Genomic DNA, 57,671 nt, shown 5'->3' on the forward strand with positions numbered 1-57,671 from the left:
CACCGACATCCCCGAAGCACAGCCCGCACCGGCCGAGGAGGCGCCGAAGGGCGAGGACCGCGGCGCGGCGTCGGCGCTGCGCGAGCGGCTCGCCGCCGCCTCCGGGTCGGAGCGCGACCGCATCCTGCTCGACCTGGTCCGCGGCACCGCCGCGGCGGTGCTGGGACACGCCACGCCGAGCGGGATCAGGCCCGCCCGCGGCTTCCTCGAACTGGGCTTCGACTCGCTCACCGCAGTCGAGCTGCGCAACCGGCTGACCGCCGCAACGGGCATCGGACTGCCCGCCACCCTCGTCTTCGACCATCCCACCCCGAACGCGCTCGCCGGTCACCTGCGGGCCGAGTTGGCGCCCGAGCAGCCGGCGTTGCCGATCGTGGCCGAGATCGAACGCCTCGACAAGCTCCTCGGCGGGCTGCCGGGCGACCAGGTCGACGACGCGGTCGTCGGTCGGCTGGAGGACCTGCTGACCCGGTGGCGGGGCCGACCCGCCGCCACCGCATCGGCGCCGGCCGCCGCAGAGGAGTTGGAGTCGGCCAGCCGGGACGAGCTCTTCGACATCATCCAGCGGGAGTTCGGCAAGTCCTGAGCGGACACTGCCCGAGCCGGGCGGGACGGGCCGGGGAAGGGGCACCCGACGGCGCCGGACGCCTGGCCGGCGCCGTCGGGCAGGCGCGCCCGCCTTAGGGGTCCACGAAGCCTGTCTAGGGGTGTGCCGGTGTGGATCCGGCTCCGTAGGGTCGGAGCACGCCAGGCCGTCTCGCCCTGCCCACCGGCGGCGAGCGGTACGGATGTGGGTGCGTGCGGTACCCCGGATGGACGGGAGGTCCGCATGGCCGGATCCGGCTTGCCTCAACTGCTCGCCATCAGCGACCTGCACGTGGTGCACGCGGAGAACAAGGCCATCGTCGAGCGGCTGCGGCCGGAGCGCGACGGCGACTGGCTCGTCGTCGCCGGCGACGTCGGGGAGTTCGTCGGCGACATCGAGTGGGCGCTGGGACTCCTCAGCCGCCGCTTCGCCAAGGTCATCTGGGCCCCCGGCAACCACGAGCTGTGGACTCCCCGCGAGGACCCGATCCAGCTGCGGGGGGACGCGCGCTACCAGCACCTGGTGCAACTGTGCCGAGGGCTCGGGGTCATCACCCCGGAGGACCCGTACCCCGTCTGGGACCCGCAGGGCGACGACCCGGTCCTGATCGCGCCGCTGTTCCTGCTCTACGACTACACCTTCCGGCCCCCGGGGACGTACACGAAGGAGCAGGCCCTGGCGCGGGCCCACGAGGTCGGCGTGGTCTGCACCGACGAGATCCTGCTGCACCCGGACCCGTACCCGACGCGGGACGCCTGGTGCCGGGCGCGGCTGGCCCTGACGGAGCGCCGGCTCACCGCCGAGCGCAGCGGGCTGCCCACCGTCCTGGTCAACCACTTCCCGCTCGTGCGCGAGCCCACCCGGATCCTGCGGTACCCGGAGTTCGCCCAGTGGTGCGGCACCGAGACCACTGCCGACTGGCACGTCCGCTTCGACGCCCGCGTCGCCGTCTACGGTCACCTGCACATCCCGCGCACCACCTGGTACGACGGGGTCCGGTTCGAAGAGGTCTCGGTCGGCTACCCGCGGGAGTGGCGCCGCCGGTCGACGCCCCCCGGCCGGCTGCGCCGCATCCTGCCGTCGGCCGCCTGAATGGCCCTCGTGGCGCTGGTCACCGCCGCTCCCGGAGCCTGCCGGGACGCCGCCCGCGGGCCGGTCGATCAGGGGTTCTCTAGGGGTTGGGCGGGTGTTGGGCGCTCAGTACCGTCCAGTCACGGTGGCGGGCGTGTGTCGGCGGGACTGTCCGGCGTGGCGGGCGCCTGAGCAGGCACGACGACCGGAATCAGGAACAGGTGTGGGTTTCGTGAGCCGAACGGCCGCGTCTGCACCCACCTGTGCACGAAGCCGGCCCGCCGGCGGTGGTGTGGTCAACGAATCGGCAGATTCCGATCGATAGCAAGCTCTGGGCGGGTGGGTCATGGCGGACGAAGACAAGCTCCTCGAACACCTGAAGTGGGTGACCTCCGAGCTCCGCCTGGCGCGTCGGCGCCTGACCGAGCTGGAGGACGCGGACGCCGAGCCGATCGCGATCGTCGGCATGGCCTGCCGTTTCCCCGGTGGCGTCGCCTCACCGGAGGACCTCTGGGACGTCGTCGCCAGCGGGGTGGACGCCACCGGCGCGTTCCCCGACGACCGGGGCTGGGACCTCGACCGGCTCTACGACCCCGACCCCGACCAGCCCGGCACCACGTACAGCAACCGGGGTGGCTTCCTGCGCGACGCGGGCCTGTTCGACCCGGCCCTGTTCGGGATCTCGCCGCGCGAGGCGCTGGCCATGGACCCGCAGCAGCGTCTCCTGCTCGAGGTGACCTGGGAGGTCTTCGAGCGGGCCGGCATCGACGCCGCGTCGGTGCGGGGCAGCCGTACCGGGGTGTTCGTCGGCACCGCGGGGCAGGACTACACGTCCGTGCTGCGGCAACTGCCCGAGGGCACGGAGGGCTACGTCCTCACCGGCACCGCCGCGAGCGTCATGTCCGGCCGGCTGGCCTACTCCTTCGGGCTGGAGGGGCCAGCCGTCACCATCGACACCGCCTGCTCCTCGTCGCTGGTCGCCCTGCACCTCGCCGGCCAGGCCCTGCGCGACGGTGAGTGCTCCCTCGCCGTGGCCGGCGGCGTCACCGTGCTGGCCACGCCGGGCGCCTTCGTCGAGTTCTCCCGCCAGCGGGGGCTCGCCTCCGACGGGCGGTGCAAGGCGTTCTCCGCCGACGCCGACGGGACCGGCTGGTCCGAGGGCGTCGCCATGTTGCTCGTCGAGAAGCTCTCCGACGCCCGGCGCAACGGGCACCCCGTCCTGGCGGTGATCCGGGGCAGCGCCGTCAACCAGGACGGCGCGAGCAGCGGGCTGACCGCCCCCAACGGCCCCGCGCAGCAGCGGGTGATCCGGCAGGCGCTGGAGAACGCCCGGCTCAGCCCGTCCGACGTGGACGCCGTCGAGGCGCACGGCACGGGCACCCGGCTCGGCGACCCGATCGAGGCGCAGGCGCTGCTGGCCACGTACGGGCAGGGCCGCACCGCCGACCGCCCGCTGTGGCTGGGCTCGCTGAAGTCGAACATCGGCCACCCGCAGGCCGCGGCCGGCGCCGGCGGCGTCATCAAGATGGTGATGGCGATGCGGCACGGCGTGCTGCCGCCCACCCTGCACGTGGACCGGCCCTCACCGCACGTCGACTGGTCGACCGGCGCCGTGGCCCTGCTCGACGAGGCGCGCCCGTGGGCCGGCGGCGAGCACGTCCGCAGGGCGGGCGTGTCGTCCTTCGGCATGAGCGGCACGAACGCCCACCTGATCCTGGAGCAGGCGCCGGCCCCCGACCCGGCCGGCGACCACGCCACCCCGTCCCGCCGTCCCGCCGTCGTGCCCATGCTGCTCTCCGCCGCGCAGCCGGCCGCGCTAGCCGCGCAGGCGGACCGGCTGGCCCGTTGGCTCAGCGACGACGAGGAGCCGCGCCCGCTCGATGTGGCCTGGTCGTCGGTGGTGTCCCGCTCGACGCTCGACCGGCGTGCGGTGGTGCTCGCCGGGGACCGTGCGGGTCTGCTGGCGGGCCTGGAGTCCCTGGCGGCGGGCGCGCCGTCGGGCACGGTGGTCACGGGCCAGGCCGGGGACCGCGGTCCGCTGGCGGTGCTCTTCTCCGGCCAGGGCGCGCAGCGCACCGGCATGGGCCGCGAGCTGTACGCCGAGTTCCCCGTCTTCGCCGCCGCCCTCGACGAGGCGTGCGGGCATCTCGACCGGGTGCTGCCGCGCCCGCTCAAGGAGGTGCTGTTCGCGCCGGAGGGCTCCGCCGAGGCGGAGCTGCTGGACCAGACCGCGTTCACCCAGGCCGGGCTCTTCGCCGTCGAGGTGGCGCTGTTCCGCCTCGTGGAGTCGTTCGGCGTGGTGCCGGACTTCGTGGGCGGGCACTCGATCGGTGAGATCGCCGCCGCGCACGTGGCCGGGGTGCTGTCCCTCCAGGACGCCTGCCTGCTGGTGGCGGCGCGGGGCCGGCTCATGCAGTCGCTGCCCGACGGCGGCGGCATGCTCGCCGTGGCCGCCGACGAGGCGGCCGTGACGGAGTCGATCGCCGGGCTGACCGACCGGGTCGGCATCGCGGCCGTCAACGGCCCGACCTCCGTCGTGGTCTCCGGCGCCGTCGACGCCCTCGACGAGGTGGACCGCGTCTGGCGCGACCGGGGTGTGCGTACCCGCCGGTTGGCCGTCAGTCACGCGTTCCACAGCCCGCTGATGGAGCCGGTGCTGGAGCGCTTCCGCGGCATCGTCGAGCGGCTGGACCTCGCCGCCCCCACGCTGCCGATCGTGTCGAACCTGACCGGTGCGCTCGCCGACGCCGACGAGATCCGCACCGCCGACTACTGGGTACGGCACGTCCGCGAGGCGGTCCGCTACGCCGACGGGCTCGCCGCGCTGCGCGACGCCGGGGTCGACACCTTCCTGGAGGTCGGCCCGCAGAGCGTACTGACCGCGATGACGACCGACGTGCTGCCCGACGACGACGTGCTCGCCGTCGCAGCCCAGCGCCGGGACCGGCCCGAGGCGCAGGCGCTGCTGCACGCCCTCGCCGAGCTGCACGTGCACGGGTTGCCGGTGTCCTGGCGGGAGTGGTTCGCCGACACCGGCGCCGCCCGGGTCGGCCTGCCGACGTACGCCTTCCAGCGGGAGCGGTTCTGGCCCGAGGTGCTGCCGTGGCGGGTCGGCGACGTGTCGGGCGCCGGCCTCGGCGTCGCGGGGCACCCGCTGCTCGGCGCGGCGGTGCGGCTCGCCGGCGACGACGAGGTGGTGCTGACCGGCAGGCTGTCGACGTCGACGCACCCGTGGCTGGCCGACCACGTGGTCGGCGGCAACGTGGTGGTGCCGGGCACCGCCCTGGTGGAGCTGGCGGTCCGCGCCGGCGACGAGGTGGGCGCGTCGCGGGTACGGGAGCTGACCGTGGCGGCGCCGCTGGTGCTGCCCGAGTCCGGGGCGGTACGCGTGCAGGTGCGCGTCGGCGCTGCCGACGAAGCCGCCGTGCGGACGGTGTCCGTGTACTCCCAGCCCGAGGACGACGAGACCGAGTGGGTGCGGCACGCCGACGGCCTGCTCGAACCGGTGTCGGCCGACGAGCCGAGCCTCGGCGAGTGGCCGCCGGCGGGCGCGACCGAGGTGGACCTGACCGGCTGGTATCCGGCACTGGCGGAGCACGGCCTGTCGTACGGGCCGGTGTTCCAGGGCGTACGGCGGGCCTGGACGGCCGACGGTGGGGCGTACGCCGAGGTGGCGCTGCCGGACGGGGCGGCCGGCGAGGCGGGCGCGTTCGGGGTGCACCCGGCGCTGCTGGACGCCGCGCTGCACCCGGTGGCGCTGCTGCTCGAGGCCGAGGCCACGGGCGGGCCGCGCGTGCCGTTCGCGTTCGAGGGCGTGCAGGTGCACGCCTCGGGCGCCCGGACGCTGCGGGTGCGGCTGACCCGGGACGGCTCCGGGGTGCGGCTGGTCGCCTGCGACGGCTCGGGCGCGCCGGTGGTGTCGGTGGACTCGCTGGTGCTGCGGGAGATGACCGCGACGGCGACCCGGGGCGGTGCCGCCCGGTCGCTGTACGAGGTGACCTGGCAGGCCGAGCAGATCGAGAGCGTCGACGACCTTCCGGGGTGGGCGGTGCTGGGCCGGCCGGCACCGGACGCGCTGCCGGAGGTGCCGGTCTTCGCGGACGTGGCGACCCTGGCGGCGGACGGGGCCACGGCCCGGCAGGTGCTGCTGACGGTGCCCGCCGGCGTTCCCGGCGTCCCCGTGCCGGAGGCCGTGCGGGCGGTCACCAGCGGTGTGCTGGACGTGCTGCGGTCCTGGCTCGCCGCCGAGCCGCTGGCCGACACGAAGCTCGTGGTGGTGACCCGGGGCGCGGTGGCCAGCGGGGACGACGACCAGGTCACCGACCTCGCTGCCGCCGCCGTCTGGGGCCTGCTGCGCTCGGCGCAGTCGGAGCACCCGGGGCGGATCGTCCTCGCCGACGTCGAGGGCGAACTGACCCCCGCGACCCTCGCCGTGCTGGCCGGGGCCGCCGTCGACCCGTCGGTCTCCGGCGGCCAGCTCGCGGTGCGCGGCGAGCGGACCCTCGTGCCGAGGCTGGCGCGACCGGTGGGCGACGAGCTGACGCCGCCGCCCGGCCCGTGGCACCTCGCCCCCGTCACCGGCGGCACCCTGGACGGGATCGCGCCGGTGCCGGCCACGCCCGCGGAGCTGGGCGAGGACCAGGTGCGCATCGCGGTGCGCGCGGCCGGCGTGAACTTCCGCGACGTGCTGATCGGCCTGGGCATGTACCCGGATCCGGCGGCCGTGATGGGCAGCGAGGGCGCGGGCGTCGTGGTCGAGGTCGGCCCCGGCGTGACCGACCTGGCGCCCGGCGACCGGGTGATGGGCATGTTCGAACTCGGGTTCAGCCCGCAGGCCGTCGCCCATCGCCGGCGCATCGCCAAGATGCCCGCCGGCTGGTCCTTCACCCAGGCGGCGTCCGTCCCCCTGGTCTTCCTGACGGCGTACTACGCGCTGCGGGACCTCGCCGGGCTGCGGTCCGGCGAGTCGGTGCTGATCCACAACGGCGCCGGTGGCGTCGGCATGGCCGCCATCCAGCTCGCCCGGCACTGGGGCGCGACCGTCCACGCGACGGCGAGCCCCGGCAAGTGGGGCGTGCTGCGGGAACTCGGGGTGGCCGGGGAGCGGATCGCGTCGTCGCGGACCACCGAGTTCGAGCAGACCTTCGGCGCGGCCACCGGCGGTGCCGGCGTCGACGTGGTGCTCGACGCCCTCGCCGGTGAGTTCGTGGACGCGTCGCTGCGGCTGCTGCCGCGCGGTGGCCGGTTCGTGGAGATGGGCAAGGCCGACGTACGCGACCCGGAGGCGGTCGCCGCCGACCACCCGGGCGTGGCGTACCGCGCGTTCGACCTGAACGAGGCGGGCAGCACCCGCATCGGCGAGATGCTCACCGAGATCCTCGACCTCTTCGCGCGGGGCGCGCTGCGTCCGCTGCCCGTACGGGCGTGGGACGTGCGTCAGGCCCGGCAGGCGCTGCGGCACGTCAGCCAGGCCCGCCACGTCGGCAAGGTGGTGCTGCGCATCCCCGCGCCCGCCGACCCCGACGGCACCGTGCTGCTCACCGGCGCGGCCGGAACCCTGGCCGGCGTGCTCGCGCGGCACCTCGTCGCCACCGGCCAGGCCCGCCGCCTGCTGCTGGCCTCCCGCCGCGCACCCGGCCGGGACGACGCGTACGCCACCCTGGTCCGGGAACTGACCGACGCGGGCGCCGACGTCACCGCCGTGGCCGTCGACGTCAGCGACCCCGCGCAGGTCACCGAGCTGGTCGCCGGGATCGACCCGGCGTACCCGCTGACGGCGGTGGTGCACACCGCCGGGGTGATCGCCGACGCGACCATCGGTTCGTTGGACGATTCCGCCCTGCGTGCGGTGCTGGCGCCGAAGGTGGACGCCGGGTGGGCGTTGCACGAGGCGACCGCGCACCTGGACCTGTCGGCGTTCGTGCTGTTCTCGTCGGTGGCGGCCACCCTCGGCTCGCCGGGGCAGGGCAACTACGCGGCCGCGAACGCGTTCCTCGACGCCCTCGCGCAGCACCGCCGGCAGCAGGGGCTGCCCGCCACCAGCCTCGCCTGGGGCATGTGGGCCACCGACAGCACGATGACCGCCCACCTCGACGGCGACGACCAGCAGCGGCTGCGGCGCGTCGGGATGAGCCGGCTCTCCCCGGCCGAGGGCGCCGAACTCTTCGACGCCGCCCTGCCGGCGGCCCGGCCGGTGCTCGTCGCGGCCCGCCTCCACGTCACCGGCGAGGCGAGCGGCGTACCGCCGCTGATGCGGCACCTGCTGCGCGGCGGCGGCCGGCGCCGCACCGCCACCGATCGGCCGAGTGCCGGGGCGTCGTGGCGGGAGCGGCTCGACGGCCTGTCCGAGGCGGACGCCCGGCAGGCGCTCGTCGACCTGGTCTGCGGCCAGGCCGCCACGGTGCTGGGGCACGCCTCGGCACAGGCGGTCCCCGCCGCCCGCGCCTTCAAGGACCTGGGCTTCGACTCGCTGACCTCGGTGGAACTGCGCAACCGCCTCGGTGCGGCCACCGGGCTGCGGCTGACCGCCACGCTGGCCTTCGACCATCCCACCCCGGCCCGGCTGGCCGAGCACCTGTTCGCGCAGCTCGGCCCGGCCACGGGAGCCGGCGCCACCGTCCGTACGGTCGTCACCGCCGACGCCGACGAGCCGATCGCCATCATCGGCATGGCCTGCCGCTACCCCGGCGGCGTCGCCACCCCCGAGCAACTGTGGCAGCTCGTCACCTCCGGGGCCGACGCCATCGGCGAGTTCCCGGCCGACCGCGGCTGGGACCTCGACCGGCTGTACGGCACGGACGGCGACCAGGCCGGCGGCACCGTCACCCACCAGGGCGGCTTCCTCTACGACGCGGCCGACTTCGACGCCGGCTTCTTCAACATCAGCCCCCGTGAGGCCCTCGCCATGGACCCGCAGCAGCGGCTGCTGCTGGAGACCGCGTGGGAGAGCTTCGAGTACGCCCGCATCGACCCCGCCGCCCTCAGCGGCACCGCCACCGGTGTCTTCGTCGGCGCCGCCTCATCCGGCTACGCCACCAGCGGACGCGACGACCTGGACGGCCTCGAGGGGCACCTGCTGACCGGCACGGCGGGCAGCGTCGCCTCCGGGCGGGTCGCCTACATGTTCGGCCTCGAAGGCCCGGCGGTCACCGTCGACACCGCCTGCTCCTCGTCGCTGGTGGCGCTGCACCTCGCCGCCCAGGCGCTGCGCGGCGGCGAGTGCGACATGGCCCTGGCCGGCGGGGTGGCGCTGATGGCGCAGCCCGGCATGTTCTCCGAGTTCTCCCGGCAGGGCGGCCTCGCCCCGGACGGGCGGTGCAAGGCGTTCGCCGCCGGCGCGGACGGCACCGGCTGGTCCGAGGGCGTCGGCATGCTGCTCGTGGAGCGCCTCTCCGACGCCCGGCGCAACGGGCACCGGGTGCTCGCCGTGCTGCGCGGCTCCGCCGTGAACCAGGACGGCGCGTCCAACGGGCTGACCGCGCCGAACGGCCCGTCGCAGCAGCGGGTCATCCGCCAGGCCCTGGAGAACGCGCGGCTCGCCCCGGCCGACGTGGACGCGGTCGAGGCGCACGGCACCGGCACCGTCCTCGGCGACCCGATCGAGGCGCAGGCGGTGCTGGCCACCTACGGCCAGGACCGTGCCGCCGGCGAGCCGCTCTGGCTCGGCTCGATCAAGTCGAACATCGGCCACTCCCAGGCGGCCGCCGGGGTGGCCGGCGTGATCAAGATGGTGCTGGCGATGCGGCACGGCGTGCTGCCGCCGACCCTGCACGTGGACGAGCCCTCGCCCCATGTCGACTGGAGTGCCGGAGCCGTCGCCCTGCTCACCGAGGCCCGGCCGTGGCCCGCCGTCGACCGGCCCCGCCGGGCCGCCGTGTCGTCGTTCGGCATCAGTGGCACCAACGCGCACACCGTCATCGAGCAGGCGCCCGGCGAGCCGGCCCCGACGCCCGTGCCGGCGGGGCACGTTCCCGGCCTTGTCGGGCCCGCCGCCGTACCCCTGCCGGTCTCCGGCAGAAGCCCCCGCGCGCTCCGGGCGCAGGCTGCCCGCCTCGGCGAACGGCTCGCCGGCGACGCCGACCTCGACCCGCGGGACCTCGGCTTCTCCCTGGCCACCCAGCGGGCGCACCACCCGTACCGCGCGGTCGTCGTGGCCACCGGCCGGGACGACGCGCTCGCCCGGCTGGCCGCCCTCGCCGACGGCGACACCTCCCCGGCGGGCGTGGACGCCGCGTCGAAGGTCGTCTTCGTCTTCCCCGGCCAGGGCTCCCAGTGGACTTCGATGGCGCTGGACCTGATGGAGACCTCGCCGGTCTTCCGGCAGCGGATGGACGAGTGCGCCGAGGAGCTGTCCCGGCTGGTCGACTGGAACCTGGGGGACGTGCTGCGGCAGGCGCCCGGCGCGCCGCCCCTGGACCGGGTGGACGTGGTCCAGCCCGCGCTCTTCTCCGTCATGGTGTCCCTCGCGCAGCTCTGGCGCGCGTGCGGCGTCGAACCGGCCGCCGTCATCGGGCATTCGCAGGGGGAACTCGCCGCGGCCTGCGTCGCCGGCGCGTTGACCCTCGCCGAAGCCGCGCGGCTCGTCGTGGCGCGCAGCCACGGCCTGCTGTCGATCGCGGGTCGCGGCGGCATGGTCTCCGTGCCGCTCCCGGCCGCCGACACCGAGCGGCTCATCGCGCCGTGGCGGGGCAGCCTCTCCGTCGCCGCCCTCAACGGCGCCGCCGTGACAGTGGTCGCCGGCGACTCGGCGTCGGTCGCCGAACTGCTCGCGCACTGTGCCGAGCGCGACGTCCGCGCCCGGCAGATCGCCGTCGACTTCGCGGCGCACAGCGGCCACGTCGACCCGATCCGCGACGAGGTGATCGCCCGGTTCGGCACTGTGGACCCCCGCTCCAGCACCGTGCCCTTCCACTCCACAGTCACCGGCGAGCCGATCGACACCGCCGGGCTCGACGCCGACTACTGGTACCGCAACCTGCGGGAGCCGGTCCGGCTCGCGCCGGTCGTGGACCAGCTGATCGAGCAGGGCTTCCGGACGTTCGTCGAGGTCAGCCCGCACCCCGTACTCAAGATCGCCGTGCAGGACGCGCTCGACCGGAAGGCCGACGGCGGCGTGGTGGTGGGCTCGCTGCGCCGCGACGGGCACGGGCCGCGTCAGCTACTGGCCAACCTCGGCGAGCTGCACGTCGCCGGCGTCCCCGTCGACTGGTCGCGCGTCTTCGCCGGCTCCGGCGCCACCCCTGTCGACCTGCCCACGTACGCCTTCCAGCGGGACCGGTTCTGGCCGGTGCTCGACCGCTCCGCCACCGGCGACGTGTCGGGCGCGGGGCTGGGCGCGGCAGGGCACGGGCTGCTCGGCGCGGCGGTGCGCCTCGCCGGCGACGACGAGGTCGTGCTGACCGGCCGGCTGTCGGCGTCCACGCACCCGTGGCTCGCCGACCACGTGGTCGGCGGCGCCGTGGTGCTGCCGGGCACGGCCCTCGTCGAGCTCGCGGTGCGCGCCGGCGACGAGGTCGGCACCTCCCGGGTGCGGGAACTGACCGTCGCCGCGCCGCTGGTGCTGCCGAACCCGGGCGCGATCCGCGTGCAGGTGCGCGTCGGCGCGGCCGACGGCTCCGGAACCCGGAGCGTGGCGGTGCACTCGCAGCCCGACGGCGACCCCGAGGACCCCTGGACGCGGCACGCCGACGGTCTGCTGGAGCAGGCCACCGACGAGCCGGCGTTGGGCTCCTGGCCGCCGGCCGGAGGCACCGAGGTGGACCTCGCCGGCTGGTACCCGGCGCTCGCGGAACGCGGCCTGGCCTACGGACCGGCGTTCCGGGGCCTGCGGCGGCTGTGGACCGCCGGCGACGAGGCGTACGCCGAGGTGACCCTGCCGGACGAGGCGGCCGGCGACGCCGACGGCTTCGCCGTGCACCCGGCGCTGCTGGACGCCGCCCTGCACCCCGTCGGGCTGCTGCTGGCCGAGCGCTCCGGCGGACCGCGCGTGCCGTTCGCGTTCGAGGGCGTACAGGTGCACGCCTCCGGCGCCCGGACGCTGCGGGTGCGGCTGACCCGGGCGGGCTCGCGCGTGCGGCTGGTGGCCGGGGACGAGTCCGGCGTGCCCGTGGTGTCAGTCGAGTCGCTCTCCCTGCGGGAGATGACCGACGCCACCGGCGCGGAGGCCGCGGAGCGGTCGATGTTCGAGGTGACGTGGCAGGCCGAGACGGTCACCCCGGCGCGGGACGTCTCCGGCTGGGTGCTGCTCGGCGACGGACCCGCCCCGGCGGACCTCGTCACGCCGGTGTTCCCGACCGTCGGCGAGCTGACCGCGGCGGTCTCGGCCGGTACGGTCGAGGCGCCCCGCGCGCTCGTGGTCCCCGTGCCCGCCGGCACCCCGGAGGGCGACCTGCCCGACGAAGTCCGTACGGCCACCGCCCGCGTCCTGGCCGTGCTGCACTCCTGGCTGGACAGTGAGGCGCTGGCCGACACCACGCTCGTCGTGCTGACCCGCGCGGCGGTGGCCGCCACCCCGGCGGACGCGGTTCGGGACCTGCCCGGCGCGGCGGTCTGGGGCCTGCTGCGCTCGGCGCAGTCGGAGCACCCGGGGCGGATCGTCCTCGCCGACGTCGACGGGGAACTCACCCCGGCCACCCTCGCCGTGCTGGCCACCGTGGCCCAGGACCCGTCGCCGACCGGCGGCCAGGTGGCCGTACGCGGCAACGAGGTGCGCACGCCCCGCCTGGGCCGGCCCGCCGGCCAGGCCGCCGACGAACTCGTCCCGCCGGACGGACTGTGGCGGGTCGGGGCGGTCAGCCCCGGCACCCTCGACGGCGTCGGCATCGTGCCCGCCACCTCCGCCGCCCTGGACGCGGGCCAGGTGCGCATCGCGGTGCGCGCGGCCGGCGTGAACTTCCGCGATGTGCTGATCGGCCTGGGTATGTACCCGGATCCGGCGGCCGTGATGGGCAGCGAGGGCGCGGGCGTCGTGGTCGAGGTCGGCCCCGGCGTGACCGACCTGGCCCCCGGCGACCGCGTGCTCGGCATGTTCGAACCGGCCTTCGCCCCCGAGGTGATCGCCACCCGCGACCTCGTGGCGAAGATCCCCGCCGGCTGGTCGTTCGCGCAGGCCGCCTCCGTGCCGGTGGTGTTCCTGACCGCGTACTACGCGCTGCGGGACCTCGCCGGGCTGCGGTCCGGCGAGTCGGTGCTGATCCACAACGGCGCCGGTGGCGTAGGCATGGCCGCCATCCAGCTCGCCCGGCACTGGGGCGCGACGGTCTACGCCACCGCCAGCCCCGGCAAGTGGGGCGTGCTGCGGGAACTCGGGGTGGCCGAGGAACGCATCGCGTCGTCGCGGACCACCGAGTTCGAGCAGACCTTCGGCGCGGCCACCGGCGGTGCCGGCGTCGACGTGGTGCTCGACGCCCTCGCCGGTGAGTTCGTGGACGCGTCGCTGCGGCTGCTGCCGCGCGGTGGCCGGTTCGTGGAGATGGGCAAGGCCGACGTACGCGACGCCGAAACCGTCGCCGCCGACCACCCGGGCGTAACCTACCGCGCGTTCGACCTCAACGAGGCCGGGCACCGGCGCATCGGGGAGATGCTCACCGAGCTGCTCGACCTGTTCGCACGCGGCGCGCTGCGTCCGCTGCCGCTACGGGCGTGGGACGTGCGCCAGGCCCGGCAGGCGCTGCGCCACATCAGCCAGGCCCGGCACATCGGCAAGGTCGTCCTGCGGGTGCCCGCCCCCGCCGACCCGGACGGCACCGTGCTCGTCACCGGCGCCGGCGGCGCCCTCGCCGGCGTGTTCGCCCGGCACCTCGTCGCCACCGGCCAGGCCCGGCACCTGCTGCTGGCCTCCCGCCGTGGCCCCGAGCACTACCGGGAGCTGGTCGACGAGCTGACCCGCGCGGGCGCCCGGGTCACCGCCGGCACCGCCGACGTGACCGACCCCGCGCAGGTGACCCGGCTGCTGGAACTGGTGGACCCGGCGCACCCGCTGACCGCCGTGGTGCACACCGCCGGCGTGATCGCCGACGCGACCATCGGTTCGTTGGACGATTCCGCCCTGCGTGCGGTGCTGGCGCCGAAGGTGGACGCCGGGTGGGCGTTGCACGAGGCGACCGCGCACCTGGACCTGTCGGCGTTCGTGCTGTTCTCGTCGGTGGCGGCCACCCTCGGCTCGCCGGGGCAGGGCAACTACGCGGCCGCGAACGCGTTCCTCGACGCCCTCGCCCGGCACCGGCGTGAGCAGGGGCTGCCCGCCACCAGCCTCGCCTGGGGGCTGTGGGCGACCAGCAGCGCCATGACCGCCCACCTGGGCGGCAACCAGCACCGCAAGGCGATCCGCGCCACCAGCGCCCCGTTGACCGACCGGCAGGGCGTGGCGCTGTACGAGCTGGCGCGACAACGCGGCGCGGCGCACCTCGTCCTCATGAACCTGCCGCCGGCGTCGCGGGCGACCGGCCAGAACGTGCCCAGCCTGCTGCGGGACGTGGTCCGTGCGGGAGGCCCGGCCCGGCGCGCGGTGGGTCGCGGCCTCGCGGACACCGCCTCCGTACGCGACCGGCTGGCGACGCTCGGCCCGGCGGAGCGGCGCTCCCACCTGCTCGACCTGGTGGCCGCCGGCGTGGCGGCAGTGCTCGGGCACCGCTCGGCGGAGACCGTCGACGCCCAGCGCGCCTTCAAGGAGCTGGGCTTCGACTCGCTCACCTCGGTGGAGCTGCGCAACCGGCTCTCCGCCGCTACCGGCCTGCGGCTGCCCGCCACCGTGGCGTTCGACTACCCGACGCCGGTGGTGCTCGCCGAGTTCCTGGACCGGGAGCTCGGCGGCGCGGCAGTCGTGGACCGGCCCGCCGCGGTCGGCACCGCCGCCGCCCTCGACGAACCGATCGCCATCATCGGCATGGCCTGCCGGTTCCCCGGCGACGTGCAGACCCCCGAGCAGCTCTGGGGTGTGGTCACCGCCGGCGCCGACGTCATCTCGCCCTTCCCCACCGACCGGGGCTGGAACCTCGACGACCTGCGCGCCGACGGCCAGGACCCGGGCGCCGTACCACGGCAGGGTGGCTTCCTCCACGACGCCGCCCAGTTCGACGCCGCCTTCTTCGGGATCTCGCCCCGCGAGGCCCTGGCGATGGACCCACAGCAGCGGCTGCTGCTGGAGACCTCCTGGGAGGCCTTCGAGCGGGCCGGGATCGACCCCCACTCGGCGCGGGGCAGCAGCACCGGCGTCTACGTCGGCCTGATCTACCACGACTACGCCTCCCAGGCCGCCGGCGGCACCGACGAACTGGACGGCCACGTCGGCAACGGCAGCGCCGGCAGCGTCGCCTCCGGCCGCATCTCGTACCTGTTCGGCCTGGAGGGCCCTGCCGTCACCGTCGACACCGCCTGCTCGTCGTCGCTGGTGGCGCTGCACCTGGCCACCCAGGCGCTGCGGCAGGACGAGTGCCGCCTCGCCCTCGCCGGCGGGGTGAGCGTCATGTCCACCCCCGGCATGCTCACCGAGTTCTCCCGGCAGCGCGGCCTGTCGCCCGACGGGCGGTGCAAGGCGTTCGGCGCCGGCGCCGACGGCACCGGTTTCGCCGAGGGCGTCGGCATGCTCCTGCTGGAGCGCCTCTCCGACGCGCAGCGCAACGGTCACCGCGTGCTCGCCGTCGTGCGCGGCAGCGCCGTCAACCAGGACGGCGCCAGCAGCGGTCTGACCGCGCCGAACGGCCCCGCCCAGCAGCGGGTGATCCGGCAGGCGCTCGCCAACGCCCGGCTCGCCACCACCGACGTGGACGCCGTCGAGGCGCACGGCACCGGCACCGCCCTCGGCGACCCGATCGAGGCGCAGGCGCTGCTGGCCACGTACGGGCAGGGCCGACCGCAGGACCGTCCGCTGTGGCTGGGGTCGGTCAAGTCGAACATCGGCCACGCCCAGGCGGCGGCCGGCGTCGCCGGTGTGATCAAGATGGTGCTGGCGATGCGGCACGGCGTGCTGCCGCCGACCCTGCACGCCGAGAAGCCGTCCCCGCACATCGACTGGACGGCCGGATCGGTCGCGCTGCTCACCGAGGCCCGGCCGTGGCCCGCCGTCGACCGGCCCCGCCGCGCGGCGGTGTCGTCGTTCGGCATCAGCGGCACCAACGCGCACACCATCGTCGAGCAGGCCCCCGAGCCCGCCCCGGCGCAGGCCGCCCCCGCCACGGGCGTCCCGGGTGACCTCGTCGCCTGCGTCCTGTCGGCCCGCGACGAGGCCGCCCTGCACGAGCAGGCGCGCCGTCTGCGGACCCTCGTCGACGGCGAGCCGGACCTGACCATCGCCGACGTGGGCCGGGCCCTCGTCACCGCCCGCAGCGCCTTCGAGCACCGCGCCGTGCTGCTGCCCGCCGACCGCGCCGGGCTGCTCGCCGCCCTCGGTGCGCTGGCCGACGACGAGCCCTCGGCCGCCGTCGTGCGGGGGATCGCCCGCAGCGGCCGCACCGCCGTCCTCTTCTCCGGCCAGGGCGCGCAGCGCGCCGGCATGGGTCGTGGGTTGTACGGGGCGTTCCCGGTGTTCGCCGCCGCGCTGGACGAGGTGTGCGGTCACCTGGATCCGTTGTTGCCGCGTCCGCTCAAGGAGGTGCTGTTCGCGTCGGAGGGTTCCGCCGGGGCTGGGTTGCTGGATCAGACAATGTTCACGCAGGCGGGGCTGTTCGCGGTCGAGGTGGCGTTGTTCCGCCTGGTGGAGTCGTTCGGTGTGGTGCCGGACCTGGTGGCCGGGCACTCCGTCGGCGAGATCGCGGCAGCGCACGTGGCCGGCCTGTTCAGCCTGGCCGACGCGTGTGCGCTGGTCGCGGCGCGGGGTCGGCTCATGCAGGCGTTGCCGGCCGGCGGCGGCATGCTCGCCGTGGCCGCCGACGAGGACGCGGTGGCCGAGTCGATCGTTCCGCTCGCCGACCGGGTCGGCGTCGCCGCCGTCAACGGCCCCACCGCCGTGGTGGTCTCCGGCGCCGCCGAGGCCCTCGACGAGGTGGAGCGGGCCTGGAAGGACCGGGGTGTGCGTACGCGCCGGCTCACCGTCAGCCACGCGTTCCACAGCCCGCTCATGGAGCCGATGCTTGCCGAGTTCCGGCAGACGCTCGACGGGCTGACGTTCCACTGGCCCGTCCTGCCGATCGTGTCGAACCTGACCGGGCAGGTCGCCGACCCCGACGAGATCGGCACCCCCGACTACTGGGTCCGCCACGTACGCGAGACCGTCCGCTTCGCCGACGGGGTCGCGAGCCTGCGCGAGCGCAACGTCCGTACCTTCCTCGAACTGGGCCCCGACGCGGTGCTCGCCGGCATGGTGGGCGCCTGCCTGCCGGACGACGACGCGGCGGCGGTCGTGGCGACCCTGCGCCCCGGCCGACCCGAGCCGGCGTCGCTGGTCCACGCGCTTGCGGAGCTGTACGCGCACGGCACGCCGGTCACCTGGACCGCCCTCCTGCCGGCCGGAACCCGCCCGGTCGACCTGCCGACGTACCCGTTCCAGCGGCAGCGCTTCTGGCCGGCCGTGGGCCGGCTGCGCGCCGGCGACGTCAGCGGCGCCGGCCTCGGCGTGGCCGAGCACGGTCTGCTCGGCGCGGCCGTGGACCTGGCCGGCGACGACGAGATCGTGCTGACCGGCCGGATCTCCCCGACCACCCACCCCTGGCTGGCCGACCACGTCGTCTCCGGCGTGCCGCTGGTCCCGGGCACGGCCCTCGTGGAGCTTGCCGTCCGCGCCGGCGACGAGGCGGACCTGCCGCGGCTGCGGGACCTGACGGTGCTCGTGCCGCTGGTGCTCCCCGAGTCCGGCGCCATACGGATCCAGGTGCGGGTGTCCGCGTCGGATTCGCTGCAGCGCCCCGTCGCCGTCTACTCCCGCCCCGACGACGACCCCGAGGCGGGCTGGACCCGGCACGCGGAGGGCGTGCTGGAACCGGCCACGGCCGACGAACCGCAGCCGACCGCCTGGCCGCCCGCCGGCGCCACCGAGGTGGACCTGACCGGCTGGTACCCGGCGCTCCTTGAACACGGCCTGTCGTACGGGCCGGCGTTCCAGGGGCTGCGCCGGGTGTGGACCGGCGAGGACGACGTCTTCGCCGAGGTGGTCCTGCCGGACGACGCGGCGGCGGAGGCGGCTCGCTTCGGCGTGCACCCGGCGCTGCTGGACGCCGCCCTGCACCCGATCGGGCTGCTGCCCGGCGCCGAGGAGACGGGCGGGCCGCGCGTGCCCTTCGCCTTCGAGGGCGTACAGGTGCACGCCTCCGGCGCGAGGCTGCTGCGGGTGCGGTTGACCCGCGACGGCTCCGCGGTGCGGCTGACCGCCCGCGACGAGGCGGGCGCGCCGGTGGTGACGGTGGACTCCCTCGTCCTGCGGGAGCTGACCGGGGTGGCCGCCCCGAACGCGGCGTCGCGCTCCCTGTTCGAGGTGGCCTGGCAGGTCGAGGAGGCCGACCCGGTCGACGACGCGTCGGGCTGGGCGGTGCTGGGCGGGCCGGCCCTGCCGGGCGTCCCCGGTGGCCCCTCCGCCGAGACGATCCGGCAGCTGCGCGCCGCCATCGACGCCGGCATCGCCCCGCCGCGCCTGCTGCTCTTCACGCCGGCCGCGTCGCCCGCCGACGACGGCGACCCGGCGGAGGCCGTACGCACTGTCACCGCCGACGTGCTGGGCCTGGTGCAGGAGTGGCTGGCCGTCGACGCGCTGGCCGACTCGAAGCTCGTGGTGGTGACCCGGGGCGCGCTGGCCGTCCGCGACGGGGACCGGGTGAGCGACCTGGCCGCCGCGGCCGTGTGGGGCCTGCTGCGCTCCGCGCAGTCCGAGCACCCCGGTCGCATCGTCCTGGCCGACGTCGACGACGCGATCAACCCCGGCACGCTGGGCGTCCTGGCCCGCTTCGCCGCGGACCCGGCCGGCGGTCAGGTCGCGTTGCGTGCGGGCGCGGTGTTCGTGCCGCGTCTGGTGCGCGCGGTCGCCCCGGCGTCAGTGGAGACGCCGGTCGTGGGTGACGGTGCGGTGCTGGTGACCGGCGGTACGGGCGCGCTGGGCGCGTTGGTCGCGGAGCACCTGGTGTCGGCGCATGGTGTGCGGTCGCTGGTGCTGGTGTCGCGGCGTGGTCCGGAGGCCGCGGGCGCGGGTGAGTTGTCGGAGCGGTTGTCGGCGCTGGGCGCGTCGGTGCGGGTCGTTGCCTGTGACGTGACCGACCGGGACCAGGTCGGCGCGCTGGTGGCCGAGGTCGCCGCCGGGGGTCGGCTGGCGGGTGTGGTGCACACCGCCGGTGTGCTGGATGACGGGGTGATCGAGCGGGTCACCGAGGAGCGTCTGGCAAGGGTGTTGGCGCCGAAGGTGTCAGCGGGTTGGTTCCTGCATGAGGCGACGGCGTCGCTCGCGCTGGACCTGTTCGTGGTGTTCTCGTCGGTTGCTGGTGTGCTGGGTTCGCCGGGTCAGTCGGCGTACGCGGCGGGTAACGCGTTCCTGGACGGGTTGGCGGTGTACCGGCGGCAGCTCGGGTTGCCTGCGGTCAGCCTGGCGTGGGGCATGTGGGACACCCCCGGCATGGCCGCGTCGATCGGCGGCAACGACCGGGCCCGTACGGCACGCGCCGGACTCCGACCGATGAACGCCCGCACCGGCCTGGAACTCTTCGACGCCGCCGTGGGGGCACAGCGGGCGGCGCTGGTGCCGGCCGCGATCGACGTACCCGCGCTGCGGGCGGCAGCAGCCGGCGCGGTCGTACCGCCGATGCTGCGCAACCTGGTCGACGTGGCGACGACCCGCCGCCGCGCCGGCCAGGGCGCCCCCGGCGGCTGGGCCGACCGCCTCACCGGCCTCAGCGCAGAGGACGGCCTCGCGCAGGTCGACCAGCTGATCCGGGGCCTGGTCGCGCAGGTTCTCGGGCACGGCGGCGCCGAGGCGGTGCCGGCCGACCGGGCGTTCAAGGACCTGGGCTTCGACTCGCTGACCGCCGTCGAGCTGCGCAACCGGGTGAACGGCGCGACCGGCCTGCGCCTCACCTCGACCCTGGTGTTCGACCACCCGTCCCCGCAGGTCCTGGCGGCCCACGTGTACGCGGAACTCGCCGGCACCCGGCCCGGCACCGTCACGACCGACGAGGCGGCGACCGGCGACGCCGACGAGGCGATCGCGATCGTCGGCATGGCCTGCCGCTACCCCGGCGGGGCGGAGTCTCCCGACGAGCTGTGGAAGCTGGTCAGCACCGGTGGGGAGGGCATCGGGGAGTTCCCGGCCGACCGGGGCTGGGACCTGGACACGCTGTACGACCCGGACCCCGACCACGCCGGCACCTCGTACACCCGCCACGGCGGTTTCCTGTACGGCGCGGCAGAGTTCGACCCCGGTTTCTTCGGTGTCTCGCCGCGCGAGGCCCTCGCCATGGACCCGCAGCACCGGTTGCTGCTGGAGGCGTCCTGGGAGACGTTCGAGTCGGCGGGCCTGGACCCGTCCGGCCTGCGGGGCAGCCGGACCGGCGTCTTCGCGGGCGTCATCTACCACGACTACGCGACGCGGCTCATGGAGACGCCCGAAGTCGAGGGCTACATCGGCACCGGCAACTCGGGCAGCGTGCTGTCCGGCCGGGTGGCGTACACGTTCGGCTTGGAGGGCCCGGCGGTCACTGTCGACACGGCGTGCTCGTCGTCGCTGGTGGCGTTGCATCTCGCGGTGCAGGCGCTGCGCAGTGGTGAGTGTGATTTGGCGTTGGCCGGTGGTGTGACGGTGATGGCGACGCCGGGGACGTTCGTGGAGTTCTCGCGGCAGCGGGGTCTGTCGCAGGACGGTCGCTGCAAGTCGTTCGCGGCGTCGGCCGACGGTACGGGTTGGTCCGAGGGTGTGGGTGTGCTGCTGGTGCAACGGCTGTCGGACGCGCAGCGGGAGGGCCGGCGGATCCTGGCGGTGGTGCGGGGCACGGCGGTGAATCAGGATGGTGCGTCGAACGGGCTGACGGCGCCGAACGGTCCGTCGCAGCAGCGGGTGATCCGTCAGGCGCTGGCGAACGCGCGGCTCACCACCGCCGATGTGGATGTGGTGGAGGCGCACGGTACGGGTACGACTTTGGGTGACCCGATTGAGGCGCAGGCGTTGTTGGCGACGTACGGGCGGGAGCGTCCGCAGGATCGGCCGCTGTTGTTGGGGTCGGTGAAGTCGAACATCGGGCATGCGCAGGCGGCTGCGGGTGTGGCTGGTGTGATCAAGATGGTGTTGGCGATGCGGCATGGTCTGGTGCCGGCGACGTTGCATGTGGATGAGGTGTCTCCGCATGTGGACTGGTCGGCGGGGGCGGTTGCCCTGGCGACCGAGGCGGTGCCGTGGCCGCGGGTGGGTCGGCCGCGTCGGGCGGGGGTGTCGTCGTTCGGGATTTCCGGCACGAACGCGCACGTGATCATCGAGCAGCCGCCTGCCGAGGTGGTTGAGGGGGAGGTTGTCGTCCGCGAGGTGCCGGTGGTGCCGGTGCTGCTGTCGGCGCGCTCGGAGGCGGCACTCGCCGGGCAGGCGGGCCGGTGGGCGCGGTGGCTCGCCGTCGACGAGGCCCGACGCGGCGTGGATGTGGCCTGGTCGTCGGTGGCGTCGCGGTCGGCGTTGGAGCACCGGGCGGTGGTGTCCGGGGCGAGCCGGGACGAGCTGCTGGCGGGTCTCGCGGCAGTGGCGGCCGGCGAGCCGTCGGGGGCTGTCGTGACCGGTTCTGCCGCCGCGCGCGGCCAGATGGCGCTGCTGTTCTCGGGTCAGGGTGCGCAGCGTGCGGGGATGGGTCGGGAGTTGTCCGCTCTGTTCCCGGTGTTTGCCGCCGCGCTGGACGAGGTGTGTGGGCACCTGGATCCGTTGTTGCCGCGTCCGCTCAGGGAGGTGCTGTTCGCGTCGGAGGGTTCCGCCGAGGCGGAGCTGCTGGACCAGACGGTGTTCACGCAGGCCGGGTTGTTCGCGGTCGAGGTGGCGTTGTTCCGCCTGGTGGAGTCGTTCGGGGTTGTTCCCGATGTGGTGGCCGGTCATTCGATCGGTGAGGTGACGGCGGCGCATGTGGCCGGGGTGTTGTCTCTGGCGGACGCGTGCGTCCTCGTGGCGGCGCGGGGTCGGTTGATGCAGGCGCTGCCGACCGGTGGCGGGATGCTGGCGGTGGCCGCCGACGAGGCGGCGGTGGCGGAGTCGATCGTCGGGCTGACCGACCGGGTTGGTGTCGCGGCGGTCAACGGGCCTGCTGCTGTGGTGGTGTCGGGTGCCGTCGAGGCCCTGGACGAGGTGGAGCGGGTCTGGCGGGATCGGGGTGTGCGGACGCGTCGGCTGGTGGTGAGTCACGCATTCCACAGTCCGTTGATGGCGCCGATGCTCGATGAGTTCCGTGCGGTTGTGGGTGGGTTGGCGTTTGCGGCGCCGTTGTTGCCGGTCGTGTCGAACGTGACCGGTGCCCTGGCCGGCGATGAGATCTGCACGCCGGAGTATTGGGTGCGGCACGTGCGGGAGGCCGTGCGCTACGCCGACGGCATCGCCGCCCTGCGGGCTGCCGGGGTTGACACCTTCCTGGAGATCGGCCCGCAGAGCGTCCTGACCGCCATGAACGCCGACCTGCTGCCCGATGACGAGGCCGTGCTGGCGGTGGCCGTGCAGCGTCGGGACCGTCCGGAGGTGCAGGCGTTGGTGCACGCCCTGGCCGAGTTGCACGTGCACGGCGTGCCGGTGACCTGGACGCAGTGGTTCGCCGAGACCGGCGCGCGGCGGGTCGACCTGCCCACGTACGCCTTCCAGCGGGAGCGGTACTGGCCCGAGCCGGCGAACCGGCCGCGGCAGACGGCGACCGACGGCGGTGACGCCGACTTCTGGAAGGCCGTCGAACGCGGCGACCTGAGCGCCCTCGCCGCCCAGTTCGGCGACGACGGCGCCGCCCTGGACGCCCTCACCCCGGCCCTGCCGGTCCTGTCGACCTGGCACCGGGCGCGCACGCAGCGGGCCGTCCTGGACGCATGGTCGTACCGCGTCGGATGGAAGCGCGCCGACATCACCGCCGGCCCGGCGCGGCCCGGCGCGTGGCTGCTCGTGACGGCGCAGGACGACCTGGCGGACGGCACCCGGGCGGAAGCGGTCACCAAGGCCCTCGCCGAGGTCGGCGCCGCCGTGGTCCGGCTCACCGTCGACCCGGCCGACACCGACCGGGCGGGCCTCGCCCGGCGGCTGGGCGACGCGCTGGCCGACGGTCCCGTCACCGGCGTGCTCTCCCTGCTCGGCCTCCGCGACCAGCCGCACCCCGCCCACCCGGCCGTGCCGGTCGGGACGGCCGCCACGCTGCTGCTGCTCCAGGCGCTGCACGACACCGGGGCGACGACCCGGCTGTGGTGCCTGACGCAGGGCGCGGTCAGCACCGGCGACGGGGACACCGTGCACGCTGCCGTCCAGAGCGGGCTCTGGGGCCTGGGGCTCGTGGCGGGCCTGGAACACCCCCACCTGTGGGGCGGACTGGTGGATCTGCCCGAGCAGGCCGACGCGACGGCCTGGGACCGGCTGGCGCGGGTGGTGACCGGCGCCGGCGACGAGGACCAGCTTGCCGTACGCCCCTCCGGGGTGTTCGTCCGTCGCCTGGTCCGCTCGGCGCCCGCCGCCCCCGACACGGCGCAGCGGTGGCGGCCGTCCGGCACCGTGCTGGTCACCGGCGGCACGGGCGCGCTGGGCGCGCACGTGGCCCGCTGGGCGGCGGCCGACGGGGCGGAGCACGTCGTGCTGACCAGCCGCCGCGGCGGGGACGCCCCGGGGGCCGTGGAGCTGCGCGAGGAGCTGATTGCCCAGGGCGTACGGGCGTCGGTCGTGGCCTGCGACGTCGCCGATCGCGACCAGGTGGCGGAGCTGCTGGCCCGCCTCGACGAGGATCCGGCGCCGCTGACGGCCGTGGTGCACGCGGCGGGCGCCGGCGAGTCCGGGCTGATCGCCGACACCGACCTGGCCGCGTTCGCGGGCGTGCTCGACGGCAAGGTGGCCGGCGCGCTGCACCTGGACGCCCTGCTCGGCGACCGGCCGCTGGACGCGTTCGTGCTCTTCTCCTCCATCGCCGGGGTGTGGGGCAGCGGCGGGCAGTCCGCGTACGCCGCCGGCAACGCCTTCCTCGACGCGCTCGCCGAGCAGCGGCGCGGCCGGGGCCTGGCGGCGACGTCCGTGGCCTGGGGACCGTGGGCCGACGGCGGCATGGCCACCGGCGAAGCCCGGCAGATGCTGGCCCGGCGCGGCCTGACCGCCATGGCGCCGGCCGACGCCGTGCACGCCATGCGGTACGCCGCCGGCCTGCCCAGGGCGGCGCTGACCGTGGCGGACGTCGACTGGGCGGTCTTCGCCCCGGCGTACGCCTCGGCCCGCCCCCGGCCGCTGCTCGACGACATCGCCGAGGCCCGGGAGGCGCTGCACGCCCACGCCGGGGAGCAGCAGCCCGGCGGTGCCGCCAACGCCCTGCGGGAGCACCTGCTAACCCTGCCCCGCCCCGAGCGCGTCCGGCACCTGGTCGACCTGGTCCGTACCCACGCCTCGGCCGTGCTCGGCCATGCGGGAACGGACCGGGTCAAGCCGCAGCGGGCGTTCAAGGAGCTCGGATTCGACTCGCTGACGGCGGTCGAGCTGCGCAACCGACTGACCGGCGTCACCGGCCTGTCGCTGCCCGCGACCCTCGTCTTCGACTACCCGAACCCGGCCGTGCTCGCCGAGAACCTGCTCGACGGCCTGCTGCCCGAGGCGGCGCAGGCGGACGACGGCGACCCGGCGGAGGCGGCCGTCCGGCAGACGCTCGCGGCGATCCCGCTGGCCCGCCTCCGTGAGGCCGGGCTGCTGGACCTGCTGCTCAACCTCGCCGACACCGACGGCGACGACGGTGACGAGTCCACCGACGAGGACCTGGACCTCGACGACCTCGACACCGACGCCCTCGTCAGGCTGGCGCTTGACGGAACCGATTCCTGACCGTTGTCCCCAGTACGGAGCTCATGATGTCTACGTCCGCAGACAAGGTCGTCGAGGCGCTTCGCGCGTCGCTCAAGGAGACGGGCCGCCTCCGTCAGCTCAACCAGCAGCTGACCGCCGCCGCCAGGGAGCCGATCGCGATCGTCGCGATGTCCTGCCGCTATCCGGGTGGCGTCGCCAGCCCCGAGCAGCTCTGGGACCTGGTGGCCTCCGGCGGCGACGCGATCGGTGGCTTCCCGACGGACCGGGGCTGGGACCTGGACAACCTGTACGACCCGGACGCCGACCGGGCCGGCCGCTCCACCACCCGCGAGGGCGGCTTCCTCTACGACGCGGCCGACTTCGACGCGGAGTTCTTCGGCATCTCGCCGCGCGAGGCCGTGGCGATGGACCCCCAGCAGCGGCTGCTGCTGGAGACGTCGTGGGAGGCGTTCGAGCACGCCGGCGTCGCGCCCGCCTCGATGCGGGGGCAGAAGGTTGGCGTCTTCGTCGGCACCGCCGCCAACGGCTACGGCATGGGCCCGCAGAGCGAGGCCGAGGGCGCCGACGAGGGCTACCTGCTGACCGGTACGGCCACCAGCGTCGTCTCCGGGCGGATCGCGTACGCCCTCGGCCTGGAGGGCCCCGCGGTCACCGTGGACACCGCCTGCTCGTCGTCGCTGGTCGCCCTGCACCTGGCGTGCCAGGCGCTGCGGCAGGGCGACTTCGACCTGGCCCTGGCCGGCGGCGTGTGCGTCATGGCCACCCCTGGGCCGTTCGTGGGCTTCTCCCGGCAGCGGGGGCTCGCCCCCGACGGCCGGTGCAAGTCGTTCGCCGCCGCCGCCGACGGCACCGGCTGGTCCGAGGGCGTCGGCATCCTGCTGGTGGAGCGGCTGTCGGACGCGCAGCGCAAGGGGCACCCGGTCCTCGCCGTGATCCGCGGCAGCGCCGTCAACCAGGACGGCGCGTCCAACGGTCTCACCGCCCCCAACGGCCCCGCCCAGCAGCGGGTGATCCGGCAGGCCCTCGCGAACGCCCGGCTGACCACGGCCGACGTGGACGCCGTCGAGGCGCACGGCACCGGCACCGTCCTCGGCGACCCGATCGAGGCGCAGGCCCTGCTGGCCACGTACGGCCAGGGCCGCCCCGCCGACCGGCCGCTGCTGCTCGGCTCGATCAAGTCGAACATCGGCCACAGCCAGTCGGCCGCCGGCGTGGCCGGTGTGATCAAGATGGTGATGGCGATGCGGCACGGGCTCGTGCCGTCCACCCTGCACGTCGACGAGCCGACGCCGAAGGTGGACTGGTCGGCCGGCGAGGTGTCGCTGGTGACCGAGGCGACGCCGTGGCCGGCGACCGACCGTCCCCGCCGGGCGGCGGTGTCGTCGTTCGGCATCTCCGGCACGAACGCGCACACCATCATCGAGGAGCCACCGACCCCGGACGCCGCCGAGCCCGCCGACACCGGGCCGGCACCCACCGTCGCCCTGCCGGCGGTGCCCGTGCTGCTCTCCGCCCGGTCCGAGGCAGCGCTCAGCGCGCAGGCGGGCCGCTGGACCCGGTGGCTGGAGGACGACGAGGCCCTCCGCACCGTGGACGTCGGCTGGTCGTCGGTCGTGTCGCGCTCCGCGCTGGAGCACCGCGCGGTGCTCACCGCCACCGACCGCGAGGAGCTGCTGGCCGGGCTGCGCGCCCTGGCCGCCGGGCAGCCGTCCGGCGCGCTGGTCGCCGGGCAGGCCGCCGACCGGGGTCCGCTCGCGGTGCTCTTCTCCGGTCAGGGCGCGCAGCGTGCCGGCATGGGCCGGGAGTTGTACGCGGAGTTCCCGGTCTTCGCCGCCGCGCTGGACGAGGTGTGCGCACAGCTCGACGCGCTGTTGCCGCGCCCGCTCAAGGAGGTGCTGTTCGCACCCGAGGGTTCCGCCGAGGCGGAGCTGCTGGACCGGACGGTGTTCACGCAGGCGGGGCTGTTCGCGGTCGAGGTGGCGTTGTTCCGCCTGGTGGAGTCATTCGGCGTCGCCCCCGACCTGGTCGGCGGTCATTCGATCGGCGAGGTCACGGCCGCGCACGTGGCGCGGGTGTTGTCGCTGGCGGATGCGTGTGTGTTGGTGGCGGCGCGGGGCCGGTTGATGCAGGCGTTGCCGGCCGGTGGTGGGATGTTGGCCGTTGCGGCGGCTGAGGCCGATGTGCTGGCGACGCTGGACGGCTCGACCGGTGTGGGGGTCGCGGCTGTCAACGGGCCGACGTCGGTGGTGGTCTCCGGTGCGGTGGAGGCGCTCGACGAGGTGGAGCGGGTCTGGCGTGGGCGGGGTGTGCGTACGCGCCGGTTGTCGGTGAGTCATGCGTTCCACAGTCCGTTGATGGAGCCGATGCTGGATGAGTTCCGGGTGGTCCTGGACGGGTTGACGTTCGAGGCGCCGGCGTTGCCGGTCGTGTCGAACGTGACCGGTGCGCTGGCTGACGTCGACGAGATCCGTAGTCCCGACTACTGGGTGCGGCACGTGCGGGAGGCTGTGCGTTTCGCCGACGGGGTCGCCGCGCTGCGCGCCGCCGGGGTGGACACGTTCCTGGAGATCGGCCCGCGCAGCGTCCTGACCGCCATGACCCGGGACGTGCTGAGCGGGCGGGAGCCGGCGGACGCCGACGACGACACCCCGGTCGTCGCCGTACCCGCCCTGCGCGCCGACCGCCCCGAGGCGCGGACCCTGCTCGCCGGCCTCTCCGAACTGCACGTCAACGGAACACCCGTCGACTGGGCGGCCCTCTACGCCGGCACCGGAGCGACCCCGGTGGCCCTGCCCACGTACGCGTTCCAGCGGCAGCGCTACTGGCCCGAGCAGATGCCGGCCTCGGCCACCGGCCCGGTCAGCCCGGACGTGGTGGACGTCGAGTTCTGGTCGGCCGTCGAGCGCTCCGACATGGCGGCCCTCGCCGCGCAGTTCGGCACCGACGGGGCGGGCGTCCTGGCCCCGGCCCTGCCGGTCCTGTCGTCCTGGCGCAAGGCGCGGCTGCGGGACGCCGTCGTCGACGGCTGGTCGTACCGGGTGGTGTGGAAGCGGACCACCGTCCCCGCACCGCTCACCCCGCCGGGACGCTGGCTGCTCGTGGAGCCCGCCGACGACGCCGCCACGACCGAGTGGGCCGGGGCGCTCGCGGGGGCGCTGAGCGCCGCCGGCGGCGAGGTGTTCCGGCTGGCGGTGGACCCGCTCGCCGAGCGCGACCAGGTGACGTCGCGGCTGGCCGGCCCCGTGGGGGACACCCCGTTCACCGGGATCGTCTCCCTGCTGGGCCTGCTGGAGCGACCCCACCCCGGCCAGCCGGCGGTGCCGCTCGGCACGGCCGCCACGATGACGCTGGTGCAGGCCCTGCACGCCGCCGACGTCGCGGCACCACTGTGGATGCTCACGCGGGGCGCTGTCGGCACCGGCGACACCGACCCGGTGCGCAGCGTCGCCCAGGGCGGGCTGTGGGGCCTGGCCCGGGTCGCCGGGCTGGAACACCCGCAGCTCTGGGGCGGTTTGGTCGACCTGCCGGACGCGCCCGGGCGCGGCGACTGGGGCCACGCGGTGGGCGTCCTGACCGGGGGCGGCCACGAGGACCAGGTTGCCGTGCGGCCCTCTGGCGTCTTCGTGCGGCGCCTGGTGCGCGCCACGCCGGCGGCCGTCGGCACCGTCGACCGCTGGCAGCCGTCCGGCACCGTCCTCGTCACCGGCGGCACCGGGGCGCTCGGCGCGCACGTGGCCCGCTGGGCGGCGGCCAACGGCGCCGAGCACCTCGTGCTGACCAGCCGCCGCGGCGAGCACGCCCCCGGGGCGGCCGAGCTGCGCGACGAACTGAGCGCGCTCGGCGCCCGGGTGAGCCTGGTCGCCGCCGACATGGCCGACCGCGCCCGCGTCGAGGCGCTGCTGCGCGACGTCGACGCCGACCCGGCGCCCCTGACCGCGGTGGTGCACGCCGCCGGGGTGGGCCAGCTGAACATGCTCGTCGACACCGACCTCGCCGGCCTGGCCGGGGTGCTCGACGGCAAGATCGCCGGCGCCGTGCACCTGGACGAGCTGCTGGGCGACCGACCGCTCGACGCGTTCGTGCTGTTCTCCTCGATCGCCGGCATCTGGGGCAGCGGCGGCCAGGCCGCGTACGCCGCCGGCAACGCCTTCCTCGACGCCCTCGCCGAGCGGCGCCGCGCCCGCGGCCTGACCGCCACCGCCGTGGCGTGGGGCCCCTGGGCCGACGGCGGCATGGCCAGCGGCGAGGGGCAGGAACTGCTGGCCCGCCGCGGCCTCAGCCCCATGTCGCCGGCCCAGGCCGTGTACGCGCTGCGCAGCGCCGTCGGCCGGGCCGGGCCGGCGGTGACCGTGGCGGACGTCGACTGGTCCCTGTTCACCCCGGCGTTCGCCGCCGCCCGTGCCCGCCCCCTGCTCGACGACATCGCCGAGGCGCGCGACGCCCTGCGCGTGGTCGACGCGGAACCGGAGGGCACCGTCGGCGGCGGGCTGCGGCAGCACCTGCTGACGCTGCCCCGCGCCGAGCAGGGCCGCCACCTGACCGAGCTCGTACGCACGCACACCGCCGCCGTGCTCGGCCACTCCGGCACCGAACTGGTCAAGGCCAACCGGGCGTTCAAGGAACTCGGCTTCGACTCGCTGACCGCCGTCGAGCTGCGCAACCGGCTCGGCGCCGCCACCGGCCTCACCCTGCCCACCACCCTGGTCTTCGACTACCCGAACCCGGCCGCCCTCGCCGACCACCTGTCGGCGACGCTGCGCCTGCACGAGGTCGAGACCGTCACCGCCTGGGGCCCCGCCGGGCCGGTCGACGACGACCCGATCGTCATCGTCGGCATGAGCTGCCGCTACCCGGGCGGCGTGGCCAACCCGGACGACCTGTGGGAGCTGGTCGCCACCGGGAGCGACGGCATCAGCGGCTTCCCCGACGACCGCCACTGGGACATGGGCCGGCTGCTGGCCGTCGACGCCGACGGGCAACCCGTCTCACACACCCGCGAGGGCGGCTTCGTCGACGGCGCCACCACATTCGACCCGGGCTTCTTCGGCATCTCGCCGCGCGAGGCCGTCGCCATGGACCCGCAGCAGCGGCTGCTGCTGGAGGCGTCCTGGGAGGCCATGGAGCAGGCCGGCATCGACCCGGAGGAGCTGCGTGGCAGCCGTACCGGCGTCTTCGTGGGCGCCTCCCCGTCGGGCTACGGCACCACCGACACCCCGGCCGAGCTGGCCGGCTACCAGCTCACCGGCGGCGCGCACAGCGTCATCTCGGGCCGGGTGTCGTACACCTTCGGGCTGGAGGGCCCGGCGGTGACGGTCGACACCGCCTGCTCGTCCTCGCTGGTGGCTGTGCACCTGGCCGCCCAGGCGCTGCGCGGCGGCGAATGCGACATGGCGCTGGCAGGCGGCGTCACCGTCATGGTGACGCCCGGCGCCTTCGTCGAGTTCTCCCGCCAGGGCGGCCTCGCCCCGGACGGGCGCTGCAAGTCCTTCGCCGCCGACGCCGACGGCACCGGCTGGTCGGAGGGCGTCGGCGTGCTGCTCGTCCAGCGGCTCTCCGACGCCCGGCGGCAGGGCCGCCAGGTGCTCGCCGTGCTCGCCGGCAGCGCCGTCAACCAGGACGGCGCGTCCAACGGTCTCACCGCCCCCAACGGCCCCGCCCAGCAGCGGGTGATCCGGCAGGCCCTCGCGAACGCCCGGCTGACCACGGCCGACGTGGACGCCGTCGAGGCGCACGGCACCGGCACCGTCCTCGGCGACCCGATCGAGGCGCAGGCCCTGCTGGCCACGTACGGCCAGGGCCGCCCCGCCGACCAGCCGCTGCTGCTCGGCTCGATCAAGTCGAACATCGGCCACAGCCAGGCCGCCGCCGGCGTCGCCGGCATGATCAAAATGGTGCAGGCGATGCGGTACGGCCTGCTCCCACGGACCCTGCACCTCGACGAGCCGACCCCCCACGTGGACTGGTCCGCCGGCGCGGTCTCCCTGCTCACCGAGGCGCGCCCCTGGCCGGCGGTGGACCGGCCCCGCCGGGCCGCCGTGTCGTCGTTCGGCATCAGCGGTACGAACGTGCACCTGATCCTGGAGCAGCCGCCCACGCCGACCGACGCGGACGAGCCGGCCGACGGCGACGAGCCGGTCACCGGTGACGAGCCGTCCCGGGTGCCGGCGGTGCTGCCGCTGCTGCTGTCGGCCCGCGACGCGGCCGGGCTGTCGGCGCAGGCCGGCCGCTGGGCGCAGTGGCTCGGCGGCACCGGGGCCCCGCGCCCGCTCGACGTGGCGTGGTCGTCGGTGGCGTCGCGCTCCGTACTGGAGCACCGGGCCGTCGTGTCCGGGGCGAGCCGGGACGAACTGCTGGCGGGCCTCGAAGCCGTGTCGGCGGGCGAGGTCTCGGCCGGCGTGCTCACCGGCCCGGGCGGCCAGCGCGGCCAGCTGGCGCTGCTGTTCTCGGGTCAGGGTGCGCAGCGTGCGGGGATGGGCCGGGAGTTGTCCGGGGTCTTCCCGGTGTTTGCCGCCGCGCTGGACGAGGTGTGTGCGCACCTCGATCCGTTGTTGCCGCGTCCGCTCAGGGAGGTGCTGTTCGCGTCGGAGGGTTCCGCCGAGGCGGGGCTGCTCGACCAGACGGTGTTCACGCAGGCCGGGCTGTTCGCGGTCGAGGTGGCGTTGTTCCGCCTCGTGGAGTCGTTCGGGATCGTCCCCGACATGCTGGCCGGTCACTCGATCGGTGAGGTGACGGCGGCGCATGTCGCGGGTGTGTTGTCCCTGGCGGACGCGTGCGCCCTCGTCGCGGCGCGGGGCCGGTTGATGCAGGCGCTGCCGACCGGTGGCGGGATGCTGGCGGTGGCCGCCGACGAGGCGGCCGTGGCGGAGTCGCTCACCGGGCTGACCGACCGCGCCGGCATCGCCGCTGTCAACGGCCCCGGCGCCGTGGTGGTGTCGGGTGCCGTTGACGCGTTGGACGAGGTGGAGCGGGCCTGGCGGGATCGGGGTGTGCGTACCCGTCGGCTCACCGTCAGCCACGCGTTCCACAGTCCGTTGATGGATCCGATGCTTGATGAGTTCCGTGCGGTTCTGGGTGGGTTGGCGTTTGCGGCGCCGTTGTTGCCGGTCGTGTCGAACGTGACCGGCGCCCTGGCCGGCGATGAGATCTGCACGCCGGAGTATTGGGTGCGGCACGTGCGCGAGGCTGTGCGCTACGCCGACGGGATCACCGCTCTGCGGGCTGCGGGTGTGGACACCTTCCTGGAGGTCGGGCCGCAGAGCGTCCTGACCGCCATGAACGCCGACCTGCTGCTCGACGACGAGGCCGTGCTGGCGGTGGCCGTCCAGCGTCGGGACCGTCCCGCCCCGCAGGCGCTGCTGCACGCGCTCGCCGAACTGCACGTGCACGGCGTGCCGGTGACCTGGACGCAGTGGTTCACCGAGACCGGTGCACGGCGCGTCGACCTGCCCACGTACGCCTTCCAGCACCAGCGGTACTGGCTGCCGCCCACCGGCCAGTCCGCCGACGTCTCCGGGGCCGGCCTCGGCGTGGCGCGGCACCCGCTGCTCGGCGCGGCGGTGTCGGTCGCCGGCGAGGACATGGTGGTGCTGACCGGCCGGCTGTCGGTGTCGACGCACCCGTGGCTCGCCGACCACATCGTCTCCGGCGCCGTGGTGGTGCCGGGCACCGCGCTGGTGGACCTCGTCGTCCGGGCGGGCGACGAGGTCGGCGCGTCCCGCGTCCGCGAGCTGACAGTGCTCGCCCCGCTCGTGCTGCCCGCCACCGGCGGCGGGGTACGGGTCCAGGTCCGGGTCGGTCCCGTCGACGGGACCGGCAGCCGCTCGGTGACCGTGCACTCCCAGCCCGAGGACGACTCCGAGTCGGGCTGGACCCGGCACGCCGACGGCCTCGTCGGCGCCCCCACTGCCGACGAGCCCACCCTGGGCGCCTGGCCGCCACCCGGCGCGTCCGAGGTGGACGTCACCGGCTGGTACGCGACGGTCGCCGAGCACGGGCTCGCGTACGGGCCGGTCTTCCGGGGCCTGCGCCGGGCGTGGACCGCCGACGGCGAGGTGTTCGCCGAGGTCGCCCTCCCCGACGAGGTCACCGGTGACCCGGCGGGCTTCGGGGTGCACCCGGCGTTGCTGGACGCCGCCCTGCACCCCGTCGGGCTGCTGCCCGCCGACCAGTCGGGCGGCGGGCCCCAGGTGCCGTTCGCGTTCGAGGGTGTGCAGGTCCACGCCGTCGGCGCCCGGACGCTCCGGGTCCGCCTCACCGCCTCCGGCAACTCGGTGCGGCTGGTCGCCGCCGACGAGACGGGCGTGCCCGTGGTGTCGGTGGACTCGCTGGCACTGCGCGAGATGACCGGCCTGGCGGCCGCGCCGGACGAGGCGTACCGATCCCTGTTCGAGGTCTCCTGGCAGCCCGAGCAGATCGCCGCGCCCGACGGCGCGTACGGCTGGGCCGTGCTCGGTGACCGCCCGCTCGACGGCGCGCCGCAGCTCCCGGCGTACGCCGACGTCGCCGCTCTGACCACGGCGGCGACGGACGGCACCGCCCCGGCGGCGCTGCTGCTACCCGTCACCCCGGCGACCTCCGGGACGGACGTGCCCGACGCGGTGCGCTCCGTCACGACGGACGTCCTCGGCGCGGTGCAGGCGTGGCTGGCGGCCGAGCCGCTGGCGGACTCGAGGCTGGTCGTCGTGACCCGCGGCGCCGTGGCCACCGGCGCCGACGACCGCGTCAGCGACCTGGCGGGGGCGGCGGTCTGGGGCCTGCTGCGCTCGGCCCAGTCGGAGCACCCCGGCCGGCTCGTGCTGGCCGACCTGGAACCCGGCGCCGACCTGGACGCCGACCTGCTGGCCCTGCTCGCCGCAGCCGCCGATGACCCCGCCCTCGGCGGGCAGGTCGCGGTGCGTTTGGGAACGGCGTACCTGCCGCGGCTGGTCCGCGCCACGGGCGCCGCGCGGACTCCGGCGACCCTCGACGGGGGAACCGTCCTCGTCACCGGCGGCACCGGATCGCTGGGCGCCCTGGTGTCCGAACACCTCGTCACCGCCTACGGCGTGCGTTCGCTGGTGCTGGCGTCCCGGCAGGGCCCGGCGGCCCCCGGAGCCGACGAGCTGGTGCGGCGGCTGGCCGCGCTGGGCGCGACCGCCCGCGTAGTCGCCACGGACGTGACCGACCGCGAGCGCGTCGGCGAGCTGGTCCGGTCCATCACCGCCGACGACCGCCTGGCCGGGGTGGTCCACACCGCCGGCGTCCTCGACGACGGCATCGTCAGCGGGATCACCGCCGACCGGCTGGCGGACGTGCTGGCCCCGAAGGTCACGGCGGGCTGGTGGCTGCACGAGGCGACCGCCGAGCTGGACCTCGACCTGTTCGTGCTCTTCTCCTCCGTCGCCGGGGTGCTCGGCTCTCCCGGCCAGGCCGCGTACGCGGCCGGCAACGCCTTCCTGGACGCCCTCGCCGTGCTGCGGGCGCAGCGCGGGCTGCCCGCCGTCAGCCTCGCGTGGGGCATGTGGGACACCGACGGCATGGCCGCGTCGATCAATGACACCGACCGGGCGCGGGTGACCCGGGCCGGTCTGGTCCCGATGACCGCCCCGGTCGGGCTCGGGCTGTGGGACGCCGCCCTGACCCACGGCGGCGCGGCGCTGGTGCCGGCCGTTGTCGACCTGCCCGCCATGCGGGCACGGACCGCCGCCGGCCGGGTGCCGGTGATGCTGCGGGGCCTGGTGGGACCGGCCGCGAAGCGTCGCCGCTCCGGCACCGGCACGTGGGCCGACCGGCTGGCCGGCCTCGACCCGCAGGAGGCGCGTACGCAGGTGGCGCTGCTGGTGCGCGGAATGATCGCGCAGGTGCTCGGCCACGGCGGCGCCGAGGCGGTGCCGGCGGACCGGGCGTTCCGGGAACTGGGCTTCGACTCGCTGACCGCCGTCGAGCTGCGCAACCGGATCAACAGCGCGAGCGGACTGCGGCTCACGTCGACGCTCGTCTTCGACTACCCGACCCCCGCTGCCCTGTCGGAGCACCTGTACGAGCAGCTGTCCGGCCAGGTCGCCGAGCAGCAGCGGGCCGTGCGGGCGACAAACGTCGACGAGCCGATCGCCATCGTGGGCATGGCCTGCCGCTACCCGGGCGGCGTGACGAACCCGCAGCAGCTGTGGGACCTGGTCGCCGCCGGCGCCGACGGTATCGGCGAGTTCCCCACCGACCGGGGCTGGGACCTCGACCGGCTCTTCCACCCCGACCCGGACAACCCCGGGACGTCGTACACCCGCCACGGTGGCTTCCTGTACGGGGCCGCCGAGTTCGACCCGGACTTCTTCGGCATCTCGCCGCGCGAGGCGATCGCCATGGACCCGCAGCAGCGACTGCTGCTGGAGGCGTCCTGGGAGACGTTCGAGTCGGCCGGCCTCGACCCGTCGCGGCTACGTGGCAGCCGGACCGGCGTCTTCGCCGGGCTCATGTACCACGACTACGCCTCCGGCGTGCAGGACCTGCCCGAGGGCGTGGGCGGCTACCTCGGCACCGGCACCTCCGGCAGCGTGCTGTCCGGCCGGGTCGCGTACACGTTCGGCCTCGAAGGCCCGGCGGTCACTGTCGACACGGCGTGCTCGTCGTCGCTGGTGGCGTTGCATCTCGCGGTGCAGGCGCTGCGCGGCGGCGAGTGCGATCTCGCCCTGGCCGGTGGCGTGACCGTCATGGCGACGCCGGGGACGTTCATCGAGTTCTCCCGCCAGCGGGGCCTGTCGCAGGACGGCCGGTGTAAGTCGTTCGCGGCGTCGGCGGATGGTACGGGTTGGTCCGAGGGCGTCGGCGTGCTGCTCGTGCAACGACTCTCCGACGCGCAGCGGGAGGGCCGGCGGATCCTGGCGGTGGTACGGGGCAGCGCCGTGAACCAGGACGGCGCGTCGAACGGGCTGACGGCCCCCAACGGCCCGTCGCAGCAGCGGGTCATCCGGCAGGCCCTCGCGAACGCCCGGCTCACCACCGCCGACGTGGACGCCGTCGAGGCGCACGGCACCGGCACGACCCTGGGCGACCCGATCGAGGCGCAGGCCCTGCTGGCCACGTACGGGCAGGACCGGCCCGCCGACCGGCCGCTCTGGCTGGGCTCGATCAAGTCGAACATCGGCCACACCCAGGCCGCCGCCGGGGCAGCCGGCATCATCAAGATGATCATGGCGATGCGGCACGGGGTGCTGCCGTCGACGCTGCACGTCGACGAGCCGTCCCCGCACATCGAGTGGAGCTCCGGGGCGGTCTCCCTGCTCACCGAGGCCCGCGACTGGCCTGCGGCGGGCCGGCCCCGTCGCGCCGCGATCTCGTCGTTCGGCGTCAGCGGCACGAACGCGCACGTGATCATCGAGCAGCCCCCCGCCGAAGCGGAGCCCACCCGGGGCGAGCACGCGCCGACGCCCGCGGCCGGGTCGCTGCCGACCCCCGTGCTGCTCTCGGCCCGCTCCGAGGCCGCCGTCGCGGCGCAGGCCGACCGCTGGGCCCGCTGGATCGCCGACGACGAGAAACTGCGCCCCGCCGACGTCGGCTGGTCGTCGACAGTCAGCCGGGCCGTGCTGGAGCACCGCGCGGTGGTCACCGCGACGGACCGGGACGAACTGCTGGCCGGGCTGCGCGCCCTCGCCGCCGGTGAGCCGGCCGCCACCCTGGTCACCGGCACGGGCGCGACGCGTACGCAGCTGGCCGTGCTCTTCTCCGGCCAGGGCGCGCAGCGCGCCGGGATGGGCCGGGAGCTGTCCGCCCTGTTCCCCGTGTTCGCGACCGCGCTGGACGAGGTGTGTGCGCAGCTCGATCCGTTGCTGCCGCGTCCGTTGCGGGAGGTGCTGTTCGCGTCGTCGGGTTCCGCCGAGGCGGAGTTGCTGGATCAGACGGTGTTCACGCAGGCCGGGTTGTTCGCGGTCGAGGTGGCGCTGCTCCGTCTGGTGGAGTCGTTCGGGGTCGTGCCCGACGTGGTGGCTGGTCATTCGATCGGTGAGGTGACGGCGGCGTACGTGGCCGGGGTGTTGTCCCTGGCCGACGCGTGCGTCCTCGTGGCCGCGCGGGGTCGGTTGATGCAGGCGTTGCCCTCGGGCGGCGGCATGCTGGCCGTGGCCGCCGACGAGGCTGCGGTGGCGGAGTCTCTCGCCGGGATGACCGACCGCCTCGGTATCGCGGCCGTCAACGGGCCCACCGCCGTCGTCGTCTCCGGTGCCGTCGAGGCCCTGGACGAGGTGGAGCGGGTCTGGCGGGACCGAGGTGTGCGTACGCGCCGGCTCACCGTCAGCCACGCGTTCCACAGCCCGCTGGTGGCACCGATGCTCGATGAGTTCCGCGCCGTCCTGGCGGGGCTGACGTTCCGGGCGCCGCTGCTGCCGGTGGTGTCGAACCTGACCGGGGCGCTCGCCGACCCGCAGGAGATCACCCGCGCCGAGTACTGGGTGCGGCACGTGCGGGAGGCCGTGCGCTACGCCGACGGCATCGCCGCCCTGCGGGCCACCGGGGTTGACACCTTCCTGGAGATCGGCCCGCAGAGCGTCCTGACCGCGATGAACGCCGACCTGCTCGCCGATGACGCGCTGGCGGTGGCCGTCCAGCGCCGGGACCGGCCCGCCCCGCAGGCACTCCTGCACGCCCTCGCCGACCTGCACGTCCACGGCGTCCCGGTGACCTGGACGCAGTGGTTCACCGACGCCGGCGCCGCCCGGGTCGACCTGCCGACGTACGCCTTCCAGCACCAGCGGTACTGGCTCGGCGCGGGCCAGGCGCGTACCGCCGACGTCTCCGGTGCCGGCCTCGGCGCGGCCGGGCACCCGCTGCTCGGCGCGGCGGTCTCCGTGGCCGGCGAGGACATGGTGGTGCTGACCGGCAGCCTGTCGACGTCGACGCACGCGTGGCTCGCCGACCACGTCGTGTCCGGTGTGGTGGTCGTTCCCGGTGCCGCTCTGGTGGAGTTGGCGGTCCGGGCGGGCGACGAGGTGGGCGCGTCGCGGGTGCGGGAGCTGACCGTGGCCGCGCCGCTGGTGCTGCCGGAGTCCGGTGCGGTGCGGGTGCAGGTGCGCGTCGGCGCGGCCGACGAGACCGGCACCCGGGTCGTGGCGGTGCACTCGCAGTCCGAGGGTGATCCGGAGGCTGACTGGGTGCGGCATGCGGAGGGTGTGCTGGAGCCGGTGTCGGCCGATGAGCCGGGCGTGGGGGAGTGGCCGCCGGTCGGTGCGTCCGAGGTGGACGTGGCGGGCTGGTATCCGGCCCTGGCGGAGCGCGGCCTGGCGTACGGGCCGGTGTTCCGGGGGCTGCGCCGGGTGTGGACGGGCGGCGACGAGGTGTTCGCCGAGGTGGCGTTGCCGGACGAGGTGGCGACGGAGGCGGCGCGCTTCGGTGTGCACCCGGCGCTGCTGGATGCGGCGCTGCATCCGATCGGGCTGCTGGTGGGTGCGGAGGGTTCGGGTGGGCCGCGGGTGCCGTTCGCGTTCGAGGGTGTGCAGGTGTATGCCTCGGGCGCGCGGGTGCTGCGGGTGCGGCTGTCGCGTACGGGCTCGGCGGTGCGTCTGGTCGCGTGCGACGAGTCGGGCGCGGCCGTGGTCTCGGTCGACTCCCTCGCCCTGCGCGAGCTGACCGGCGTGACCGCGGCGGGCGCGGCGGCCCGCGCGATGTTCGAACTCACCTGGCAGGCCGAGGAGATCGCCGCCACCGGGGACCTCTCCGGGTGGGCGCTGGTCGGCTCGCCGGCAACCGCCGACCTGCCGGCGTACGGCGACGTCGAGGCGCTCGTCGCGGCGGTCGACGCCGGCCGGACGGTCGCACCGAGGGCGCTGCTGCTGCCGCTCGACGCGCCGGAGAGCGCCGTCCCCGACGCGGTACGCGCGGCGACCTCGGAGGTGCTGGCGACCGTCCGGTCCTGGCTGGCAGCCGATGCGCTGGCGGAGTCGCGGCTCGTGGTGGTGACGCGGGGTGCGGTGTCGGTGGCGGCGGACGACCGGGTGTCGGACCTGGCCGGTACGGCGGTGTGGGGTCTGCTGCGGTCGGCGCAGTCGGAGCACCCGGGTCGCATCGTGCTGGCGGACGTGGACGGTGACGTGGATGCCGGGCTGCTGGGTGTGCTGACCACGGTGGCCGACGAGCCGTCGACGCACGGCGGTCAGGTCGCGGTGCGTGCGGGCGCGGTGTTCGTGCCGCGCCTGGTGCGCGCGGTCGCCCCGACGTCGGTGGAGACGCCGGTCGTGGGTGACGGTGCGGTGCTGGTGACCGGTGGTACGGGTGCGCTCGGGGCGTTGGTCGCGGAGCACCTGGTGTCGGTGCACGGCGTGCGGTCTCTCGTGCTGGTGTCGCGGCGCGGCCCGGAGGCCGCGGGTGCGGGCGAGTTGTCGGAGCGGCTGTCGGCGCTGGGTGCGTCGGTGCGGGTCGTTGCCTGTGACGTGACGGACCGGGACCAGGTGTTCGGTCTGGTGGCGGAGGTCGTTGCCGGGGGTCGGCTGGCGGGTGTGGTGCACACGGCTGGTGTGTTGGATGACGGTGTGGTGGAGGGGCTGACGGCGGAGCGGTTGGCGGGGGTGTTGGCGCCGAAGGTGTCGGCGGGTTGGTTCCTGCATGAGGCGACGGCGTCGCTCGCGCTGGACCTGTTCGTGGTGTTCTCGTCGGTTGCTGGTGTGCTGGGTTCGCCGGGTCAGTCTGCGTACGCGGCGGGCAACGCCTTCCTCGACGGGCTTGCGGTCCACCGGCGGCAGCTCGGGTTGCCTGCGGTGAGTCTGGCGTGGGGGATGTGGGACACGGCAGGCATGGCCGCCTCGATCGAGGCGGCGGACCGGGCGCGTTCCGCGCGGGCGGGTCTGACGCCGATGAGCGCCGAGATCGGGTTGGAGCTGTTCGACGCCGCCCTGGTGGCGGAGCGGCCGGCGTTGGTGCCGGCCGTGATCGACGTACCGGCGATGCGCGCAGCGCTCGGCGCCGGCCCGGTGCCGGCCGTGCTGCGTACCCTGATCGGGTCGACGGCGGCCCGGCGACGGGCCGCGCGGAGCGGCGACTGGGCCAACCAGCTCGCGGGCCTGGCGCCCGACGAGGCGCGCGCCCAGATCGACGTGCTGGTACGGGGTCTGGTGGCGCAGGTGCTGGGGCACGGTGGTGCGGAGTCGGTGCCGGCGGACCGGGCGTTCCGGGAGTTGGGCTTCGACTCGCTGACGGCGGTGGACCTGCGTAACCGGTTGAACGCGGCCACGGGGCTGCGGCTGGCCTCGACGCTGGTCTTCGACTATCCGACCCCGGCCGTGCTCGCCGACCACCTGCACGAGCAGGTCTCCGGGCAGATCACCGCCCGCCAGACGGCGGTGCTCACCGCCGGCACCGACGAGCCGATCGCGATCGTGGGCATGGCCTGCCGCTACCCCGGTGGCGTCGATAGTCCGGACCAGCTGTGGGCGTTGCTGGCCGGCGGCGGCGACGGGATCTCGGAGTTCCCCACCGATCGCGGCTGGGACCTGGAGAGCCTGTTCGACCCGGACCCGGAGCACAGCGGTACGTCGTACACGCGCCATGGTGGTTTCCTGTACGGGGCGGCGGAGTTCGACCCGGGCTTCTTCGGGATCTCGCCGCGCGAGGCCCTGGCGATGGATCCGCAGCAGCGGTTGCTGCTGGAGGCGTCGTGGGAGTCGTTCGAGTCGGCGGGGCTGGACCCGCAGCGGTTGCGGGGCAGCCGGACGGGTGTGTTCGCCGGTGTCATGTACCACGACTACGCCTCCCGCCTGATGGACCTGCCGCCGGACGCCGAGGGTTTCGTCGGCACGGGCACGTCGGGCAGCGTGCTGTCCGGCCGGGTCGCCTACACCTTCGGGCTCGAGGGCCCGGCGGTCACCGTCGACACCGCCTGTTCTTCCAGCCTCGTCGCGCTGCACCTCGCCGCGCAGGCGTTGCGTTCCGGCGAGTGCGACCTGGCGTTGGCCGGTGGTGTGACGGTGATGGCGACGCCGGGGACGTTCATCGAGTTCTCCCGTCAGCGCGGCCTGTCGGCCGACGGCCGCTGCAAGTCGTTCGCGGCGTCCGCCGACGGCACCGGCTGGTCCGAGGGCGTCGGCGTGCTGCTCGTGGAGCGGCTGTCGGACGCGCGGCGCAACGGGCACCGCGTGCTGGCGGTGGTACGTGGCACGGCCGTGAACCAGGACGGCGCGTCGAACGGGCTGACCGCCCCGAACGGTCCGTCGCAGCAGCGGGTGATCCGGCAGGCCCTCGCGAACGCGCGGCTCACCACCGCCGACGTGGACGCCGTGGAGGCGCACGGCACCGGCACCACGCTGGGTGACCCGATCGAGGCGCAGGCTCTGCTGGCGACGTACGGGCAGGAGCGTCCGCAGGATCGGCCGTTGCTGTTGGGGTCGGTGAAGTCGAACATCGGGCACACGCAGGCCGCGGCCGGTGTGGCCGGTGTGATCAAGATGGTCATGGCGATGCGGCACGGTCTGGTGCCGGCGACGTTGCATGTGGACGAGGCGTCGCCGCATGTCGACTGGTCGGCGGGGGCGGTGGCCCTGGCCACCGAGCCCACCCCGTGGCCGGCCGTGGACCGGCCGCGTCGGGCGGCGGTGTCGTCGTTCGGGATCTCCGGCACGAACGCGCACGTGATCATCGAGCAGCCGCCCGCCGAGACGATCGAGGGCGAGATCGTCGCCCGCGACGTGCCGCCGGTCGTGCCGGTGCTGCTGTCGGCCCGCGACGCCGCCGCGCTGTCGGCGCAGGCGGGCCGGTGGGCGCGCTGGCTGACCGCCGGCGAGGCCCCGCGTCCGCTGGACGTGGCCTGGTCCTCCGTCACCACCCGGCCCGCGCTGGAACACCGGGCGGTCGTCACCGCCGCCGACCGGGACGACCTGGTCGCGGCGTTGACCGCCCTCGCCGACGGCGACCCCACCGGTACGGTCGTCTCCGGCGCCACCGGCCAGCGCGGCCAGCTCGCGCTGCTCTTCTCCGGTCAGGGCGCGCAGCGCGCCGGCATGGGCCGGGAGTTGTCGGCCGGGTTCCCGGTGTTCGCCGCCGCGCTGGACGAGGTGTGTGCGCACCTCGACCCGCTGTTGCCGCGCCCGCTGCGGGAGGTGCTGTTCGCGTCGGCGGGTTCGGCCGAGGCGGGGCTGCTGGATCAGACGGTGTTCACGCAGGCCGGGTTGTTCGCGGTCGAGGTGGCGCTGTTCCGGCTGGTGGAGTCGTTCGGGGTCGTGCCCGACATGCTCGCTGGGCATTCGATCGGCGAGGTCACGGCGGCGCATGTCGCGGGCGTGTTGTCCCTGGCCGACGCGTGCGTCCTCGTGGCCGCGCGGGGCCGGTTGATGCAGGCGCTGCCCACGGGCGGCGGCATGCTGGCCGTGGCCGCCGACGAGGCTGCGGTGGTCGAGTCGATCGCCGGGCTCGCCGACCGGGCGGGCATCGCCGCGGTCAACGGACCCACCGCAGTGGTGGTGTCCGGTGCCGTCGAGGCCCTCGACGAGGTGGAGCGGCACTGGCGCGATCGGGGCGTGCGCACGCGCCGCCTGACGGTGAGCCACGCGTTCCACAGCCCGCTGATGGAGCCGATGCTCGACGAGTTCCGGGCGGTCCTGCACGGCCTCACCTTTGCCACGCCGCTGCTGCCGGTCGTGTCGAACGTGACCGGGGCCCTGGCCGGCGACGAGATCCGCACCCCGGAGTACTGGGTGCGGCACGTCCGCGACGCCGTGCGCTTCGCCGACGGGATCACCGCCCTGAGGACCGCCGGTATCGACACGTTCCTGGAGGTCGGGCCGCAGAGCGTCCTGACCGCGATGACCGCCGACGTGCTGCCCGACGACGACGCCGTGCTGGCCGTCGCGGTGCAGCGCCGGGACCGTCCGGAGGCGCACGCGCTGCTGCACGCCCTGGCCGAGTTGCACGTACACGGCGTGCCGGTGACCTGGACGCAGTGGTTCGCCGACACCGGCGCGCGCCGCGTCGACCTGCCCACGTACGCCTTCCAGCACCAGCGCTACTGGCCCACCGCCGGCCGGGCGCGTACGGGCGACGTATTCGGGGCCGGGCTCGGCCGCACCGGGCACCCGCTGCTCGGCGCGACGGTGGACCTGGCCGGCGACGACGAGATGGTGCTGACGGGCCGGCTCTCCCTGGCCACGCACCCGTGGCTGGCCGACCACACGGTCTCCGGGCTGACGCTCGTACCCGGCACCGCCCTGGTCGAGCTGGCCGTACGGGCCGGCGACGAGGTGGGCCTCTCCCGGCTGCGGGAGCTGACCATGGCCGCCCCGCTGGTGCTCCCCGAATCCGGCGGCGTACGCATTCAGGTGCGGGTGTCCACGTCGGAGTCGCCGCAGCGTCCCGTCGCCGTCTACTCCCGCCCCGACGACGACCCCGAGGCGGGCTGGACCCGGCACGCGGAGGGTGTGCTGGAGGCGTCCACCGCCGACGAGCCCGACACGATCACCTGGCCCCCCGCCCCGACGTCGGAGGTGGACCTCGCGGGGTGGTACGCGACGCTGGCGGAGCACGGCCTGGCGTACGGGCCGGTCTTCCAGGGACTCCAGCGCGCCTGGGTCGGCCGCGACGAACTGTTCGCCGAGGTGGCCCTGCCGGAGGCCGCCGCCACGGAGAGCGCCGGGTTCGGCGTGCACCCGGCGCTGCTGGACGCCGCCCTGCACCCGATCGGGCTGCTGCTGGGCGGCGAGGAGTCGGGCGGGCCACGGGTGCCGTTCGCGTTCGAGGGCGTGCAGGTGCACGCCTCGGGAGCGGGGGCGCTGCGGGTACGCCTGACCCGCGACGGCTCCGGGCTGCGGCTGGCCGCGTACGACGAGGTGGGCGCGCCGGTCGTGTCGATGGACTCCCTCGTCCTGCGGGAGCTGACCGGCGTGGCCGCGCCGGGCGTGGCCTCGCGGTCGCTGTTCGAGCTGCGGTGGCCGGCCGTGGAGGCCGCGCCCGCCGGGGAGCTTTCCGGATGGGCGCTGGTGACCGGCGGCCTGGAGCTGCCGGCACCGGTAGGAATGCCCACGTACGCCGACGTGGCGACGGTCGCGGGGGAGGAGTCCGTCCCCCGGACGCTGCTGCTGCCGGTGTTCCCCGCGCTCGGGTCTGCGGCGCAGACGCCGGAGTCGGTCCGGGCGGTGACCTCGGACGTGCTGGCGACGGTGCGGTCCTGGCTCGCGGCGGACGCCCTGGCGGACTCGCGGCTCGTGGTGGTGACCCGGGGCGCGGTGTCGATCGGCGACGACGACCGGGTGACCGACCTGGCCGGTGCGGCGGTGTGGGGTCTGCTGCGTTCGGCGCAGTCGGAGCACCCGGGCCGCATCGTCCTCGCGGACGTCGACGACGACCCGGATGCCGCGCTGGTGGCCCTGCTGGACGGCGTCCTGCGGGAGCCGGCCGCGACCGGCGGCCAGCTCGCCGTCCGCGAGGGCGCGGTGTACTCGCCGCGCCTGGTCCGGGCCGGCATCACGGCCGCGCAGACGCCCAGCCTGGGTGACGGCGCGGTGCTGGTGACCGGCGGTACGGGTGCGCTCGGGGCGCTGGTCGCGGAGCACCTGGTGTCGGTGCACGGCGTGCGGTCGCTGGTGCTCGTGTCGCGGCGCGGTCCGGAGGCCGCCGGTGCGGGCGAGCTGTCGGAGCGGCTGTCCGCGCTGGGCGCGTCCGTGCGGATCGCCGCCTGTGACGTGACCGACCGGGACCAGGTCGGCGCTTTGGTTGCCGAGGTCACCGCCGAGGGTCGGCTGGCGGGTGTCGTGCACACCGCCGGCGTCCTGGACGACGGTGTCGTGGAGGGGCTGACGGCGGAGCGGCTGGCCGGGGTGTTGGCGCCGAAGGTGTCGGCGGGTTGGTTCCTGCACGAGGCGACGGCGGGTCTGGATCTGGATCTGTTCGTGGTGTTCTCGTCGGTGGCGGGTGTGCTCGGCTCGCCCGGTCAGTCGGCGTACGCGGCGGGCAACGCCTTCCTCGACGGGCTTGCGGTCCACCGGCGGCAGTTGGGTCTGCCGGCCGTCAGTCTCGCGTGGGGCATGTGGGACACCGCCGGCATGGCCGCCTCGATCGAGGAGGCGGATCGGGCGCGTTCCGCGCGGGCTGGTCTGACGCCGATGAGCGCCGAGACCGGGCTGGAGCTGTTCGACGCCGCCCTGGGCGCCGACCGGGCGGCCCTCGTACCGGCCGTGATCGACGTGCCCGCGCTGCGGGCGGCGACCTCCGGCGGCCCCGTGCCGGCCGTGCTGCGCACCCTGATCGGCGTGACCGGCACCCGCCGCCAGGCGGGGCAGGGCGGTGGCGGCTGGGCCGACCGCCTCGCCGGGCTCACCGAGGACGAGGGCCGCGCCCAGGTCGACGTGCTGGTACGGGGCCTCGTTGCGCAGGTGTTGGGCCACGGTGGTGCGGAGTCGGTGCCGGCGGACCGGGCGTTCCGGGAGTTGGGCTTCGACTCGCTGACGGCGGTGGACCTGCGTAACCGGTTGAACGCGGCCACCGGGCTGCGGCTGGCCTCGACGCTGGTGTTCGACTACCCGACCCCGGCCGTGCTCGCCGAGCACCTGTGGTCGGAGTTGGCCGGAGTGCGTCAGTCGACCGCCGGCCCGGTCGCCGGCACGGTCGTCGGCACCGACGAGCCGATCGCGATCGTGGGCATGGCCTGCCGCTACCCGGGCGGGGTGGAATCCCCCGACGAACTGTGGGAACTGCTGGCCGGCGGCGGCGACGGGATCTCCGATTTCCCGGCGGACCGCGGCTGGGACCTGGAGTCGCTCTTCGACCCGGACCCGAACCGCAGCGGTACGTCGTACACGCGCCACGGCGGTTTCCTGTACGGCGCCGGCGAGTTCGACCCGGGCTTCTTCGGGATCTCGCCGCGCGAGGCCCTGGCTATGGACCCGCAGCAGCGGCTGCTGCTGGAGGCCTCGTGGGAGTCGTTCGAGTCGGCCGGGCTGGACCCGCAGCGGTTGCGGGGCAGCAGGACGGGTGTCTTCGCCGGCGTCATGTACCACGACTACGCCTCCCGGCTCATGGACCTGCCGACCGAGGTGGAGGGCTACGTCGGGACCGGCACCTCCGGCAGCGTGCTGTCCGGTCGGGTCGCCTACACCTTCGGGCTGGAGGGCCCGGCGGTCACTGTCGACACGGCGTGCTCGTCGTCGCTGGTGGCGCTGCATCTCGCCGCGCAGGCGTTGCGTTCCGGTGAGTGCGATCTGGCGCTGACCGGTGGCGTGACGGTGATGGCCACGCCGGGCACGTTCATCGAGTTCTCCCGGCAGCGGGGCCTGTCGGCCGACGGCCGCTGCAAGTCGTTCGCCGCCTCGGCCGACGGCACCGGCTGGTCCGAGGGCGTCGGCGTGCTGCTCGTGCAGCGCCTCTCCGACGCCCAGCGCGAGGGCCGCAAGATCTACGCCGTGGTGCGCGGCACCGCCGTCAACTCCGACGGCGCGTCCAACGGACTGACCGCCCCGAACGGCCCGTCGCAGCAGCGGGTGATCCGGCAGGCCCTCGCGAACGCGCGGCTCACCACCGCCGACGTGGACGCCGTGGAGGCGCACGGCACCGGCACCACCCTCGGTGACCCGATCGAGGCGCAGGCCCTGCTGGCGACGTACGGGCAGGAGCGTCCGCAGGATCGGCCGCTGTTGTTGGGGTCGGTGAAGTCGAACATCGGGCACACGCAGGCCGCGGCCGGTGTCGCCGGTGTGATCAAGATGGTCATGGCGATGCGCCACGGCGTCGTCCCGCCGACCCTGCACGTGGACGAGCCGTCCCCACACATCGACTGGACGGCCGGGGCGGTGGCCCTCGCGACCGAGCCCACCCCGTGGCCGGCCGTGGACCGGCCGCGTCGGGCGGCGGTGTCGTCGTTCGGGATCTCCGGCACGAACGCGCACGTGATCATCGAGCAGCCGCCCGCCGAGACGATCGAGGGCGAGATCGTCGCCTGCGACGTGCCGCCGGTCGTACCGGTGCTGCTCTCCGCGCGCTCCGACGCGGCCCTGGCCGGCCAGGCGGGCCGCTGGGCGCGCTGGCTCGCCGCCGAGGAGGCCCCGCGTCCGCTGGACGTGGCCTGGTCCTCCGTCACCACCCGACCCGCGCTGGAGCAGCGCGCCGTCGCCGTGGTGGCCGACCGGGACGACCTGCTCGCCGCGCTGCGGGCCCTCGACGCGGGCGAGCCCTCCGGGGCCGTCGTGACCGGCTCCACCGCCGTACGCGGCCAGCTCGCGCTGCTCTTCTCCGGTCAGGGCGCGCAGCGCGCCGGCATGGGCCGGGAGTTGTCGGCGGAGTTCCCGGTGTTCGCCGCCGCGCTGGACGAGGTGTGTGCGCACCTCGACCCGCTGTTGCCGCGCCCGCTGCGGGAGGTGCTGTTCGCGTCGGCGGGTTCGGCCGAGGCGGGGCTGCTGGATCAGACGGTGTTCACGCAGGCCGGGTTGTTCGCGGTCGAGGTGGCGCTGTTCCGGCTGGTGGAGTCGTTCGGGGTCGTGCCCGACATGCTCGCTGGGCATTCGATCGGCGAGGTGACCGCCGCGCATGTCGCGGGCGTGTTGTCCCTGGCCGACGCGTGCGTCCTCGTGGCCGCGCGGGGCCGGTTGATGCAGGCGCTGCCCACGGGCGGCGGCATGCTGGCCGTGGCCGCCGACGAGGCCGCGGTGGTCGAGTCGATCGCCGGGCTCGCCGACCGGGCGGGCATCGCCGCGGTCAACGGACCCACCGCAGTGGTGGTGTCGGGTGCGGTCGAGGCGCTGGACGAGGTGGAGCGGGTCTGGCGGGATCGGGGCGTGCGCACGCGCCGGTTGACGGTGAGCCACGCGTTCCACAGTCCGTTGATGGAGCCGATGCTGGCCGAGTTCCGGGCGGTCCTGGACGGTCTCACCTTTGCTGCGCCGTTGTTGCCGGTCGTGTCGAACGTGACCGGGGCCCTGGCCGGCGACGAGATCCGTACGGCTGACTACTGGGTGCGGCATGTGCGGGAGGCCGTGCGCTACGCGGACGGGATTACCGCCCTGCGCGAGGCGGGTGTGGACACGTTCCTGGAGGTCGGGCCGCAGAGCGTGCTGACGGCGATGGCTGCCGACGTGCTGCCCGCCGACGACGCCGTGCTGGCGGTCGCGGTGCAGCGTCGGGACCGGGCGGAGGCGCAGGCGCTGCTGCACGCCCTGGCGGAGCTGCACGTGCACGGCGTGCCGGTGACCTGGACGCAGTGGTTCGCCGACACCGGCGCGCGCCGCGTCGACCTGCCCACGTACGCCTTCCAGCACCAGCGCTACTGGCCCGAGGGCACGGCCGAGAAGCGGGCCGCCCCGGACGGCGGCGACGTCGAGTTCTGGACCGCCGTCGAGCGTGGCGACCTGGCCGCCCTCGCCGCCGAACTCGGCGACGACCCCGACGCCCTGGACACGCTCGGCCCGGCCCTGCCGGTCCTCTCGCGCTGGCGTCGTCACCGGTCCCGGGACACCGCGCTGGACGGGTGGTCGTACCGGATCGGGTGGGAGCCGGTCCGGCCGAACCCGAAGACCAGGCTGTCCGGGCGTTGGCTGATCGTCACCGTCGACAGCGGCGCCGACGCGGGCGTGGCGAAGACCCTCACCCAGGCCGGCGCCCGGGTGGACACGCTCACCGTGTCGTCCACCCTCGACCGCGCCGACCTGGGCGAGCGGCTGCGCCGGATCAGCGGGGACGGCTGGGCCGGGGTGCTCTGCGTCCTGCCCCGCCAGGACCGGCCCCCGGCGCACACGCCGGAGTTGCCCGCTGGCACGGCCGCCCTGCTCACCCTCGTCCGGGCGCTCACCGACACCGGCCTGGCCGGACGGGTGTGGGCGCTCAGCCGGACCGCGATGCCCGTCACGGCCGGCGAACGGGTCGACGACGTCTGGGCGGCCCTGGCCTGGGGCCTGGGCCGGGTCGTCGCCCTCGAACAGCCGGACCGCTGGGGCGGCCTGGTCGACCTGCCCGCCCGCGCCGACCGCGGCGCCCGCGCTGGGCTCGTCGCGGTCCTCGCTGACGGCACCCTGGACCAGGTGGCCGTCCGGCGCAGCGGCATCTTCGGCCGGCGGCTGGTGCCGGCCGTGCCGCCGGTGGGTGTGGGTTGGCGGCCTGCCGGGACGGTGCTGGTGACTGGTGGTACGGGTGCGTTGGGTCGGCATGTGGCGCGCTGGTTGCTGGCGAACGGGGCCGGTGAGGTGGTGCTGGCTTCACGGCGGGGTCCGGGGGTGCCGGGTGTGGCGGAGTTGGTGGCCGAGTTGGGTGCGGTGCGGGTGGTGGGGTGCGACGTCACCGACCGGGCCGCCGTCGAGGCTCTGGTCTCCGGGCTGCCGGAGCTGACCGCCGTCGTGCACACCGCCGGGGCGTCCGGCGGCACCACCCCGGCGTACGAGGTGACCGACGGTGAGCTTTCGGAGACCCTGGCCGGCAAGGTGCTCGGCGCCCTGCACCTCGACGCCGCCTGCCGGGGTCGCGACCTCGACGCGTTCGTGGTCTTCTCCTCGGTCGCCGGTGTCTGGGGCGGCGGCGGGCAGTCCGGCTACGCGGCCGGCAACGCCCTGCTCGACACCCTCGTCGCAGCCCGCCGGGCGAAGGGCCTGCCCGCCACCGCGCTGGCGTACGGCCCGTGGGCGGAGGACGGCATGGCCGCCGGGGAGACCGCCGACGGCCTGCGCCGCCGCGGGTTCAGCCCGCTCGCGCCCGACGCCGCCGTCGCGGCGCTCGGCCGCTGGGTGAACGCCCCCGAGGCGGCCCCGGTGATCGTGGACGTCGACTGGTCCCGGTTCGTCACGGCGTTCACCGCCGCACGGCCGAGCCACCTCTTCGACCGGGTCGCCCCCGCCGTCGCCGAGGAGCCGCAGCGGCCGGAGAGCGCCGCCGCCACCGACGGGCTGCGCAACCGGCTCGCCACGCTGCCGGCGACCGGCCAGGAGGCGCTGCTGGTCGACCTCGTCCGCGCGGAGGCGGCGGCCGTGCTCGGCCACCCCACCACCGACCAGGTGCCCGCCGGCCGGGCGTTCCGGGAGCTGGGCTTCGACTCCCTCGCCGCCGTGCAACTGCGGGACCGGCTGGGCCGGGTCACCGGCCTGACCCTGCCGTCGACAGTGGTCTTCGACCACCCGTCGGCGGCGGAACTGGCCCGCTTCCTGCGTACCGAAATCGTCATCGGCGCGGACGGCGGCCCGGTCACCGGCGGCGTGGCCTCTGCCCGGCCGGCGGCCGACGAGCCGATCGCGATCGTCTCCATGGCCTGCCGCTTCCCGGGCGGCGTGTCGTCGCCGCAGGAGCTGTGGCGCCTGCTGGCCGAGGGGGTGGACGCGGTCACGCCGATGCCGACCGACCGGGGCTGGGACCTCGACGGCCTGTTCGACAGCGACCCGGAGCGGGTCGGCACCAGCTACACCCGCAGCGGCGGCTTCCTCCACGACGTCGTCGGCTTCGACGCCGCGTTCTTCGGGATCAACCCGCGCGAGGCCCTCGCCATGGACCCGCAGCAGCGGCTGCTGCTGCACACCACCTGGGAGGTCTTCGAACGCGCCGGCATCGACCCGCACCGGGTACGCGGCTCCGCCACCGGCGTCTTCATGGGCACCAACGGGCAGGACTACGCCACGCTGCTGCTGGGCGCCCGCTCGCAGGTGGAGGGCTACCAGGCGACCGGCAACGGCGCGTCGGTGGTCTCGGGCCGCCTGGCGTACTCGTTCGGGCTGCACGGCCCGGCGGTCACCGTCGACACGGCCTGCTCGTCGTCGCTGGTGGCGCTGCACCTGGCCGCGCAGGCGCTGCGCAGCGGCGAGTGCGACCTCGCCCTCGCCGGCGGCGTGACGGTGATGTCGACCCCGGGCGCGTTCCTGGAGTTCTCCCGGCAGCGCGGTCTCGCGGCCGACGGGCGGGTCAAGGCGTTCGCCGAGGCCGCCGACGGCACGGGCTGGGGCGAGGGCGTCGGCGTCCTGCTGCTCCAGCGGCTCTCCGACGCCCAGCGCGACGGCAACCGGATCCTCGCCGTCGTACGGGGCAGCGCCGTCAACTCCGACGGCGCGAGCAACGGCCTCACCGCCCCGAACGGGCCCGCCCAGCAGCGGGTCATCCGGCACGCGCTGGACAACGCCGGCCTTACCCCCGCAGACGTGGACGTCGTCGAGGCACACGGCACCGGCACCACCCTCGGCGACCCGATCGAGGCCCAGGCGCTGCTGGCCACGTACGGCAGGGACCGAACCGCCGAGCGGCCGCTGTGGCTCGGGTCGGTGAAGTCGAACATCGGCCACACCCAGGCCGCGGCGGGCGCGGCGAGCCTGATGAAGATGGTGCTGGCCCTGCAACACGAGGTGCTGCCGAAGACCCTGCACGTCGACGCGCCGACCCCGCACGTCGACTGGTCCTCCGGCACGCTGGCGCTGCTCACCGAAGCACGACCGTGGGCCGCCACGGACGGACCCCGCCGGGCCGGCGTCTCCTCGTTCGGCATCAGCGGCACCAACGCCCACGTGATCATCGAGGAGGCCCCGGAGCCGGCCGCCGCCGACACCGCGTTCGAAGTGACCGCGGGGCACGGCGAAGCGCGACGCGACCACCGCGCCGTGGCCCTGCCGTGGCCGGTCTCCGCCGGCGATCTGCCCGCCCTGCGCGAGCAGGCCGGGAGGCTGGCTGACCGCATCGCGATCGACGACGACCCGGCCGGCCTGGTCGCCTGGGCGCTCGCCGACGGCCGCGCCCACCTCGGCCGGCGGGCCACCGTGATCGCCGCCGACCGGGAGACCCGGCTGGCCGCGCTGCGCGCCCTGGCCGCCGGGGAGGAGCACCCGGCGGTGGTCACCGCCCGGCGACGCGCCGGCGGCCTCGCCGTCCAGTTCTCCGGCCAGGGCGCCCAGCGCCCCGGCGCCGGCCGCCAGTTGTACGACACGTTCCCCGTCTTCGCGGCGGCCCTCGACGAGGTCTGCGCGGCCCTGGACCACCAGCTGCCGCAGCCGCTGAAGCCGGTGCTGTTCGCGGCGGAAGGCAGCGCCGAGGCGGCGCTGCTCGACGAGACGGTCTTCACCCAGGCGGGGCTGTTCGCGCTGGAGGTGGCCCTGTTCCGGCTGGTCGAGTCGTTCGGGGTGGTGCCCGGGCACGTCGCCGGCCACTCCATCGGCGAGATCACCGCCGCGCACGTCGCCGGCGTGCTGTCCCTCGCCGACGCCGCCACGCTGGTGGCCGCCCGGGGAAGGCTCATGCAGGCCCTGCCCGCCGGGGGCGGAATGCTCGCCGTCGCCGCCGACGAGGCGGCCGTCGTCGAGTCCCTGGCCGGGCTGGGTGACCGGGTCGGCGTCGCCGCCGTCAACGGCCCCACCGCCGTGGTGCTCGCCGGGGCCGTCGACTCCCTCGACGGGCTGGAGCGGCTCTGGCGGGAACGCGGGGTGCGTACCCGCCGGCTGCGGGTCAGCCACGCGTTCCACAGCCCGCTGATGGAGCCGATGCTGGCCGAGTTCCGGGCCGTCCTCGACGGGCTGGCGTTCGCCGCGCCGCTGCTGCCGATCGTGTCGAACCTGACCGGGCGGCTCGCCGAGCCCGACGAGATCCGTACGCCCGACTACTGGGTGCGCCACGTCCGCGAGGCCGTCCGGTACGCCGACGGGATCGCCGCGCTGCGCGACGCGGGCGTGGACACCTTCCTGGAGCTCGGACCGCAGGCGGTGCTGACGGCGATGGCCGCCGGCCTGCTGCCCGGCGACGAGGACGGCACTGCCGTGGCGGCGCTGCGCGCCGGCGCCGACGAGCCGGCCGCCCTGCTCGCCGCGCTGGCCGTCGTGGACGGCACCGGGCGGGACGTCGACTGGGCGGCGGTGCTCGCCGCGCTGGCCGGGCCCCGCCCGGATCCCCGCCTGCTGCCCGAGCTGCCGACGTACGCGTTCCGGCCGCAGCGCTACTGGCCGACCCTCGACACGTTGCCGGCACCGGCCGCCGACCCGGTCGACGACGCGTTCTGGCGGGCCGTCACCGACGGCGACCTGGGCCGCCTCGGCCTCGACCCGGACCAGCCGATGCGCGAGCTGCTGCCGGAACTGGAGTCGTGGCGGCGTCGCCAGCAGCTCGACGGCACCCTGGCCGGCTGGCGGTACCGGGTCACCTGGGAACGCCGGGCGCTGACCGGCGCCGACCCGGGCACGTGGCTGGTGGTGGCCCCGCCGCACCAGGTCACCGACCGGGTGCTCGCCACCCTCACGGCCGGCGCCGCGGCGGTGCACCTGCTGACCGTCGACCCGGCCACCGTCACCCGCGACGGTCTGGCCGCCGACCTCGACCGGCTCGCCGCCGCGCACCAGCCGACGGCGCTGCTGTCCCTGCTGGCGTTGGACGAGGCGCCGCACCCGGAGCAGACCGCACTGCCGACCGGCCTGGCGGCGAACCTGCTGCTGGTGCAGGCGCACACCGGCCGCTCCGGCCCGGCCGTACCGCTGTGGCTGGCCACCACCGGCGCCGTCGCCGTCGACGGGGAAGCGGTCGCGCACCCGGTGCAGGCCACCACGTGGGGCCTCGGCCTCGTCGCCGCGCTGGAGCACCCCCGGCACGTCGGCGGAGTCGTCGACCTGCCGGCGGGCCCGGCCGAGGCGGCGTACGCGGCCCTGGTCGGGGCGCTGGTCAACGTCGACGGTGAGGACCAGCTCGCCGTCCGGGAGGCCGGCGTGCACACCCGGCGGCTGGTCCGCGACACCGGGCTGCCGGCGGCGGGCGACGGCTACCGGCCGAACGGAACCGTCCTGCTCACCGGCGGAACCGGCGCCCTCGCCCGGCACACCACCGACTGGCTGGGACGCCACGGCGCCGAGGTGCTCCCGCTGGCCGAGCCGGCCACGGGCAAGCTCGGCGACCTGATGGAGCAGCTCGCCGCCGAGGAACGGTCGGTGACCGCGCTCGTGCACGTCCCGGCCGAGACCGGCTCGGTGCCGCTCGCCGAGCTGACCCTCGCCGGCCTGGCCGCCGACCTGGCCGCCACCGTCGGCGACGTCCCCAGGTACGCCGACGAGCTGGCACACCGCCCGCTCGACGCGTTCGTGCTGTGCACCTCGACCACGGGGGTGTGGGGCGCGGGCGGCCGGGCCGGCCAGTCCGCCGGCGATGCGCTGCTGCACGCGCTCGCGGCCAACCGGCGGCACGGGGGACTGGCGGCCACCGCCGTGGCGTGGGGCCCGTGGAGCGACGACCCCGAGTCGCCCGAGCAGGCGCAGCTGCGTCGGCGGGGCCTGCCGGGGCTGCCCCCGGAGCTGGCCCTCGAGGCGTTCGGTCAGGCGCTGCGGGCGGAGGCGGGGCTGATCGTCGCCGACGTGCGCTGGGACCGGTTCGTGCCGACGTTCGCGTCGATGCGGCCGTGCCCGCTGCTGACGGGGGTCCCGGAGGCGGGCGCGGCGATGCCCGCCGACGACGAGCGCCGGCCGGCGGACGACGAGGCGGCGACCGCGCTGCGGGAGCGGCTGCGGCCGCTGAGCCCCGCCGAACGCGAAGGCGTCCTCGTCGACCTCGTGGGCGGCCTGGCGGCGACCGTGCTCGGCCACGGCGGGGACGCGGGGCTGGAGCCCGACCGGGCGTTCCGCGAGGTCGGGTTCGACTCGATGACGGCCGTGGAGCTGCGCAACCGGCTCCGCGCCGCCACCGGCGTCCAACTGCCCGCCGCCGTGGTGTTCGACTACCCCACGCCGGCGGGCCTCGCCCGGCACCTGCGCGACCGGCTCGCGGAGGACGGCGCCGCCGCGGCGGCCCCGCTGCTCGCCGAGCTGGAACGGCTCGACGGTGTCTTCGCGGCCGACGCGCCGGACCGGCTGACCCGGCAGAAGCTGCTGGTGCAGCTGCAGGCGTTCGTCGCCCGGTGGGGCGACGACCGTGGTCCCGTCGAGGAGAAATCGGCCACGCACACCCTCGACGACGCCACCGATGCCGAGATCTTCGATTTCATCCACCGCGAGCTGGGTGGCCCCGGCGGCAATTTGCCGGGGATCTAGGAATGGTGTCATACGACCGTTGTCGACGGTCGTGACACGCTGGGCCGGGCGGGTCCGCGCACCCGCCCGGCCGCACCCCGCGAGGGCGGTGCGCCACACCGCTCGCGGGGCGGGTCGGCCCAGCCTGCGCCCCCGCCACCTAGGGGCACCCGTAGGGGCACGCTAGGGGTTGTGACCGCCGTCCGGCGACAATTACCTTTCGTGCGGCGCGTAAGACCTGGTGGGGGGCTGAAACGCCATTTTGTCTGGCAATTCGTGGTCGGCTGAATGGGTTTGGATCTTCGCGGCTTGTGGCGTCCGTGGACGGTATTGGGTCGCTGTTTCTCTCCGACCCGAAGAGGTGGCGTCAATGGCGACTGAAGATACGCTCCGGGAGTACCTGAAATGGGTGACGGCGGACCTTCACCAGACCCGGAGGAAGCTCGGCGAGCTTGAGGCGGCCAACCGCGAGCCGATCGCCATCGTCGGCATGGCCTGCCGCTTCCCGGGCGGGGTGGCCTCGCCCGAGGAACTGTGGGAGCTCGTCGACTCCCGCCGCGACGCCTGCTCCGCGTTCCCCGCCGACCGCGGCTGGGACCTGGCACGGCTGTTCCACCCGGACCCCGACCACCCCGGCACGTCGTACGTGGCCGAGGGCGGCTTCGTCGACTCCGCCACCGAGTTCGACGCCGCGTTCTTCGGCATCTCGCCGCGCGAGGCGCTGGCCATGGACCCCCAGCAGCGGCTGCTGCTGGAGACGTCGTGGGAGGCGTTCGAGCACGCCGGCATCGACCCCTCGACGCTGCGCGGCCACCAGGTCGGGGTGTTCGCCAGCACCACCGGCCAGGACTATGTGGGGCTGCTCCAGCAGCCGCCGCCCGGCACCGAGGGCTACATCCTCACCGGCACCGCGGCCAGCGTCGTGTCCGGCCGGATCTCGTACGCGCTCGGCATCGAGGGCCCCGCCGTCACCGTCGACACCGCCTGCTCGTCGTCGCTGGTCGCGCTGCACCTGGCCTGCCAGGCGCTGCGGCAGGGCGAGTGCACCCTGGCACTGGCCGGTGGGGCCACCGTCATGTCCACCCCGTCCGCTTTCATCGGCTTCAGCCGCCAGCGTGGCCTGGCCATGGACGGCCGGGTCAAGTCGTTCGCGGCCGCCGCCGACGGCACCGCCTGGGGCGAGGGGGCCGGCCTTCTGCTCGTCGAGCGGCTCTCCGACGCCCGCCGCAACGGCCACCCCGTCCTCGCGGTCGTACGCGGCAGCGCGGTCAATCAGGACGGCGCGAGCAACGGCCTGACCGCACCCAACGGCCCGTCCCAGCAGCGGGTCGTGCTCCAGGCGCTGGCCAGCGCCCGGCTCGCGCCCGAGCAGGTCGACGTGGTGGAGGCGCACGGCACCGGCACCACCCTCGGCGACCCGATCGAGGCGCAGGCGCTGCTGTCGACGTACGGGCAGGGCCGGCCGGCCGACCGGCCGCTCTGGCTCGGCTCGGTGAAGTCGAACATCGGCCACACCCAGGCCGCCGCCGGCGTGGCCGGCGTGATCAAGATGGTGATGGCGTTGCGGCACGACACCGTGCCCGCCACCCTGCACGTCGACGAGCCGACGCCCAACGTGGACTGGACGGCCGGCGCGGTGTCGCTGGCGACCGAGCCGCAGCCGTGGCCCGCCGGGGAACAGCCCCGCCGCGCGGGCATCTCCTCCTTCGGCATGAGCGGCACCAACGCCCACGTGATCATCGAGGAGGCGCCCGCCGCCGACCCGGCCCCGGCGGACGCCCCGGACGGCCCCGTCGCCGCGACCGACCCGGTCACCGTGCCCGTCACCGCCCCGGTCGACGGTGCCGGCCTGGTGCCGGTGCTGGTCTCCGCCCGCGACGCCGCGTCCCTGACCGCGCAGGCCACCCGCTGGGCCGACTGGCTCGACGAGCGCCCCGAGCCGCGGCTGACCGATGTCGGCTGGTCGTCGGCGAGCACCCGGGCCAGCCTCGAGCACCGCGCCGTGCTGCTCGCCGGCGACCGCGCCGACCTGACCGCCGCCCTGCGCGCGCTGGCCGCGGGCGGCGACGCCCCGGGCCTGGTCACCGGTGCGGGCCCGCGCGGCGGCAAGCTCGCGTTCCTCTTCTCCGGCCAGGGCGCGCAGCGCAGCGGCATGGGCCGCGAGCTGGCCGCCGCGTTCCCCGTCTTCGACCGGGCGCTGGCCGAGGTCTGCGCCGAGCTGGACCGGCACCTGCCCCGCCCGCTCGCCCCGGTGCTCTTCGCGCCCGAAGGCGACGAGGCCGGCGGGCTGCTCAACCAGACCCTCTACACCCAGGCCGGCCTGTTCGCCGTCGAGGTCGCGCTGTTCCGGCTCCTGGAGAGCTGGGGGATCGTCCCGGACATGCTGCTCGGCCACTCGATCGGCGAGCTCTCCGCCGCGCACGCGGCCGGTGTGCTGTCGCTTCCCGACGCCGCCACGCTGGTGGCCGCCAGGGGCCGGCTGATGCAGGCCCTGCCGGCCGGCGGCGCGATGCTGGCCGTCCAGCTCCCCGCCGACGCCGTCCGAGCCGCCCTGGCCGGCGTCGAGGACGCCGTCGCCGTCGCCGCCGTCAACGGGCCCACCGCCGTCGTCGTCTCCGGCACCGCAGTCGTCGTCGAGGAACTCGAACGCCGCTGGGCCGACCAGGGCGTACGTACCAGGCCGCTGCGGGTCAGCCACGCCTTCCACAGCCCGCTGATGGAACCGATGCTCGCCGAGTTCGCCGCCGTGGTGCGCCGGCTGGAGCTGCAACCGCCGGCGCTGCCGATCGTGTCGAACCTGACCGGCGCCCTCGCCGACGCCGACGAGATCCGCACCGCCGAGTACTGGGTGCGGCACGTGCGGGAGGCGGTCCGCTTCGCCGACGGCGTCGAGCAGCTGCGGGCCCTGGGCGTGCGTACGTTCCTGGAGGTCGGCCCCAGCGGGGTGCTCACCGCGCTGGCCCGCGACGTCCTGGCCGACGACGAGACCGCCGCCGTGGCGCTGCTGCGCCGCGACCGCCCCGAGCCCACGTCGGCGCTCACCGCCCTCGCCGAGCTGCACGTCGGCGGGGTGGAGGTCGCCTGGACGCGGCTGTACGCGGGCGCCGAGACCGCGCGGGTGCCGCTGCCCGGGTACGCCTTCCGCCGCCAGCGCTTCTGGCCCGAGCCGCCGCCCGCCGGCCCCGACACCGCCTCCGCCGACGGCGACGACGAGTTCTGGGCCGCCCTGGAGCAGGCGGACGTCGACACGCTGCGC

5 protein-coding genes (1 of these 5 running past the window's edge) are annotated in these 57,671 nt (G+C 75.4%); all 5 read left to right on the forward strand.

The features are described from left to right. Positions 1-586: phosphopantetheine-binding protein (locus tag AMK25_RS09490; RefSeq protein WP_241826306.1), on the forward strand; the 586-nt coding region annotated here is incomplete at its 5' end. Positions 587-829: 243 nt separating this feature from the next. Beyond that, complete coding sequence (locus AMK25_RS09495) at positions 830-1,678, forward strand: metallophosphoesterase family protein (RefSeq protein ID WP_073827811.1); 849 nt, start codon at positions 830-832, stop codon at positions 1,676-1,678. Between the two features lie 325 nt (positions 1,679-2,003). Then, positions 2,004-24,569 (forward strand): type I polyketide synthase, encoded by a 22,566-nt coding sequence (locus AMK25_RS09500; RefSeq protein ID WP_073827812.1) that lies wholly within the window; start codon positions 2,004-2,006, stop codon positions 24,567-24,569. A gap of 26 nt (positions 24,570-24,595) precedes the next feature. Continuing rightward, a complete protein-coding gene (locus tag AMK25_RS09505; protein ID WP_073828599.1) occupies positions 24,596-54,436 on the forward strand; it encodes a type I polyketide synthase in 29,841 nt (9,946 codons plus the stop codon). 349 nt (positions 54,437-54,785) lie between these two features. After that, positions 54,786-57,671 carry the beginning of a type I polyketide synthase gene (locus AMK25_RS09510; protein ID WP_073827813.1) on the forward strand. It continues 7,212 nt past the right edge of the window, so the window shows 2,886 of its 10,098 coding nt (coding positions 1-2,886); it begins with the start codon at positions 54,786-54,788; its stop codon lies off the right edge, out of view.

It is taken from the genome of Micromonospora sp. TSRI0369, assembly GCF_001905625.1.
GTDB lineage: Bacteria > Actinomycetota > Actinomycetes > Mycobacteriales > Micromonosporaceae > Micromonospora > Micromonospora echinospora_A.

Bases quoted from the DNA above. Each gene is read 5' to 3' on its own strand.
- AMK25_RS09495 (WP_073827811.1), top strand. From the start codon at position 830: ATGGCCGGATCCGGCTTGCCTCAACTGCTCGCCATCAGCGACCTGCAC.
- AMK25_RS09500 (WP_073827812.1), top strand. From the start codon at position 2,004: ATGGCGGACGAAGACAAGCTCCTCGAACACCTGAAGTGGGTGACCTCC.
- AMK25_RS09505 (WP_073828599.1), top strand. From the start codon at position 24,596: ATGTCTACGTCCGCAGACAAGGTCGTCGAGGCGCTTCGCGCGTCGCTC.